Origin of the sequence: Agrobacterium sp. SUL3 (assembly GCF_001263295.1) — a bacterium.
GTDB lineage: Bacteria > Pseudomonadota > Alphaproteobacteria > Rhizobiales > Rhizobiaceae > Agrobacterium > Agrobacterium tomkonis.
This window is the reverse complement of the sequence record NZ_KQ414516.1, coordinates 57,672-113,990: the sequence shown is the minus strand read 5'-3', so window position 1 is coordinate 113,990 and position 56,319 is coordinate 57,672. Positions and strand designations below refer to the sequence as shown.

At 57.4% G+C, this 56,319-nt stretch carries 53 protein-coding genes and 1 pseudogene (1 of these 54 cut by a window edge); 26 read left to right on the top strand and 28 right to left on the bottom strand.

The window, feature by feature from the left end:
* Nucleotides 1-86 precede the first annotated feature (86 nt).
* The gene (locus tag AKG12_RS24395; RefSeq protein WP_003501192.1) at nucleotides 87-1,415 is read left to right on the top strand and encodes an Nramp family divalent metal transporter; all 1,329 of its coding nucleotides are present in this window, start codon (nucleotides 87-89) and stop codon (nucleotides 1,413-1,415) included.
* Between the two features lie 289 nt (nucleotides 1,416-1,704).
* Here the strand turns inward: AKG12_RS24395 and AKG12_RS24390 are convergent, their stop codons facing one another.
* The 3 genes from AKG12_RS24390 to AKG12_RS24380 all read right to left on the bottom strand — a co-directional run bounded on the left by AKG12_RS24390 (nucleotide 1,705) and on the right by AKG12_RS24380 (nucleotide 3,499).
* Nucleotides 1,705-2,121, bottom strand: coding sequence for a MerR family transcriptional regulator (locus AKG12_RS24390; RefSeq protein WP_052820789.1), 417 nt, complete (start codon nucleotides 2,119-2,121; stop codon nucleotides 1,705-1,707).
* 167 nt (nucleotides 2,122-2,288) lie between these two features.
* Entirely contained in the window at nucleotides 2,289-2,801 is a 513-nt protein-coding gene (gene lspA, locus AKG12_RS24385) for a signal peptidase II (protein ID WP_052820775.1), read from the bottom strand.
* Nucleotides 2,798-3,499, bottom strand: coding sequence for a L,D-transpeptidase (locus AKG12_RS24380; RefSeq protein ID WP_052820788.1), 702 nt, complete (start codon nucleotides 3,497-3,499; stop codon nucleotides 2,798-2,800). Before AKG12_RS24380 ends, lspA begins: the two co-directional genes overlap by 4 nt.
* A gap of 255 nt (nucleotides 3,500-3,754) precedes the next feature.
* Between AKG12_RS24380 and AKG12_RS30795 the strand changes: the two genes are divergently transcribed.
* The 6 genes from AKG12_RS30795 (at nucleotide 3,755) to AKG12_RS24350 (ending at nucleotide 9,021) form a co-directional block, all read left to right on the top strand.
* Nucleotides 3,755-4,093: a hypothetical protein gene (locus AKG12_RS30795; protein ID WP_003501184.1), complete on the top strand. Its 339-nt coding sequence runs from the start codon at nucleotides 3,755-3,757 to the stop codon at nucleotides 4,091-4,093.
* A gap of 246 nt (nucleotides 4,094-4,339) precedes the next feature.
* The gene (cyoA, locus tag AKG12_RS24370) at nucleotides 4,340-5,458 is read left to right on the top strand and encodes a ubiquinol oxidase subunit II (RefSeq protein WP_107341912.1); all 1,119 of its coding nucleotides are present in this window, start codon (nucleotides 4,340-4,342) and stop codon (nucleotides 5,456-5,458) included.
* 17 nt (nucleotides 5,459-5,475) lie between these two features.
* Nucleotides 5,476-7,476, top strand: coding sequence for a cytochrome o ubiquinol oxidase subunit I (gene cyoB, locus AKG12_RS24365; RefSeq protein WP_052820774.1), 2,001 nt, complete (start codon nucleotides 5,476-5,478; stop codon nucleotides 7,474-7,476).
* A gap of 1 nt (nucleotide 7,477) precedes the next feature.
* The gene (gene cyoC / locus AKG12_RS24360) at nucleotides 7,478-8,098 is read left to right on the top strand and encodes a cytochrome o ubiquinol oxidase subunit III (RefSeq protein WP_052820773.1); all 621 of its coding nucleotides are present in this window, start codon (nucleotides 7,478-7,480) and stop codon (nucleotides 8,096-8,098) included.
* Nucleotides 8,095-8,481 carry a cytochrome o ubiquinol oxidase subunit IV gene (cyoD, locus tag AKG12_RS24355; RefSeq protein ID WP_052820772.1) on the top strand — a complete coding sequence of 129 codons (387 nt, stop codon included), beginning with the start codon at nucleotides 8,095-8,097 and terminating at the stop codon, nucleotides 8,479-8,481. Before cyoC ends, cyoD begins: the two co-directional genes overlap by 4 nt.
* Before the next feature lie 177 nt (nucleotides 8,482-8,658).
* Entirely contained in the window at nucleotides 8,659-9,021 is a 363-nt protein-coding gene (locus AKG12_RS24350) for a hypothetical protein (protein WP_052820771.1), read from the top strand.
* 38 nt (nucleotides 9,022-9,059) lie between these two features.
* Here AKG12_RS24350 and AKG12_RS24345 read toward each other — a convergent pair whose 3' ends face one another.
* Nucleotides 9,060-9,665: a transglutaminase-like cysteine peptidase gene (locus tag AKG12_RS24345; protein ID WP_052820770.1), complete on the bottom strand. Its 606-nt coding sequence runs from the start codon at nucleotides 9,663-9,665 to the stop codon at nucleotides 9,060-9,062.
* A gap of 595 nt (nucleotides 9,666-10,260) precedes the next feature.
* Here AKG12_RS24345 and AKG12_RS24340 point away from each other — a divergent pair.
* From AKG12_RS24340 to AKG12_RS24320, 5 genes and pseudogenes are all read left to right on the top strand, one after another.
* Nucleotides 10,261-10,854 (top strand): class I SAM-dependent methyltransferase, encoded by a 594-nt coding sequence (locus AKG12_RS24340; RefSeq protein WP_052820769.1) that lies wholly within the window; start codon nucleotides 10,261-10,263, stop codon nucleotides 10,852-10,854.
* Nucleotides 10,851-11,423 carry a copper chaperone PCu(A)C gene (locus tag AKG12_RS24335; RefSeq protein WP_139009121.1) on the top strand — a complete coding sequence of 191 codons (573 nt, stop codon included), beginning with the start codon at nucleotides 10,851-10,853 and terminating at the stop codon, nucleotides 11,421-11,423. Before AKG12_RS24340 ends, AKG12_RS24335 begins: the two co-directional genes overlap by 4 nt.
* Nucleotides 11,424-12,128: 705 nt before the next feature.
* The gene (locus AKG12_RS24330) at nucleotides 12,129-12,482 is read left to right on the top strand and encodes an ArsR/SmtB family transcription factor (RefSeq protein ID WP_052820768.1); all 354 of its coding nucleotides are present in this window, start codon (nucleotides 12,129-12,131) and stop codon (nucleotides 12,480-12,482) included.
* Nucleotides 12,476-12,913 carry an arsenic resistance N-acetyltransferase ArsN2 gene (arsN2, locus tag AKG12_RS24325; RefSeq protein WP_052820787.1) on the top strand — a complete coding sequence of 146 codons (438 nt, stop codon included), beginning with the start codon at nucleotides 12,476-12,478 and terminating at the stop codon, nucleotides 12,911-12,913. Before AKG12_RS24330 ends, arsN2 begins: the two co-directional genes overlap by 7 nt.
* A 15-nt stretch (nucleotides 12,914-12,928) precedes the next feature.
* Nucleotides 12,929-13,393: pseudogene (locus tag AKG12_RS24320) on the top strand (arsenate reductase ArsC); the annotation flags it as partial.
* 184 nt (nucleotides 13,394-13,577) lie between these two features.
* Here AKG12_RS24320 and istB read toward each other — a convergent pair.
* From istB to AKG12_RS24305, 3 genes are all read right to left on the bottom strand, one after another.
* A complete protein-coding gene (istB, locus tag AKG12_RS24315; protein ID WP_052820767.1) occupies nucleotides 13,578-14,354 on the bottom strand; it encodes an IS21-like element helper ATPase IstB in 777 nt (258 codons plus the stop codon).
* A gap of 11 nt (nucleotides 14,355-14,365) precedes the next feature.
* Entirely contained in the window at nucleotides 14,366-15,919 is a 1,554-nt protein-coding gene (gene istA, locus AKG12_RS24310) for an IS21 family transposase (RefSeq protein WP_052820766.1), read from the bottom strand.
* 175 nt (nucleotides 15,920-16,094) lie between these two features.
* Nucleotides 16,095-16,787 (bottom strand): NAD(P)H-binding protein, encoded by a 693-nt coding sequence (locus AKG12_RS24305; RefSeq protein WP_285277808.1) that lies wholly within the window; start codon nucleotides 16,785-16,787, stop codon nucleotides 16,095-16,097.
* Between the two features lie 135 nt (nucleotides 16,788-16,922).
* Between AKG12_RS24305 and AKG12_RS24300 the strand changes: the two genes are divergently transcribed.
* Nucleotides 16,923-17,324, top strand: coding sequence for a winged helix-turn-helix transcriptional regulator (locus AKG12_RS24300; protein ID WP_052820765.1), 402 nt, complete (start codon nucleotides 16,923-16,925; stop codon nucleotides 17,322-17,324).
* Between the two features lie 38 nt (nucleotides 17,325-17,362).
* Here AKG12_RS24300 and AKG12_RS24295 read toward each other — a convergent pair whose 3' ends face one another.
* From AKG12_RS24295 to AKG12_RS24280, 4 genes are all read right to left on the bottom strand, one after another.
* Nucleotides 17,363-17,845, bottom strand: a complete 483-nt coding sequence (locus AKG12_RS24295; protein ID WP_052820764.1) for an HIT family protein — start codon at nucleotides 17,843-17,845, stop codon at nucleotides 17,363-17,365.
* Between the two features lie 213 nt (nucleotides 17,846-18,058).
* On the bottom strand, nucleotides 18,059-19,213 hold the full coding sequence (locus AKG12_RS24290; protein ID WP_082179026.1) for a patatin-like phospholipase family protein: 1,155 nt from the start codon (nucleotides 19,211-19,213) through the stop codon (nucleotides 18,059-18,061).
* A 531-nt stretch (nucleotides 19,214-19,744) separates the two neighbouring features.
* Complete coding sequence (locus AKG12_RS24285) at nucleotides 19,745-22,873, bottom strand: efflux RND transporter permease subunit (protein WP_052820763.1); 3,129 nt, start codon at nucleotides 22,871-22,873, stop codon at nucleotides 19,745-19,747.
* A complete protein-coding gene (locus AKG12_RS24280; RefSeq protein ID WP_374828190.1) occupies nucleotides 22,873-23,898 on the bottom strand; it encodes an efflux RND transporter periplasmic adaptor subunit in 1,026 nt (341 codons plus the stop codon). Before AKG12_RS24280 ends, AKG12_RS24285 begins: the two co-directional genes overlap by 1 nt.
* Nucleotides 23,899-26,012: 2,114 nt before the next feature.
* On the opposite strand from AKG12_RS24280, the gene AKG12_RS24270 reads away from it, so the two are divergent.
* Genes AKG12_RS24270 through AKG12_RS24235 form a run of 8 tightly spaced genes read left to right on the top strand, consistent with a single transcriptional unit; the run spans nucleotide 26,013 to nucleotide 33,363 of the window.
* Nucleotides 26,013-26,414: a RidA family protein gene (locus AKG12_RS24270; RefSeq protein ID WP_052820760.1), complete on the top strand. Its 402-nt coding sequence runs from the start codon at nucleotides 26,013-26,015 to the stop codon at nucleotides 26,412-26,414.
* A complete protein-coding gene (locus AKG12_RS24265; RefSeq protein WP_003501856.1) occupies nucleotides 26,414-27,355 on the top strand; it encodes a LysR family transcriptional regulator in 942 nt (313 codons plus the stop codon). Before AKG12_RS24270 ends, AKG12_RS24265 begins: the two co-directional genes overlap by 1 nt.
* Before the next feature lie 59 nt (nucleotides 27,356-27,414).
* Nucleotides 27,415-28,266 (top strand): creatininase family protein, encoded by an 852-nt coding sequence (locus tag AKG12_RS24260; protein WP_052820759.1) that lies wholly within the window; start codon nucleotides 27,415-27,417, stop codon nucleotides 28,264-28,266.
* Nucleotides 28,263-29,627, top strand: a complete 1,365-nt coding sequence (locus AKG12_RS24255) for an FAD-binding oxidoreductase (protein WP_052820758.1) — start codon at nucleotides 28,263-28,265, stop codon at nucleotides 29,625-29,627. Before AKG12_RS24260 ends, AKG12_RS24255 begins: the two co-directional genes overlap by 4 nt.
* A 29-nt stretch (nucleotides 29,628-29,656) precedes the next feature.
* On the top strand, nucleotides 29,657-30,631 hold the full coding sequence (locus tag AKG12_RS24250) for an ABC transporter substrate-binding protein (protein ID WP_003501864.1): 975 nt from the start codon (nucleotides 29,657-29,659) through the stop codon (nucleotides 30,629-30,631).
* A 26-nt stretch (nucleotides 30,632-30,657) separates the two neighbouring features.
* Entirely contained in the window at nucleotides 30,658-31,509 is an 852-nt protein-coding gene (locus AKG12_RS24245; RefSeq protein WP_285277804.1) for an ABC transporter permease, read from the top strand.
* On the top strand, nucleotides 31,506-32,348 hold the full coding sequence (locus AKG12_RS24240) for an ABC transporter ATP-binding protein (protein ID WP_082179025.1): 843 nt from the start codon (nucleotides 31,506-31,508) through the stop codon (nucleotides 32,346-32,348). The genes AKG12_RS24245 and AKG12_RS24240 overlap by 4 nt, the downstream gene beginning before the upstream one ends.
* 19 nt (nucleotides 32,349-32,367) lie before the next feature.
* A complete protein-coding gene (locus AKG12_RS24235) occupies nucleotides 32,368-33,363 on the top strand; it encodes an isopenicillin N synthase family dioxygenase (protein ID WP_052820757.1) in 996 nt (331 codons plus the stop codon).
* A gap of 216 nt (nucleotides 33,364-33,579) precedes the next feature.
* On the opposite strand, the gene AKG12_RS24230 is transcribed toward AKG12_RS24235, so the two are convergent.
* Genes AKG12_RS24230 through AKG12_RS24205 form a run of 6 tightly spaced genes read right to left on the bottom strand, consistent with a single transcriptional unit; the run spans nucleotide 33,580 to nucleotide 39,378 of the window.
* Complete coding sequence (locus tag AKG12_RS24230; RefSeq protein ID WP_052820756.1) at nucleotides 33,580-35,190, bottom strand: FGGY-family carbohydrate kinase; 1,611 nt, start codon at nucleotides 35,188-35,190, stop codon at nucleotides 33,580-33,582.
* Between the two features lie 12 nt (nucleotides 35,191-35,202).
* Nucleotides 35,203-36,096, bottom strand: a complete 894-nt coding sequence (locus AKG12_RS24225) for a sugar phosphate isomerase/epimerase family protein (protein ID WP_052820755.1) — start codon at nucleotides 36,094-36,096, stop codon at nucleotides 35,203-35,205.
* Nucleotides 36,093-36,536, bottom strand: a complete 444-nt coding sequence (locus tag AKG12_RS24220; protein WP_052820754.1) for a C-glycoside deglycosidase beta subunit domain-containing protein — start codon at nucleotides 36,534-36,536, stop codon at nucleotides 36,093-36,095. The genes AKG12_RS24225 and AKG12_RS24220 overlap by 4 nt, the downstream gene beginning before the upstream one ends.
* 23 nt (nucleotides 36,537-36,559) lie before the next feature.
* On the bottom strand, nucleotides 36,560-37,327 hold the full coding sequence (locus tag AKG12_RS24215) for an ATP-binding cassette domain-containing protein (RefSeq protein WP_003501878.1): 768 nt from the start codon (nucleotides 37,325-37,327) through the stop codon (nucleotides 36,560-36,562).
* Nucleotides 37,324-38,352 carry an ABC transporter permease gene (locus AKG12_RS24210; protein WP_003501880.1) on the bottom strand — a complete coding sequence of 343 codons (1,029 nt, stop codon included), beginning with the start codon at nucleotides 38,350-38,352 and terminating at the stop codon, nucleotides 37,324-37,326. The genes AKG12_RS24215 and AKG12_RS24210 overlap by 4 nt, the downstream gene beginning before the upstream one ends.
* A 54-nt stretch (nucleotides 38,353-38,406) precedes the next feature.
* On the bottom strand, nucleotides 38,407-39,378 hold the full coding sequence (locus AKG12_RS24205) for a sugar ABC transporter substrate-binding protein (RefSeq protein WP_003501882.1): 972 nt from the start codon (nucleotides 39,376-39,378) through the stop codon (nucleotides 38,407-38,409).
* A 195-nt stretch (nucleotides 39,379-39,573) separates the two neighbouring features.
* On the opposite strand from AKG12_RS24205, the gene AKG12_RS24200 reads away from it, so the two are divergent.
* Nucleotides 39,574-40,836: an ROK family protein gene (locus AKG12_RS24200; protein WP_052820753.1), complete on the top strand. Its 1,263-nt coding sequence runs from the start codon at nucleotides 39,574-39,576 to the stop codon at nucleotides 40,834-40,836.
* Between the two features lie 137 nt (nucleotides 40,837-40,973).
* Here the strand turns inward: AKG12_RS24200 and AKG12_RS24195 are convergent, their stop codons facing one another.
* From AKG12_RS24195 to AKG12_RS24150, 11 genes are all read right to left on the bottom strand, one after another.
* The gene (locus AKG12_RS24195; protein ID WP_052820783.1) at nucleotides 40,974-42,104 is read right to left on the bottom strand and encodes an alpha/beta hydrolase; all 1,131 of its coding nucleotides are present in this window, start codon (nucleotides 42,102-42,104) and stop codon (nucleotides 40,974-40,976) included.
* 62 nt (nucleotides 42,105-42,166) lie between these two features.
* Nucleotides 42,167-45,232, bottom strand: coding sequence for an efflux RND transporter permease subunit (locus AKG12_RS24190; RefSeq protein ID WP_052820752.1), 3,066 nt, complete (start codon nucleotides 45,230-45,232; stop codon nucleotides 42,167-42,169).
* Nucleotides 45,229-46,314 carry an efflux RND transporter periplasmic adaptor subunit gene (locus AKG12_RS24185; protein WP_052820751.1) on the bottom strand — a complete coding sequence of 362 codons (1,086 nt, stop codon included), beginning with the start codon at nucleotides 46,312-46,314 and terminating at the stop codon, nucleotides 45,229-45,231. The genes AKG12_RS24190 and AKG12_RS24185 overlap by 4 nt, the downstream gene beginning before the upstream one ends.
* The gene (locus tag AKG12_RS24180) at nucleotides 46,311-47,381 is read right to left on the bottom strand and encodes an efflux RND transporter periplasmic adaptor subunit (protein WP_052820750.1); all 1,071 of its coding nucleotides are present in this window, start codon (nucleotides 47,379-47,381) and stop codon (nucleotides 46,311-46,313) included. Before AKG12_RS24180 ends, AKG12_RS24185 begins: the two co-directional genes overlap by 4 nt.
* A gap of 136 nt (nucleotides 47,382-47,517) precedes the next feature.
* The gene (locus AKG12_RS24175) at nucleotides 47,518-47,922 is read right to left on the bottom strand and encodes a hypothetical protein (protein WP_052820749.1); all 405 of its coding nucleotides are present in this window, start codon (nucleotides 47,920-47,922) and stop codon (nucleotides 47,518-47,520) included.
* Nucleotides 47,923-48,054: 132 nt separating this feature from the next.
* Nucleotides 48,055-48,678, bottom strand: coding sequence for a DUF3313 domain-containing protein (locus AKG12_RS24170; protein ID WP_245292614.1), 624 nt, complete (start codon nucleotides 48,676-48,678; stop codon nucleotides 48,055-48,057).
* A 297-nt stretch (nucleotides 48,679-48,975) separates the two neighbouring features.
* Nucleotides 48,976-49,620 carry an SH3 domain-containing protein gene (locus AKG12_RS29680; protein WP_003501900.1) on the bottom strand — a complete coding sequence of 215 codons (645 nt, stop codon included), beginning with the start codon at nucleotides 49,618-49,620 and terminating at the stop codon, nucleotides 48,976-48,978.
* Nucleotides 49,621-49,703: 83 nt separating this feature from the next.
* On the bottom strand, nucleotides 49,704-50,027 hold the full coding sequence (locus AKG12_RS24165) for a hypothetical protein (RefSeq protein WP_052820747.1): 324 nt from the start codon (nucleotides 50,025-50,027) through the stop codon (nucleotides 49,704-49,706).
* Between the two features lie 593 nt (nucleotides 50,028-50,620).
* Nucleotides 50,621-51,091 carry a periplasmic heavy metal sensor gene (locus AKG12_RS24160; RefSeq protein WP_003501907.1) on the bottom strand — a complete coding sequence of 157 codons (471 nt, stop codon included), beginning with the start codon at nucleotides 51,089-51,091 and terminating at the stop codon, nucleotides 50,621-50,623.
* Between the two features lie 8 nt (nucleotides 51,092-51,099).
* Nucleotides 51,100-51,570: a hypothetical protein gene (locus AKG12_RS24155; RefSeq protein WP_052820746.1), complete on the bottom strand. Its 471-nt coding sequence runs from the start codon at nucleotides 51,568-51,570 to the stop codon at nucleotides 51,100-51,102.
* Between the two features lie 11 nt (nucleotides 51,571-51,581).
* Nucleotides 51,582-52,145: a sigma-70 family RNA polymerase sigma factor gene (locus tag AKG12_RS24150; RefSeq protein WP_234823805.1), complete on the bottom strand. Its 564-nt coding sequence runs from the start codon at nucleotides 52,143-52,145 to the stop codon at nucleotides 51,582-51,584.
* 477 nt (nucleotides 52,146-52,622) lie between these two features.
* Between AKG12_RS24150 and AKG12_RS24145 the strand changes: the two genes are divergently transcribed.
* The 4 genes from AKG12_RS24145 to AKG12_RS24130 all read left to right on the top strand — a co-directional run.
* On the top strand, nucleotides 52,623-53,885 hold the full coding sequence (locus tag AKG12_RS24145) for an ABC transporter substrate-binding protein (RefSeq protein ID WP_052820745.1): 1,263 nt from the start codon (nucleotides 52,623-52,625) through the stop codon (nucleotides 53,883-53,885).
* 63 nt (nucleotides 53,886-53,948) lie between these two features.
* The gene (locus tag AKG12_RS24140) at nucleotides 53,949-54,830 is read left to right on the top strand and encodes a carbohydrate ABC transporter permease (protein ID WP_052820744.1); all 882 of its coding nucleotides are present in this window, start codon (nucleotides 53,949-53,951) and stop codon (nucleotides 54,828-54,830) included.
* A gap of 4 nt (nucleotides 54,831-54,834) precedes the next feature.
* Nucleotides 54,835-55,686 carry a carbohydrate ABC transporter permease gene (locus AKG12_RS24135; protein WP_052820743.1) on the top strand — a complete coding sequence of 284 codons (852 nt, stop codon included), beginning with the start codon at nucleotides 54,835-54,837 and terminating at the stop codon, nucleotides 55,684-55,686.
* A gap of 56 nt (nucleotides 55,687-55,742) precedes the next feature.
* On the top strand, nucleotides 55,743-56,319 hold the 5' portion of the coding sequence (locus AKG12_RS24130) for an ABC transporter ATP-binding protein (RefSeq protein WP_052820782.1). Its footprint extends 566 nt past the window's final position; 577 of the gene's 1,143 nt are visible here — the first part of the coding sequence; it begins with the start codon at nucleotides 55,743-55,745; its stop codon lies off the right edge, out of view.

Below are 56,319 nucleotides of genomic sequence, written 5' to 3'. Positions count from 1 at the left end.
CACATCCAAAGAACTCGTATGCCCGAAATACCTTACTCAGCATCAGACCCGCCAGATGGGGTCTCCTTGCCGCTTACGGTGAATCTATGGACAGTCCGGTAAAGGGCTGGCGGCGGGCCGGAGGGGAAGCGTCGCTGTCTGACGTGCATCGATCCATCGCGGTGGCGACCGGGCAGGGCACATTTCGCCGGGCCATGGCTTTCTTTGGTCCAGGCTACCTGGTGGCGGTCGGGTATATGGATCCTGGAAACTGGGCGACCTCTCTCGCCGGCGGATCCCGCTTCGGCTATGCGCTTTTGACGGTAGCACTTGTGTCGAACATCATGGCGATCGTGCTCCAGTCGCTCTGCGCCCGTCTGGCGATCGGCTCCGGGCGAGACCTTGCGCAGGCTTGCCGCGATGCCTTCCCTCGACCGGTCGGCATCGTCCTCTGGATCCTGGCAGAAATAGCGATCATCGCTACCGACATAGCGGAGGTGATCGGCACTGCGATCGGGCTCAACCTGATCTTCGGCATCCCACTGGAACTGGGAGTCGTCATCACGGCACTGGACGTCTTCCTCATCCTGTATCTCCAGAAGTTAGGCTTCCGTTGGGTCGAAGCGCTCGTAATCACGTTGCTGGGTGTGATTACCGTCTGCTTCACCATCCAGATCGCGCTTGCGGATCCCGACTGGGGACAAGTCATCCTCGGATTTGCCCCGACCACAGAGATCGTCACCAACCCGGATATGCTCTACCTCGCGCTAGGGATTCTTGGTGCAACCGTCATGCCGCACAATCTGTATCTCCACTCAGGGATCGTGCAGACACGCGCTTACGGCACAACAGTCCCCCAGAAGCGGGAGGCACTCAAGTTCGCCACCCTCGACTCGACAATCGCCCTGATGTTTGCGTTGCTCGTGAATGCCTCAATTCTGATCCTCGCAGCGGCCACATTCCACAAGACAGGCCAGACGACGGTGGCCGAACTCGGTGAAGCGCATAGCCTTCTTGCACCGCTGCTCGGTCTTGCAATCGCCCCAACGTTGTTCGGTATCGCGCTCCTATGCTGCGGTATCAATTCGACGGTTACGGCGACACTGGCTGGACAGATTGTCATGGAAGGCTTTTTGAACATCAGGCTCGCGCCCTGGCTACGACGATTGATCACACGCGGTATCGCCATTATTCCGGCTGCCGGGGTTACGATATTGTTTGGAGACGGTGGAACAGCGCAACTCTTAATCTTGACACAGGTGGTGCTCAGTCTTCAACTCTCGTTCGCAGTGTTCCCGCTTGTGATGTTCACATCCGACCGGGCGAAGATGGGGGAACTGACGGCTCCTTACTGGCTGACTGCTTTCGCTTGGCTGATTGCAATCGTGATCGCCCTCCTGAACATCAAGCTTCTTGTGGATTTCGTCGCGTCCTAACGTAACGAAATTCGCCCTCTGACACGGAAGGATGCGAAGATGATTATGATTTATGATGGGCCGCCAAGTATATTCTCATGGGCGAAAAAACCCTGAGCTTCCTGAGACTGGCGAGAAGGCTTCAGACCCTTCTGCTATCTTCATTTCCTATACTGAAAATAGGAGCGCTTTCCGGCGGCAGCGGCCTCATCTCAACGGAAAGCCCTAATGTAGGCGGTGGTTGAAAGGGTCATGAGTTACCCAGATTGCAGACGAGATGAACGAAACGTAGCGCGAAACGAGCAACCTGTCAGTCGTGTTCCGTCGAGCAAAGACAGTGGTTGGCAAGAGCCCGAATTACGTAGCAGTCGCGTACCTGGTTGGAATTGCAGTGCGTTGAGATCCGCTCCAGTTCTGCTTCCAATTTTTTTAGGCGCTGGATCTTCTCACGGACGGTTACGAGTTGCTTGGCGGCAATACCGTCAGCTTCCTCGCAAGGTTTCTCCGGATGCTGACTAAGATCGATGAGTTCGCGGATGGCCTCGATCGTCAGTCCAAGCTCGCGTGCGTGCTTTATGAAGGACAGCCGCTCACGTTCCGTCTTCGAATAGCGTCGCTGATTTCCTTCCGAGCGTTCCGTATGCGAGAGAAGCCCCATCTGCTCGTAATATCTGATCGTCGGAACCTTTACCCCAGTCGTCTTCGATAAATCACCGATTGTCAGCATATGAATACTCCAGTCATGACATGCAGCGTCGAACCACTGCGGTTTGTTCGAGTTTGAAAAGAAACTGACGCTATCGAAACGTGATGGGGTATCCAGCACAGAATTTTGATATGAGGATGAGTTGTTGAGATCAAGTTCCACTGCGATCGTGTCGCTACGCCTGACAATCATGTCTTCCCCAACGAAGTCGCATGTCGGTCCGGACGCAATGAGATCGCGACAAGAAGGAAGGCCCCACAGACGATGAATACGTCTGCCAGATTGAAGGCTGGCCATGACCAACCGAAGGCGTGGAAATCCAGATAGTCCGTGACGCTCAGGTTCCAGAAGCGATCGATGACATTGCCGCTCGCGCCTCCTGCAACCGCCGTGATCGAAACCCGCTCTGCAACAGTCTTTGCCATTACCGCCCAGATCACCAGCGCTATCACGATTACGCCCTGAAGCAGCGCGAACAGTCGTGGAGCCGATCCCATCGTGTCGGAGAAAAGGCCGAAGCTGACACCCGGGTTATAGGCAAGCATCAGGTTGAAGAATGGGGTTACCGGGATTACTCTCGGTGGATCCATCAATTCGGTTACAACCAGATACTTCGTGGTGAGATCGATCAAGCATAGCGCGGCAACCCAGAGAAGGACGAGAGCGGCTCTGGCTGTGATCTTGTTTAATGATGCCTTCATCGGATTCCCTGTTGCATGACGACAATCCGGGCCTTTGACGGGACGGTTTCATAAAGCTCCATCACATCCTGATTGATGAGGCGAACGCAGCCTGACGAAACGGCGTGGCCGATTGAACGCCAGTCCGTGGTGCCGTGAAGCCGGTAAAGCGTGTCCTTGCCATGCTGGAAGATGTAAAGAGCACAAGCACCAAGCGGATTATTGGGGCCGGGTGCCTGGCCGCCGTTCGCATATGAATATTTCTGTAGCTCTGGTTGTCTCGCTATCATCTCCGGAGGCGGTGTCCACTGGGGCCATTTCTGCCGCCACTGGATTATTCCTTCACCCGACCAGGTGAAGCCCGCGCGCCCGATACCGATACCGTATCTCATTGCCGTGCCAGCATCTTCAGTGAGATAGAGGAACCTGTTGCGAACATCGACGACAACAACGCCCGCAGGCTCGCCGGTGAGGTTTTCAACGCGCTGCCGATAGTATCTCGGGTCGATCTTTCGAAAGGGAACTCTAGGTAACCGGTAGCCGCCGTCGCTCCTTGCAGCGTAGCGGGCCTCAAGCTCACGTTCGCTCGGTTCCATTTGACTGGCGGGCCTGACGACAGCCGCCGCTGTAGAAACCGGGCTACCAAAGACGGCTGATGCCAATGCACCACCAGATAGAGCGACGAGTGACCGACGTTTCATCAGACGCGGTTTGAGCATGCATATCCCCATTTGAAGGACACGTTTGAATCCTCCACATTACTTATTCCGTACAATTCTACGATCTCTAGTAGCTTGAGGTTCAAGCGCTTGCTGACAGCTAAGGTCGGGTCTCAACTAATTGTGTAAGGCTCGTGATGGAGTGCGCCTTATCATCAGGGACAAATTGGCGCAGTCACAGATTGGCAGCTTTTGTTTCAGTTCGACCTTTGCTAGTCATCTGTTGATTTATGTCATTTTGCTTGTCTGGAACGAATGATCCGCAGCGTTTTAACCAGTTGGAAGACCGTGGCTGTCCTGACGATGATCTTCATTCAGATCATCTCCGGAAGCCTCTGCTCGACTCCGTTGGAAAATCGCACATTCGTTCCGCCCGGTGTCGCTACCTTCGTGCAGGAACGAGGTTCACCGGTGGATAACAGGAAACTCCTCTTGTCTGAGGCCGACCATCACGTCCGCTGCGAGCAGCGGTCTCTACAAGCAGAACTGTATGATTTTAGATTCTCGGAAGGACTGCGATATTCCGTATCCGCGGACCTCCTTCGTGAAAGCCAGATCTATCTGATCTCGCGCCCGCCAAAATACCTGAGCTAAGGCAATCTGTTCGGCACTGCGCACGTACGTCTTACTGAATCAGTTCGACCATGGATCTCTTACGCCCAAGCCATTCTTCGCCGATATCTGGCGGAGCGTGTGAGCTATGTATCGGGACTTCTCAAGAGCAGCCGGATTCCATCCTGAAATCATAATCCCTTACATCGGGAGTCGAAGGTGTCTTTGTCAAAAAAGCTCTTTCTCCTCGCTGTTGGCACCTTTTTGCTCCCGCTCGGCGGATGCAAGATGGTCGTAATGTCGCCATCCGGCGATATTGCACGTCAGCAGGCGGATCTCATCGTCATCGCAACCGTGCTGATGCTCCTCATCATCGTACCGGTCCTGTTTCTCACCTTCTATTTTGCCTGGCATTACCGCCATTCCAACAAGAAGGCGAAATATGACCCGGAGTGGCATCACTCCGTAAAACTTGAGATGGTGATCTGGTCAGCGCCGCTTGCCATCATCATCGCGCTGGGAACTATCACGTGGATCAGCACTCACAGACTTGACCCATATCGCCCACTCGACAGGATCGATGCAAATCGTCCTGTTACACCCGACATCAGGCCGATCACCGTAGAAGTGGTCGCACTCGATTGGAAATGGCTGTTCTTCTATCCGGAGTACGGAATTGCTACGGTTAATGAGCTTGCTGCGCCCGTAGATGTACCGATCAACTTCAAGCTAACTGCATCATCGGTCATGAATGCATTCTATGTGCCGGCGCTCGCCGGGATGATCTATGCCATGCCCGGAATGCAGACGAAACTCCATGCCGTCATCAACGAGACCGGCACCTACGATGGTCTTTCTGCCAACTATAGTGGAGACGGCTTCTCTCAGATGCGGTTCAAGTTCCTTGGATTGAACCAGGGTGATTTCGATCAATGGGTCGCGCGTGTCAAACGGACCGGCACGGCACTCAACCGGGACAGTTACTTGAAGCTTGAGAAACCGAGCACGGCCGAACCTGTACGTTATTACTCCACGGTGCAGGAAGGTCTCTACCGCTCGGTGCTCAACATGTGCGCCCGTGAAGGCCAGATGTGCATGGATGAGATGATGCACATCGACAAGATGGGCGGGGCAGGTGTGGAGAGCCGGGAAAACCGGGCGCGCCTGGAATACGACAACCGCCGGACGACCGGCGCAGCCGAAGACAACGATGTCGCACCCGCCCCTGTCACAGGCACCCCGACCCGCGGCGAGAGCCCCGCGAACGTCATCGATAGCAAGGTGAGCCAGCCGTCGATGCCGATGAACCATAGCATGAAGAACATGCAGCATCCCACCACACCCGAAAGCGATGAGAGCGGGCAGGCACCCGACCGGCTCGACGCTGAAGTGCCCGCAAAACCCTGAAGGATTCGACAGATAAGATGTTCGAAAATCTAACACTCGCTCAACTCGTCTTCGGGCGGCTCACCTGGGAAGCGATCCCTTACGATCCAATCATCCGCAGCACGTTTGTTGCCGTGGTTATCGGTGGCCTGGCCATCGTGGGATTGATTACGAAATACAAACTGTGGGGTTATCTCTGGAGGGAATGGTTCACATCTGTCGATCACAAAAAGATCGGCATCATGTACATCGTTCTGGCGCTCGTCATGCTTCTGCGCGGCTTCGCCGACGCGATCATGATGCGTATTCAGCAGGCCATCGCCTTCAACGGCAACGAGGGATACCTGAACGCCGACCACTATGATCAGATATTCACCGCCCACGGCGTGATCATGATCTTTTTTGTCGCCATGCCGTTCATAACAGGGTTCATGAACTACATTGTGCCGCTCCAGATCGGTGCTCGCGATGTGTCATTTCCGTTCCTGAACAATTTCTCATTCTGGATGACGACGGCGGGTGCGATCATCATCATGATCTCGCTATTCGTAGGAGAATTCGCAAAGACCGGCTGGTTGGCCTATCCGCCGTTGTCGGGTGCCGATTACAGCCCTGGCGTCGGTGTGGACTACTACATCTGGGGTTTGCAGGTAGCCGGCATCGGAACAACGCTGTCGGGCATCAACCTCGTTGCGACCATCGTCAAGATGCGCGCACCGGGGATGTCTCTGATGAAAATGCCTGTTTTCACCTGGACCTCGCTTTGCACCAACATCCTGATCGTGGCGACATTCCCGATATTGACGGCAACGCTTGCGCTGCTGACCGCAGACCGCTATCTGGACACCAACTTCTTCACGAACGATCTCGGCGGTAACCCGATGATGTACGTGAACCTGATCTGGATGTGGGGTCATCCGGAAGTTTACATCCTGATCCTCCCGGCTTTTGGCATCTTTTCGGAAGTTGCATCTACGTTCTCGGGCAAGCGGCTGTTCGGCTACGCGTCGATGGTCTACGCGACATGTACGATCATGCTTCTTTCTTATGTGGTCTGGCTGCATCATTTCTTCACGATGGGAGCAGGTGCGTCCGTCAACGCCTTCTTTGGAATAGCAACGATGATCATTTCGATCCCGACGGGTGCGAAGATGTTCAACTGGCTGTTCACGATGTACAAGGGAAGGATCCGTTACGAACTGCCGATGTACTGGTTGATCGGCTTTATGGTGACATTCGTCATCGGCGGTATGACAGGCGTCATGCTGGCTATACCTCCTGCTGACTTTGTGCTGCACAATTCGCTCTTCCTGATTGCCCACTTCCACAACGTCATCATCGGCGGCGTGCTGTTCGGCCTGATGGCAGGAGTAACCTATTGGTGGCCGAAGGCCTTCGGTTTCAAGCTCGATCCGTTCTGGGGCAAGATGAGCTTCTGGTTCTGGCAGATCGGTTTCTTCGTCGCCTTCATGCCGCTCTATGTACTCGGACTAATGGGCGTGACGCGCAGAGTTTCGCAGTTTGATGATCCCTCGTTGCAGATCTGGTTCATCATCGCCGCATTCGGGGCGGGCCTGATTGCACTCGGTATCCTGTTCTTCATTATCCAGATGGTCGTCAGCGTGATGAGACGCGACCAGCTCCGTTGCACGACGGGCGATCCATGGTGTGGCCGAACCCTGGAATGGGCTACTTCCTCGCCGCCGCCAGAATACAACTTCGCTTTCACTCCAGTGGTCCATGAATTGGACGCATGGCACGACATGAAGGAATGTGGATACGCGAGACCACTGGCCGGATACAAGGCGATTCACATGCCCAGAAATACTGGTGCCGGTGTCATCCTTTCCGGTATCAGCATCGCGCTCGCCTTTGCGCTCATCTGGTACATCTGGTGGCTCGCCATCGTATCATTTGCAGCGATCATTATCGTCTCGATAGCCCACACCTTCAACTACAACCGTGACTTTTATATCCCGGCAGCAACAGTTGCCGAGGTCGAAGACGCACGTTCGAAGCTGCTCGCCCAGGGGAACTGACATGGAAAACCCGATTCAAGCCCCCCGGGCTAACAAGAAATTCCATCTCGATGAGGAACATCATCCTGAAGGCAGCACGAACCTGGGCTTCTGGCTCTATCTGATGAGTGACCTGCTTATTTTCGCGGCTCTCTTCGCCACCTATGCGGTGCTCGGTCGCAATTACGCTGCCGGTCCTGCACCTGGCGATCTTTTCGATCTCAGGTTGATCGCGATTGCGACGGTAATCCTGCTGGTGTCATCGATTACCTATGGTGTTGCGATGATCCGTGCCGAGAGCAATGCAAAGGGTGCGACGATTTTCTGGCTTGGTGTCACAGGCCTGCTCGGCCTCGCATTCCTGGGGCTAGAGGCATACGAATTCTATCATCTGATCGCGGAGGGTGCTGGTCCCCAGCGGTCCGCCTTCCTGTCGTCATTCTTCGCCCTCGTCGGCACGCATGGTCTCCACGTCATGTTTGGGGTCATCTGGCTTGTGGTGCTTATGATACAGGTGTCGAAGTTTGGCCTCACTCCGGAGAACCATCGACGACTGATGTGCCTCTCAATGTTCTGGCACTTCCTCGACCTCATCTGGATCGGTGTCTTCTCGGTGGTCTATCTTATGGGAGTTGTCGCATGACGTCGAATTCTTCTCATAATGAAGCACACGGAGGGCATTCCGGTCACCGCTCAGGGCGTAGTTCTCTCAAGAGCTACATGACGGGATTCATCCTGTCGCTTATTCTGACGGCCATCCCGTTCTGGCTTGTGATGGGCGACGTCATCGAGAGCAAGATGATGACGATCGCGGCGATCATGATCCTTGGCGGCATCCAGATGCTTGTCCACATGACCTACTTCCTGCACATGAACAGCCGCTCTGAAGGAGGGTGGACCATGATGGCACTGATTTTTACGATCGTGATCCTTGTCATCGTGCTCGTCGGATCAATCTGGGTTATGTATCACCTCAACACCAACATGATGCCCATGTCACCGGAGATGATGAAAAATATGCCGTAAGAGCGCTGATTTCATCCAGTTTATCAAGCTAATTGCTCATTCGTGTGTTCGGTAAACCGTTGGTCCATACCGAACACACGGACCAAATCACAGGTCTGGATGCAGTCATGGGGAAGCCTCCGGGCGCGATCTGACTGTCTCCGGCTCTCGTTCACCTCGAGAGTTGTTGGCGAGCGAATGCCATTTTTTCTTGTCACCCATCGATCACTCGTTGAAGCTGATAGCGAGCAGGCCGCTGCTGTGAAAGCTCTCGATAAAATTGAAAGCAGTCGCAAACTCGAATTCGAAGTAAAATTCGATGAAACGACGATCACCTGCGTAATCCTGGACAGAGCACTGGAGGAGATGGATTCATCATCTCCAGAAGGCCAGGCACTGCACCAGGAGCCGTTAGCCGGGACCACGAACGCTGGTCAGTCACCCAACGAGAACTCATCGCGAACAACGATACCGGAGCGCCCGAACGCGCGGACGACCACGATGGTTGCGGCCTTTCTTGGGGGGCTGGTGCTGGCGACGTTCCTGCTTGCGGCATTGTGATCGTCAACAACGACGGTCAGAGTACAAGATGCCGCTGATCACCGAATGCCGCTTACGGCAATCGTATCTCGACCGTCATTGATTTTCACCCACTTGCCGGGATCACGCGAGTCCTGACGCTTCAGATAGGTGTACTCGGTTTCCGACCATTTCCTGATCTCCGCACGCAGATTGTCGAGCACGAAGTCACCCAGTCCTGACCGGACCGCCAACACAGCGTGACCCGATCCGTCCGGTTGAAGCACTACTGTGATCAGCAGGTTGGAGGGCGAGAACCCACGTTCCATCAGGAGCTTCCGCTTCTGAAGAACGAAGTCTTCGCAGTCGGCTGCGTCGACCGGATAGGTCCAGTATTCTTCGACACCATACCTCTCCATATCTGTCATCGCCGGGATCAGGTTCACCTTACGGTTCACATCGACAAGGCGACTCCAGGTCTCTGGCGTCAGCTTCATCGGCCCGCGATCTGCAACGCGGGGGCGGCATTCTCCGGGCAGGCGTTCACAGAATTCAAAATGACCAATTGGCTGGGTAGTCGGTCCGGCGATCGGCATGGCATCCAGAGCCGCCGCATCGGGATTCCACGCCACCCCCATCGAGGTCGTCATTATTGCGATTATTGCGAACATAAACCTGACAGTCATAAGTCGTCCCCGTTTGTTGCAATGACTTATGAGGATCGGCTGCCACTATCGGGCAAACAATTTAGGTGCAATTTTATCGATTGTTATGTTTTGTTCGCGCAGCTCGTTCGCTATCGTTTCAGTTAAAACGTCGAGTTATGATCTGCAGCATCATAGCCAGGTATTCTTTGAATCCACTCGATAATCGGGGCTGACCTTTACTGACGCCCCTCGCTAACCGTTCTGTGATCGGCCTTCTACGAAACAAAGAGTAGGAGGTTTGGCGCCCCACTATGAGCCAAATTGTCGCAACGGACCGAATTCTGATTGAACCTCCATCTGCTTGAGGTTGCATTATCAATCTCCTGAACGACAGGAGATACTGAATTGAACGTTGTGAATTTCCGGGCCTTCATTACTGACTCTGGCCTTGGCGGCTGCGTGATCACACCCCACGTGCTTATTGCGAAGGTTTTTGCGTTGGCGAGTTCGATGCTCCCTTCTGTTGTGACGGCCCGAATGTCTGCTACCAGGGCAACGAAATGACACTTACTGCCTTTTCTGACACAAAGTTTCTGCGCCTCTACAGTATCTTCATCCTGTGGGCTGGGCAGTTATGAAACGACTGTCGCAAACCATCCTGTTCGCTCGCCAATGGTTGTCTGAACTATGGTCGATCGGAGCTGTTGCACCCTCCAGCCCTCATCTCGCTCGCCTGATGACACAATCTATCGACGCTTCAACAGGACCTGTTCTGGAACTTGGACCCGGAACAGGTGTGTTTACGGATGCACTTCTTGAACGGGGTGTGCAACAGCAATGCCTCACGCTTGTAGAGCTGGGTGAAGATTTCGTCCGGCTGCTTCGACTACGCTTTCCACACGCACGGATCGTGAAGTGCGACGCCGCACGCATGCGTGAGGCCGGTATGGATACAGATCTACGATACGGCGCTGTCATTAGTGGCCTTCCTCTTCTGGCTATGCAGCCGCCTGTAGTGTTCCGGATTGTGAAAGAAGCAGTCCGCCGACTTGAGCCGGGTGCCAGCTTCTACCAGTTCACCTACGGTCTGCGCTGCCCGGTGCCAGATGCAGTGATGACTCGCCTGGGTCTGAAGGCCCAGAAGGTCGGTACTGTGATGCTTAATATCCCGCCAGCTTCCGTTTACCGGGTTTTTCAATCGGTAGCAGATAGAAGCACCGCCCGATGAAAAAACAGCCAGGTTTCCTGCGATACAACCAGACGAGAGAACCGGGTTTGCCACACCAACGAAATTCCATGTTTATCTTGGCAAGCTACTTGGGCCTGGTATTGGGAAACGCCGGAAGCACCTACGCATCAACTGCCGCAATCATGCCGGCTCATGCCAATAATTTGCCTCAGATTGTAATCGAACATGCCGAACTGCAAGCTGGCGAAAACGGTGGTCCAGACCGTGCATACATTGTAATCCACAACGGTACCGGAAATGATGCGCGTATCTCCAGGATCTATGCTGCGGGATACGGCCCTGCCGCAATCATGCGGCAGGCAGTTACCCCTGGGGAGTACATCACCTTACCCCTGGACAAGGCTGGTCTCGAAATTCCCAAGGGTGCCGATCTGGACATGAAGCCAGACACACTTTTCGTTTTTTTTGATCGTGCAAGCCGTATGCCACGTTATACTACATTATCAATCGTTTTCGATGATGGGCTGGTCAGGAGTGTATCAGTCGATCTAATCCCTTCAGGACGCACACCAGTGAGCCATCATCATGGAATGCAGGAAGAAGACTGAAGGTTGTTGCTCGCATGTGAGTTCGCGTACCGATTCAGCGATCACTGTACATGTGTCATTGCTATGAAATCATGACACATTTTCTGATGACTTGCGTCAACGGCGCGGGGTTTGGCGCTCTCGCCACCACAGAAAACTTTCAATACCGATAACAATGCCCAGTATCACGGGAGTGGTGAGTCCAGCGAGATGCTCAAACGTGTAGTGGCCACCAAACCGGCATAAACCCCAGAAAACAAGCCTCACAAGCGCAAAGCCAGCCAACCAGAAGATGGAGATCCAGAATATTGCTGTGGCGAAGCGACGTAAACGGTAACTCATTTGATCAATGTTACCCGGCCAGTATGATCAATGAAAATCAAGTCTTGTTGTACAAGGTCTCGACAGATTGGTCTTATTCACTGATGGCGAGGGACTTGAACCTTCGGCTACGGGAGGTCCTGCAATGCACCGGGCAGGGTTGCGAACCTTGCGAACCGCCAGGACATTGGGGGCATTGTACTTAACGAGACAGTAACTTTTGCGGCTAATTTTGAGCGGTTGTGGAAAGGCCGAAAACGACAAAGGAGAAACGCAGAAACTTGAGCACCACGACCAACACGAACGATACCTAAGGCGGGTTACTTCTCGGTGGAAATACGGGGTCAGCTCTCAGTGGATATCAACAGCACTTGATTTCTCGAATATATCCATTATTCTGGATATATGGAAAATAATGATGCAATAATAGCCCTTGCGGCCTTGGCACAAAATACCCGCCTTGAGACGTTCCGTCTGCTCGTGCGGCACGAACCGGATGGAATTCCGGCAGGCGAGCTCGCCCGGCTCCTTGATGTCCCTCAGAACACGATGTCGGCGCATCTTGCGACGCTGTCCCGTGCAGGGTTGGTGAAGAGCGAGCGCCAGAGCCGATCGATTATCTACCGGGCCGACCTCGACGGCCTGCGCGACCTGACACTATTCCTGCTGAAGGACTGCTGCGGCGGATCGACGGAGTTTTGCGCTCCCCTGATCGCAGAACTGACGCCATGCTGCGCGCCGGGGGCGAACCCATGTTGAGCGCGATCGCATTGCACGAAGTCGCCGGTAGCGACGCTCGTCTCCGCGAAGCGCTCCGTGCGGCGGATCTCCCGACCGATGACATTGAAGACGAAGGCCGCGCCTTCCTCGAAGCCGTCTTCGGCGACGGCCAAACGATCGGATATGCCGGCCTCGAACGATGCGCCGGCGATTACTTGCTGCGTTCTGTTGTCGTGCTCCCGGAACATCGGGGTCATGGGTTCGGCCGGGCAATCGTCGAGGCAACGCTTCGAGGCGTAGGTGGCGATATCTTCCTCGCGACGACGAGTGCTGCGCCGTTTTTCTCCACCATTGGGTTTGCCGAGGTGCAGCGGGCTGAAGTGCCGGCCGCGGTGCTTGCGACCCGCCAACTATCCTCCATTTGCCCCTCGTCGGCGACCATCATGAAGTTCAACAGGCCCCCGACCTAACCACGGACCACGACCATGACTGACAAGACCTATAACGTGCTGTTCCTCTGCACGGGCAATTCCGCTCGCTCTATTCTCGCCGAGTCCATCCTCAACAAAGAGGGCGGCGGCCGGTTCAAGGCCTATTCCGCCGGCAGCCAGCCGAAGGGCGAAGTCAATCCGCACGCGCTGAAGGAACTGGATGCGCTCGGCTATCCATCGACGGGTTTCTCATCGAAGAGTTGGGACGTGTTCGCCGAGGCAGGTAGCCCAGAGATGGATTTCATCTTCACCGTCTGCGACAGCGCCGCCGGCGAGGCCTGCCCGGTCTGGATCGGCCATCCGATGACTGCCCACTGGGGTGTCGAGGATCCGGCGGCCGTCGTCGGCACTGAAGTCGAGATCCAGCGCGCTTTCGCCCAAGCTGCACGGTTCCTGAAGAACCGGATCAGTGCCTTCATCAACCTGCCCATCGCCTCGATCGACCGCTTGGCCCTTGAACTGCGGATTTCGGTTAAACGGGACGGTCATTTCGGCAAGTCACGGACAAGCGTTTCGCTAAGTCGCGGACAGCGGGATNTGCGGATTTCGGTTAAACGGGACGGTCATTTCGGCAAGTCACGGACAAGCGTTTCGCTAAGTCGCGGACAGCGGGATCGATTGAACTCCGCCAGCCTGATTGCTGTTACGGGTGATTGATCTCGTTTATTTCGGCGCCGGTCAATAGTGATGTATTTTTTCGTTTGCGCATGCTGTCACCTTCAAGCGTTATGCGATGGGCGTTGTGAACAATTCGGTCCAGGATTGCGTCGGCTAAGGTGGCTTCGCCTATCATCTCATGCCAGGCGGCCACTGGGAGCTGGGCGGTGATGAGGGTTGATTTTCGGCGGTATCTTTCCTCGAAGATTTCCAGGAGATCGAGGCGCTGCCGGTCGTTCAGGGTATGGGTTCCCCAGTCATCCAACACGAGCAGGTGGACACGCGCTAGCTTGTCGATGAGGCGCGGAAAGCGCCCGTCCAGCCTGGCAAGTGCGAGGTCTTCGAACAAGCGTGGCATTCGCATATAGAGCACCGAGTGGTCGAGGCGGGCCGCCTGGCGTGCAAAGGCACATGCGATCCATGTCTTTCCTGTTCCCGTCTGGCCTGTCAGGATCAGGTTCTCGTTCGCCTTGAGCCATCCACCCTGTGCCAAAGACAGAATGTTTCGACGATCCAGGCCCCGATGCGATCCGAAGTCGATGTCTTCGATTGAGGCGTTGGCAAAGCGGAGTTTGGCGGTGGCGAGCCGGTTTGTCAGTCTTCGGTCCGTTCTGAGAGCGATCTCGCGATCAAGCATCAACCCCAGTCGCTCGTCGAAGCTCAAATCATTTCCGTGAGCCTGCTCGAGGAGCTCGCGATAGGCCGTTGCCATACCGGCCAGACCAAGCGCATTCATTTGTTCGAGTGTCGGATGTGTCAGCATCTGATGTCCTTTTATTGATAGTAGGTTTTGCCGCGGATATTGCCGTGCGGCGGAGCCGGCTTCACGGTCTCGCTCATGGCCGGAGCTTGATCGAGACCCGATCTGAGAATGTTGGCGACAGACGAATAACTCAGCGCGTTGATCACCAGCGCCCGTTCACAAGCCAGTTCCAGCCGACCAGGTTGGTAACGGCGTGCCAAGGAAAGAATGCCTTGGGCCGATCGATAGCCCTGTTCGGGGTGGGGGCGATCACTGAGCAGGCGTTCAATAAAAGTCGCCGTATTGACCCCGACCTTGGCTGCCTCCCAGCGCAATGCCTGAGGCGTCGTGTTTGCGTAGCGCTGGTGGGCCTTTGGCATGTGTTGGTTGACCGTGACGTGGCCAGAGCGTTGCGAGCTCCGGATGTGACTTGCTATACGCTTGTGATCGCAAAAGATTTCGACGGCCCGGTAGGTTAATCGGATGTCGACCCGCTTCCCGATCAGCCCATGCGGCACAGAATAGAACGTTCTGTCGACCTCGACATGGTAATCGGGGTGGACTTTAGCGGTCTTCCATTCTGCATATTCGAAGGGCGTTGCAGGCAGCGGCTTCAACTGCGCGCGCTCTACCTCATCGAACAAGGCGCGCCGAGATTTGCCATAGCGCCGCATCGTCCGATTGTTGAGGTCTTCGATCAAAGCGCTGATGCGGACGTTCAGGTCGGCAAGGCTGAAGAATCTTTCGTTCCGGAGCCTGGCCAAGACCCACCTCTCAACAATGAGAACCGTTCCTTCCGCAGATGCTTTGTCGCGAGGCTTGCGCGGGCGTGCTGGAACCACCGTCGTATCGTAATGTTCGGCGAAAGCGGCAAAGGTCGCATTCAAGGTGGGCTCGAACCATAACGCTTTGGCGACGGCCGCCTTGAGGTTATCGCAAACCGTGGTCTTGGTTACGCCACCGAAGAAGCTGAAGGCCCGCTGGTTGGCTTCGATCCAGTCCGGCAGCTTCTGACTGAAACTGGCATAAGCAAAGGTCAACTGCGATGCGCTCAGCACTGCCACATAGATTTGTGCTGCTCGTATCTCGCCACTGGAAGGGTCAATAATCGGGACCGTGTGGCCAGCATAATCGCATTCCATCGCCACCCCGCCGACATGACGACTGCGATAGGTAGGTTTGGCACGGCTCTCATAATCGGCATACCGGCAGCAGAACCAAGTGTAGCCATAGCCGTCGGGATGAGCTTCCCGGTATTCCTGCCATAAAAGATTGAGCGTCACGCCCTTGCGCTTCAGCTCGGTGGCGACCTTGGACCAATCCGGCTCATCAGTGTCACGAGGTGGTCGGCCCATGCGCCGAAACAGGCGCTGCTCGAGAACGGCGTCTTCGTCCAGATCTGCTGGCAGGGGCCAGATCGCAAGCCCGGCTTCGCGCGCCCGCAGAAGATACGTCGAAATCGACGTCTTGCTTATCTTCAATCGCTGGGAAACGGCGCGTATCGACAATCCCTGTTCGAACGTAAGCCGCAGGATGGATCGGATATCCTTCACGTCGGTATGTCTCGCTTGCTTCCGTCTAGGCATCTTGTCCTCGCTCAAATCACGAGGTGAAAAAATGCCAGATCGGCGCTCACGAAATTCAATCTAAATCAGTCGCGAAACTGTCCGCGACTTTGCGAAATCACTGTCCCGCACTTACTGAAATCGCTGTCCGCGACTTACTGAAATCCGTGTCCCGGACTTTGTGAAACCCGCACNATCACTGTCCCGCACTTACTGAAATCGCTGTCCGCGACTTACTGAAATCCGTGTCCCGGACTTTGTGAAACCCGCACTCGGCCCGTTCGGGTCCGCTAACGGCGGCGGGCCCCGTGACTGTGTAGATCCCACCTTCGTGGTGATGCCCCGTCAGCGCGCCGGCCGCCGCGGCCGCCAGATCGTCGCGCGAGACGTAGGAAACGCGCTCATCTCCCAAGCCCGCGAGCACGCCCTGGCCCTGAGACATCTTGATCTCGTCGGCCATGCTCTCGGCGTAATAACTCATCCGCAGGATCGTCCATCGCGGCGTAGTCTTGATGAGGTGCTGCTCTCCTGTCCAATATGCTGCGCCAAGGCTCGGCTCGGCTTCCTCATGCGTGCCCGCCGCCGAGATCAGGAAGATATGGGCGACACCGGCTCCCAGAGCAGCATTGATGGCGTTTTTGAGTTGGGCCCCGCGCACGCCCGGGCGCAGGTCGGCACTCGGAATGATCAGTAGCCTGTCAAGGCCGGCATAGGCTTTCACGAGCGTTTCAGGTTGGTCATAGTCGCCATGCCGCGCCTCGCTCGTTGCTCTGAGGTTTTCGGGCGAACGCGATATCGCGACGACATCGTGGCCTCCGCCTCGCGCAATCAGTTCCGCGACGACGGTTCCGCCCAGCTTGCCACTCGCGCCACTCACACCGATTTTCATTTGGGATGGCTCCTTCCGATCCACGAACAAAAAGTTAGTGACGATATGATCTATATCGGGTAGAGACACAAGAATGCACACAGATGTACGTCACGAACATTTGTGTTCCTGATGCAACGGTTTGAAGGTTTAGCGATGACCCTGAACGTATCGGATGAGGCGAAACATGCCTTTGTTGAGCATCACCCTGATGATTGCCGCGCGGTCGGTCAAATACTGGATCGCATCGGTGACAAATGGACTGTCATGGTGGTCGGCGCGCTCTCAAATGGCCGGCTGCGATTTAACGCAATCATGCGTCAGGTCGGCGGCGTCTCGCACCGGATGCTCACACTGACGTTGCGCGCACTCGAACGAGATGGGCTCGTAACCCGCACCGCCTACGCGACCATCCCGCCGAAGGTGGAATATGAGTTGACCGAACTCGGCCGCTCTCTCATCGAACCGTTGCGCGTTCTCGCCACTTGGGCGATCGAGCACCGCCCTACGATGGAAAGGGCACGTGCGGAATTCGAAGCTGTAAAGAAAGATGAGTAGTAAGGCATGATCGCGGTTTTCATAAACTACCCTCCATCTCAGGCGTGGATTGTTCTTCGCAACAGCTCGATAACGTCACTCACCGAACGTCCTTGGATCGGTGGCGGCTCCGCACGCTCGCAAAACTCCCGCCAGACAAAGAACGTCAGCTCAGCGCCATCCGTCGGTGTTTCCCCCGGTCCCTCTGCGAAGGTCTCAAGCAGACGATATCTCTCGTCCTTCCAGAACAGGGCCTCAACCCAATTGTAGATCGGGATCACATGGAAATGGATAGGATAGCCGGGGGAGTGTCCGTAGCGGCCGATATATACCCGTTCGGCATGCAAGTCCTGCTTTAGTGATTTCTGAGCCGCCGCCAACAACGGACCGAGTTCGCCAAGCGCCCCTCCCGACAATTCCGACAGATCATTTGTGTCCGTTTTCGAGCTGACCATCAGATAGCCAGGGAGAGCGGAGTTCATCCGGTGGCTAACCAGCCATCCACCTGTTTCGGTGATTTGAAAACGTTCCGGGATCTCCAAGGTCTGCCTTCTCCGTTGCTCTCGCAAACTTCCCGGATATCTGCTCGACATGATAAGCCGACTTTTGCAGCGTTGCAAAATTAGGACATTTGCGACCAAGCCTCGTTCGACCCGGCTTGCCGGCCGTGGAAAACGCGGATCGCGAGGATGACGCCGACGATCAGGACGGCAACCCAACCGCTTGGCGCCACCAGAATATGAGATATTCGCGATTCAGCGGAAATCGGGGCTACCTTTCCACACAATCCCACCAGCAGTTTGAGAGTATCCGAGGTTATAAACGGCCCGCATGTAGCCGGTATTGAATGGATCGGAATTCGAATAAGGAACCTGAGTAGTGATCGATGCAAGATGAAAGCGGGCTCCGGTCAGTCTGGAATAGTTATAGAGGGCCGTCAGCGCGCTCTGGGTGTGCGCCTTGAGGAAGATCGAGTATGCCCTTGCGATCACCGAGAGGGTCTTGTTTGGCGTGGCGGAAAATTCGGGGATGAGCGCGTTGTTGACGATCACATAGAAATTCACGGTCTGTTTTTTTGTTGCCACCAGACGGATGCTGCTTGTCAGAATAGCCTGCGGAAGCATGAGTACCTGCGAGGCGGATCCGCCATCCGAATGCATTTCCTGGAAGTGGCGCCCTTCCGACTCGGCTTTGATCATGACCGCGGGAAAAATGCCCGGGATGCTTGCCGACGCTATCACAATGTCCTGAAACAGCTTTAGCGCATCGGGACGGCCACTGTTGGCGATAGCACCCATGTTCCAGACGACGGCACGCTGAGTATCGAGATTGGTCGTCAGGACGAGGAGGCGGCGGCCCTTTCTGTGCTCGGCAGCAACCTGCTCCAGGATCGCGGGCGTGATGTAACGCTCGACCATTTGTCTCAATGGCTCGGCTCGCAGCAAGCTTGGCCCGAACAGTCCGCCGGCGCGCTTGCTTCGGAGAAGGTCCTCGGCAATACCACTCGTGTAGAGATGCACCAAGGTGTCGTCATAGGACGATCCGAGGAATGCGTAGGGCGCGATCAACGCTCCCGTGCTCACGCCGGTGACGACGTCGAATTGAGGGCGAGTCTTTGCCTCGCTCCACGCCGCCAGCACACCGACGCTGAACGCACCCCCCGCACCGCCGCCTGAGATCATGAGAATATCGAGACCTCCCCGCCTGGCAGCCGGCTCCCAGTTACGGACATCTCTTGGAACTTCATCGAGCCGGGCGTCAAGATAGGTCCTGATCTCCCCATAGCCAGTAATGGAAGCCTTGTCCGCTTCCTTGGCGTCAAGGGCCCTGTTCAGCGTCTGCGTGCATCCGGACAAAATGATGACGATCGTGACCAGAGCTACAAGTGCTCGTATCAGGCTCAGCTTCAAAGATACGGCCGTTCGCGCCGGTCCATCCCCAGACCAGCGTCCAGGCGCGGTCAGGATGCGCAGGCGGCACTTGGCCGCTTGCGCGGGTGTATGTCCTGCGCCCTCATTTCCGGGTATCGAATACTGGCCAGAACCGCTGCCATATATTCCAGGGTTGGAGGCACGACCCGCTATGCGATCGCCTGCAGCCCTTGGCGACAGACCTGTTACTGGTTCCGTCGCGGCGGGTTCACTCGCCTGAAAGCGATATCGCCGAGAGGCTGCCGCAATCAGTATCTCGGGGGGAGGAATCAATTGATCCCACCCATCACCTTCGGCAGCCAAACCCAGGAAAACGCGAGCACGATTAAAATGAAGATAAGGATATTCACGAGGACAATACGCATGGTTCCTCTCCCTATGATCCAGGCAGCATGGGGTCGCCGGGGCGTGCATCACCCGTCAACGGCGGCATCTTGGTCCCGCCGGCGGGACAAAACATCATCATGACGTCGTGTTGCGGTTCCTTCCGGACTTCCTGTTGAGCAGGGGTCATCGTTGGCCTCGCTTCACAGGGGGACGTTCGAAGGCGATCATCTTCTCGGGGTGGTCGACGGTCTCGTTGTGGGGCCCGCTCCGGTATACAAGCCGCTTGACCGCCTTGAGCAGGTCGTCGACGTAGGTGAAGATGACCGGGATGACAATAAGGCTGAGCAGCGTCGACATCATCACACCGCCGATCACCACAATGGCCATCGGTTGCCGGAAACTTGAATCGCCTCCCGTCAGGCTGAGCGCTACCGGAAGCATACCCGATGCCATGGCGATGGTAGTCATGACGATGGGCTGCGCGCGCTTGTGGCAGGCATCGATAAGAGCATCGAACCTGGACATTCCCTGGCGGCACGACATGATCGCGTATTCGACAAGAAGGATCGAGTTCTTCGTTACCACGCCCATAAGCATGAGCAGTCCGATAACGACCGACATCGAGAAGCTGGTACCGCTCACCACCAGTGGAAGCAGCGCGCCGCCGAGCGAGAGCGGAAGTGCCATCAGAATGGTCAACGGCTGCAGGAAATCATGGAAAAGCAGAACGAGAACCGCGTATATGCAGAACACGCCGATTGCCATGGCAAGACTGAAGCTCTGGAACAACTCCGAGCTGCGTTGGAGTTCGCCTTGTTCCACGAGGGTCACGCCCGCCGGCAGATTCTGGAGAGCCGGCAATGCTCTTGCCTCACTGTTGACGTCGCCCAGGATCCGGCCGTTAAGCTCGACGGAAATAGTAACATTGCGCATTCGATCGATGCGGTCGATCTGGGAAGGACTGCCGCCGATCCGGACGTCGGCAATTGATCCGAGGTCAACGCTGCCGTTTGTTCCCGCTACCCGCATGTTCATGATGTCATTTAGAGTTCTGCGGGTTTCCGGAGCGAATCGGACAACGATAGGAATTTGGCGCTGCGACAGATTGAGTTTTGGCAGGGCTGAAGAATATTCCCCGCCTGTCGCAACACGGACCGCCTCGGCGATAGCGCTCGACGTCACCCCAAGCGCAGCCGCGCGTGCAAAATCAGGGGTGATCTGAATCTCGGGGGCCTGCCTCGACGCGCTCGACGTCACCGCTCCGATGCCTTTCAGGGTACGGAGTTGCTCCTCGAGCGCTGTGCTTGCTCCATCAAGGACGCTGGAATCATCACTGGCAAGAGTAATATCCAGTTTCGTTCCATTGGCGCCGCCGCCGACCTCGACACGAACGCCGGGGAGGACAGAAAGAGCCTGCCGGATGTCATTTTCTATCTCTGACTGTTTGCGTTCTCGCTCGCCGATAGGCGTCAGCGTGACGACAAGCGTGGCAGTCGCGACACTGCTCGTGGTGGTGACGCCGGGACCACCGCCCGACGATGCCGAACCGACCGATGAGAAGACATGCATCACATCGGCAAGCTTGCCGACGGTGTCTGCAGCCTGCCTGGTCACGGCCTCCGTCTGCTCCAAGGTCACGCCCGGCTGCAGGGTCAGCGTAATCTGGGTGCGCGCATTGTCGGCTGCAGGCAGGAAGCCCGATTTCAGGAAGGGGATGGTCGAGAGCGAAAGCGCGACGGCGACAGCGGTCACGAGCACCGTTGTTTTCCTGTGCGTCAGGGATGCCTTCACCGTTGCCATATAGGCACGCATGATGCGGCCATCCTTTTCCTCGGTCGGATGGGCCTTCATGAGATACGCTGCCATCATGGGCGTCAGCAGACGCGCGACGACGAGCGAGGCGACGACCGCGACCGCCGCGGTGACGCCGAACTGGCGGAAGAGAAGGCCCGGTATGCCGCTCATGAATGCCGTGGGCAGGAAGACCGCGACCAGTGTAAATGTGGTAGCGATGACCGCCAATCCGATTTCGTTGGCGGCTTCAAGCGCAGCATCGATCGGTCGCTTGCCCATGTTGAGGTGGCGGGCGATGTTCTCGATCTCGACAATGGCATCGTCAACGAGGATGCCAACCACAAGCGACAGTGCAAGAAGCGTCACGATATTCAGGCTGAAGCCGGCCAGGTACATGACGAGGAAGGTCGGTATGACCGACAACGGTAGTGCCACAGCCGACAAGATTGTCGCGCGCCAGTCCCGAAGGAAGAGCCAAACGACGATAACTGCAAGGATTGCCCCCTCGAGCAGCATCTCCATCGAGCCGTTATAGTTGTCGAGGATGGGCCCGACGGTACTGTAGGCCTCCTCGATCTGCACATTGGGGTGCGCGGCCGCGAACTGTTCCATCGCCTTTTTGACGTCGGCCGCAACACCGGTGTCCGAGAACCCATTCGAGCGTTTGATCTCGACCGCAATCACGGCCTGGCCGTCCAGATATGCCATCGAGGACCGGTCCGCGAAGCTGTCCTCGACGGAGGCAACATCATCGAGGCGAAGCTGCTGGCCGTTGGCCAGGGGAATTCGGAGCGCTTTCAGGTCGTCGACCGACGCCACCGCGCCGAGCGTGCGCAATGTCTGGCGGGTGCCACCGACTTCGCCAAGGCCACCCGACGTGTCCGCCTGAACCGACTTCAGCTGTGCCGACACCGTGGCCGCCGTGACCCCGAGCGACGCCATCGTTGCGGGGTCGAGGTCAACATGGACCTCGCGGTCGATCCCGCCTACTCGGCTGACCTTGCCCACTCCGGGCGATGACAGGAGTGCCTTGGTCATATCGTTGTCGACGAACCAGGAGAGCTCAGTTTCATTGAGGCTGGTCGAGCGAATCGCATACGTAACCAGTGCGGCGTTCTGCACGGTGACTTTGGTGACGCTCGGCGTTTCCATCTGCGCAGGTAAGTCGGCCTTGGCACTGTCCACCGCGTTACGGACTTCGTTCAGAGCCTCTTCGCTGTTCTTCTCCAGCTTGAAGGAGGCTTTGATCGAAACGGTCCCGTCGGTTACGGCTGTGGTGATGTGGTCGAGATGGCTCAGCGAGGCGAGACTATCTTCGATGACGCGGGCAACCTCCGTCTCGAGCTGCGTTGGCGCTGCGCCGTCGAGCGTGGCGACTATGCTGATGGTAGGGAGATCCATATCGGGAAAGTTTTGTACCGGCAGGTGTTTGAATGCCAACAGTCCCCCCACGGTAAGCATCGCGAATAGCAGTATCGCCGGTACGGGATTGTGGATCGACCACGCGGAGAAATTCATCAGTGTTCTCCCGCAATATTCACGAGCGCGTTGTCCGACAGAAAGGCTCCGCCTGACGTCACAACCCTTGAAGACTGACCTATTCCGGAGACGATCTCGACTTCACCGTTGTTGCGGCGACCCGTCTCTACCCGCACCCTTCGCACTCGATTGTCCTTGTCGGTTGTAAAGACGTAGTTCATCCCGTCGCGGAACGCGATCGCCGTCTCGGGAACCGTAAGGGCCGCAGTGGTCCGGAGTTCGATGCTGCCGGTTACGTAAAGGCCGGTGCGCGGATGGGCGTCGACAGGAAGCGCTACATAGACGATCGCCCGGCTGGTATTGGTGCTGACCGACGGCCCAACAAGCCGCACCTTGCCTTGAATGGGGCGATTATCCGGCCCGTTGATCTCGACGTTCAAACCTTCCGAGATGCGGGAAAGGTAGCGCGCGGAAACTTCAGCTTGCCACTCGACGCGCTGCTGGCGGATCAGGCGGAACAGCTCGGTGCCAGAGGAGACAACGGCGCCCAGTTCCCCCGAACGCGAGGTTATAAGGCCGTCGTCAGCAGCTGTGATGATTGTTTGACGGAGCTTGATTTTTTGACTTTCGAGAGCCGCCTTTTCCGAAGCAACACTCGCCGTCGCCGTCTCCTCTTCGGTCAATCGCTCGGCTATTGTTTCATCGGAAAGGGTGCCCGAAGACCGAAGCTTGCGGGCTCGGTCCGCATTGGCCTTGGCCTTTGCAAGATTTGCCCTCGCGATTTCAACTGCAGCCTCCTGCTTTTGCAGATCAGCCAGTACGCTCTCCTGGGAAAGCCGGACAAGTGTCTGTCCTTTTGTCACAATTGATCCGACATCAACCAGAATGTCGGTTATGCGAAGGCCACCGGTTTCCGAGGCGATGATCGCTTCCTGCCATGGTTTCAGCCAGCCGCTTGCGGGAACTGTCTCGGGCCACTCCCGCTGCGTCGGCGTTACCAGAGAAACGGTGAGAGCCGGCGCTTCAGGCTGATTTGCGACGGCACTGCGCAAGGGAAGCAGCATGAGGACTGTCCCGACAAGAGCGGCGACGAGTTGGATGACGGGTTTTTTCAACAATACGTTCCTTGCAGCTCGGATATGGGCGCCCTCCCCCCAAGCCCCACCAGATGGACACAGGTTTCATTCGGTCGGCAGCGCGGAACGTCGTGGCGGGCCAATGCAGGCTTAGCAACCGATGTCACCACATGTCCGAGTAGCCGAATGAGCGTAAAGTGCCGTCAAGTCTTGCGGTGGATAAACGTCGATCGAGCTCTCGTGTTTGTGCTGCATGGGTACAAAGATGAATGACGGGCAAAGCAAATGAACAAGGTTCTCCGGCATGGATGAGGTGCTACTGATACGGTGCCCGATGCCCGATGCGACATTGATGGTTCGACTTTTTTGCACGCCACGCCGTAACTGAGGCATGAGCCAATGACACGCGGAGACCAGATCCCGTTTGGCTGTGACTATCACAGGGTAGGCATAGAGATGCGTACCACGACCTATTGAGCGGGACGGTGTGCACGCCCGTCGATCTGGCTGTCTTAAGAATCTGATCTCATGACGGGGGGGAACCGGCCTGCGTTGCGTATAAGCTGCAAGACCAGAGAAATGCGAGCAGTGCATGCGGGCAGGAGAATTGGCAGCGCCATGGCAGGAGACGAAATTTAGATAGGTCGCACTCGTATTCTTGATCGAACGGGGTCCGGCAAGGAGCGTGGCGGAACCTCGCGCCCATAATGAAACTGCTGATGCAAGCTCGGTCTGCCGACAACTAGCGACAAGGGTGCGGTAGCCTCTCCACAGCAACCGTGAATGCCAGCTTCTGCCGAATCTAAGGCAACCAAGTGAACGTAGGAGATCGAAATGAAGATAAATCTGTGGCTCGCGACGCTAAGCGCTGTAATCCTTGCCTCAAGCTCTTCGTTTTCCGCGCAGGCTTACGTGTCGCCGCAAAGGGCCGCCGCCATACTAGCCGATGGCCAACCGTGGTCGGCCCTCGCACCGAACGGGAAGACGTTCAAAATCGTTTTCAAGAAGGATGGGACCGGAAGCATCCGTGGTCCTATGCCATTTGCGCTCTCTATCACCTGGGCGGTTCAGGGCGACGCAATGTGCCTCGCTGGCAAGATGGGTACCAGGTGCCTTCGGTTTCGCGAGATTTCCGGAGGGCTTCAGGGTTGGGACGGCGACAAGCCAGACCTGAAGTTCAGCCGATAGGACCGAAATTCTTTGAGGTTTTGGGCCACGTTTCCCGTTGGACGAGGAAAAAACGGAGATTACTCAATAAAATAAAGATCAATTGTCGCTCAGCAAACATTGGCCAGATGGTCCGGGTCGAGGCGATACCCCATCATCTGTATGGCAACCTCTTCGGTCGAGTTCCCTCCCCCAGAACGAGGCCGCGGGACGTATACCCCCGCAGGCGGCCCCGTGCCGCCTGCGCGTCCTGCCCACCCCAAGGGCGCCGGTCAGGTAACGATGCATCGAAACGGCCGTGCCTCTGAAGATGCGCCTGACGCGAGCGCTTATCGCTCTGGTTCCGATCGCTTTCATCTTGTCCGGATGCACGCAGACGCTGGGCAGAGCCCTTGGTGCGAAGGAGGCTGGAACAGCTACGATTCGCTGGCTACGGCGAGATCCGCACCTATCTCGACGTCCGTTCTGATGAAGCTCCACGAAATACCCTCGACTGGATGCCGGCGACCCGGCGGAGGTCACCTCTCTGATGATCTCGGGCGGCGCCTTCAGCGGCGGCGTGCTCTCTGCGAGGAGCGCGGAGAAGAGCCGCCCGCAATTCGATCTCGTCACCGGCGTCGACTGATCCCGAATAAGATGGCCGATTTCCACACAAATTGAGGATGACCCCGTTAAGAGCAAAGGGACACCCGGCTTGGCAGTAACAAGGGGAGGCTCACTGGATCACGTCTCCGCGAAAACGCCGTTAGTTGAAATCCTTTATGGAAAAAGACTCCGCATTGCGTAACTATCAGTTTCCGCAGTGAGGCCTTTCGGCCTCATTTTCGCTGACCGGTTCGCCGCACATCAGGGCGTGAGCTGAGAAGAGATATTTCTCAGTGAATACGCGCTGTCGGTCGCCAAGGCCGATTGATATTCAACTTTTGGAAAATGCCATGACATATGATCAAAAGAAAGCTCTGAACCCCGTTTCCCTCCGCCGACCTTTTGGGGCTTATAACCATGGGCTGATCATACCGCCAAACAGCAGCTTGCTGGTGACCTCCGGCCAGTTGGGAATAACCAGAGATGAGGCAATTCCTCCCAGTGTAACGGATCAGGCAGAACTTTGTTTTAAGGCCATCGCGGCTATTCTGGAAGAAGCCAACATGAGCTTCGCGGACGTAATCCGCATAGCTGGCTTCGTGACCAGGCGAGAAGACTTCCAGGACTATATGGCAGTGCGAGACCGTTATACCATGGAGCCTAAGCCTGTATCGACGCTCATCGTGGTAGGTGGTTTCACCAGAGCGGAGTTTCTGGTTGAGGTGGAAGTAACAGCATCGAAGGTGTTTTGATGCTTCACGCCCGGATGCTTATGTACCTCGATGAAGTGGTGCGATCGGGCTCGATCAGGAAGGCGGCGATGAAACTGAATGTCGCCTCAACCGCGATCAATCGGCAGATCATTGCCCTGGAAGAAGAACTTGGCCAGCCAATTTTTGAGCGAATGCCGAGAAGACTTCGGCTTACTGCAACGGGCGAAGCTCTGATTGAACACGTTCGTGACACGCTCCGCAACTACGATAAATTCCAGCAGAGGCTAGACAGCCTCAAGGGCTTGCAGCGCGGCCACATCAAGTTGGCGACGACTATTGGATTGGGCGGAGGCCCAATGGCAAAAATCGCTAACGATTACATGGAGAGGCATCGTGGGGTGCAGTTCCGCATTCGCGCCCTCTTTGCCGATGGCATTCCAAACTCTGTTTTGTCGGGTGAAGTAGATCTCGGTCTGGGCTTCAATCTGCAACCGAATCCAGGACTTAGAACAGTCTTCCAGTTCGATATTCCGATCGGTCTTGTCGTGCGACCAGACCACGAGTTGGCAGACAAGTCCATCGTGCGAATAGGCGATGCCGCCAGGTTTCCGATTGTGCTCCCAGAACCGAACATGAGCCTCCGTACGCATATCGACATCGCTTTATCGCGGCTGGCCGTCGTACCGACTCCGATATTGGAGACGAACTCCATCGAAATGATCAAAATGATGATCCGCCTGAGCAATGCTGTCGCATTCATGAACCCGCTCGACGTTGGGATGGAGCGAGCCGAGGGCTTGCTATGCTACCTCCCCTTGGCTGAAACGCCGGGGCAAACTCTAAAACTTGTCGCACGAACACGGGGATCGATCGATCCCGTTACCAGCGGCTTTGTAGAATATCTCCGTCATCGGGTTACTGATCTCGTTGCGGCCTTACAGCCGGCTCACCGAGAACAAAAAAGCACAACACCGAGATGAATTCGGCGCTTTGGAGATGCTGCCCGTTTTGTTAGCGTTGCGCAAAATGAGGGCAGATAATGAGTGTTGCAAAACGATTTTACTGGGAAGAGCGCACGACGCTCGAGTTTGACGAGCTAGCCGCGCAGGATTCCATTGCCATCCTACCCGTCGCTGCGACCGAACAGCATGGTCCACACCTGAGCGTCGCCACGGATAGCGCCATCGGTCGCGGAATGCTGGAATGCCTCAGGGAGCGAATCCCTGGCGACATTTCGGTATCGGTGCTGCCTCTTCAGGCCGTAGGCAAGTCCAATGAGCATCACCTGGCTCCAGGAACTCTTACCCTTCCTACCGAAGCGCTCATTGCGTCCTGGTTAAGCCTGGGTGAATGCGTTCACAGAGCCGGATTGCGCAAGATGCTGATCGTCAACTCCCACGGCGGCAACAACCCCGTTATGGACATCGTTGCCCGGGAGCTGCGCGTGAAGCTGACCATGCTTGTCGTGACAACGCAATGGAACCGTTTCGGCTTTCCGGACGGTGCCATCGATGACACCGAACGCCGGTATGGCGTGCACGCGGGCAAAGCCGAGACCTCGCTCATGCTCCATTTTCGGCCGGACCTTGTGCGCATGTCGAATTTGAAGAACTTTGTGTCTGCGTCAGCCTCCCTTGAAGAGTCTTTCACCCACCTTCGTGCGACTGCACAGCACAATATGGCCTGGTTGATCCATGACCTAAACCCGGATGGGGCCGTCGGCAATGCCGCCGCCGGTACGGCCGCAGTCGGCAAGGCCATCGCCGAGCATCAGGTTGATGGCCTAGTCGAGCTCCTGCGCGACATGAAGGAATTTGATCTTGACCGTCTCGTTCGCACACTCCCGGGTTCCTCGGCCGCGACACTCTCGCAGGCGAGGTTGATCGCATGAGCGACCGGGCACTGGCGCAGCTGAGAGCTGATCTGGCGGATATCCCGCAAATATCGTCTGATTTGATCCCCGCAAAAAGCCGCGACTTCTACTGGTTTTCACCCATTTTGAAGTCTGAGTTGAGCGATAAGGTCGCCGATCTTGTCGTGGTTCCCCAAACCCGGGAACAGCTGGAAAAGGTTGCGAGTGCATGTGCCAGGTGGCGTATTCCCTTGACCCTTAGGGGCGGTGGAACCGGCAATTACGGGCAGGCGGTGCCATTGCACGGCGGTGTCGTTCTCGACATGACCGGCTTCAACAAAATTATTTCCTCATCACCGGGCGTCGGGCGCTTCGAAGCGGGGTGCCGGCTGCTTGATATTGATAAGGCTCTCAAGCCAATGGGATGGGAAATGAGATTTTTCCCATCGACCAGGCGCTTTGCGACGATTGGCGGCTACATAGCCGGTGGCGCCGGCGGTATCGGATCTTGCACCTGGGGTCAGCTGGCGGATCCTGGCGCAGTGATTGCGGTGGAGCTGCTGACGGTCGAGGAGACACCGCGAACCATACAACTGCGTGATCGGGATGCCCTGAAGGTACTCCACGCGTATGGCATAAACGGCATCATCACTGAAGTTGAAATGCCGCTCGCACCAAGACAGCCTTGGGCCGAAGGAATTGTGACATTTCCGGACTTCGCTAAAGCCGTACAGTTTGCCCATCAGTTTACAGCCGCAGAGGGTATAGCCAAGAAACTTGTATCGATCCACGAGCCGGCTATCGCCCCCTACCTTGGCAAGCTCGCAAGCCATATTCCCGCCGGAACCGCTATGGCTATCCTCATGGTCAGCGAGCCCCAAATGCCGATGACTGCAATGATGGCTTCCGATTTTGGCGGGGAACTGGTCTTCGAAAGATCAGCAGTTGAAGCAGAGCGCGCAGCATTCGAAGGACACGCTGGCCTCCCGCCTTTGTACGAGTTCACCTGGAACCACACCACATGGCGCGCCGTGCGAACTGATCAAGCATTGACCTACCTTCAGCTTCGTTTTCCCGCAGGCGAGGAAGAACGACTTATCGCCGAGTTGCAGCGCAATTTCGCGGGCGAAATGATGCTCCACCTCGAATTTCAGCGGCGTAATGGTCGCGTCTTCGTGTCTGGTTTGCCCTTGGTCCGTTTCAGCACCCCTGATCGCCTTGGCGCGCTCATGCACGAAATCGAGGCTCTCGGGATCCAAATTTCGAACCCTCATACTTTCCAGCTCGATGGTGCCGGCTGGAAGCGCACAGACGCACCGCAGGCCGAATTCAAGCAGATTGCCGATCCTCTGGGACTTCTCAATCCGGGAAAGTTGAAAGCCCAGCTCTCGGCCGCGTAGACCGTCGAAAACAAAAAAAGGGGATCAAAATGAAAATGTCCAAAATCTTCGCCGCGGCAACGTTCTTGCTGACGGCCTCGGCGACAGCGCATTCAACCGAGACCATCAACGTAAGATACTCTTGGAAACTCAAGGGTGAATATGCCGCCTTCTATGTCGCCAAGGAGGAAGGTCTCTTTCACAAACAGGGACTCGAAGTCTCCTTGGGTGAAGGTGCTGGTGCGCCCGCGGCGCTAGCCGGCCTTCTTCAGGGAAACGAGGATGTCGTAGTGTTGCCAGCTGCATTCGCGCTGACCGCCATCTCCAAGGGAATGCCGATCAAGATCATCGCCCTGTACCATCCGAAAACTCCCTTGGGGATCATGTCCTTTCCGGACAAGGCAGTCCGCAAACCGTCTGATCTTGAAGGGAAGAGTTTCATCGTCGCCCCTGGCGATACCATCGCCACCTATCTCCCGGCGTTCTGCAAAGTCAACAACGTGGACTGCGAGAAGATCAAGAAGGTCTCGGTAGGAATTGAGGCCCGTAACAGCCAGTTTCTGTCTCGTAATGTTGATGTCATCGGCACCTATCTGAATGTTGACGGACCGCTTCTGGAACAGCAGGCGAAACAGCCGCTCGTAACACTGAGCCTGGCAGACAACGGATTAGTCCTTCCCGGCCTTTCGATCGTCACAAGCGATGCCAAAATCGGCAATGAGGCAGGGAAGCTTGCGAAATTCCTGAGTGTTGTGAGCCAAGGTATCAGCATTATGAAGGAAAAGCCGGCGGTCGCGGCCGATGAGCTTACCAAGAACTGGGCCGCTCCGCCCTCCAAGGATGTCGTCGAAAAGCAGGTTGTCGAAACCGGCCATGCAATTCCTCAAATAGCCGGGAAACCCTACGGCTGGGTCGACCCGGAACTGCTTCAGCACGCGGTTGAGCTTCTTAAGAGCGTTGGGGAGATTCCCGAGGTAAAGCCGCTCGACACCTATTACACCAATAAACTTCTGGCAGCCCAATGAAGCGAAGAAACCTGGCGGAGGTCACTATGTCCCTGGTTGGCAGTTCACAGTCCTTAAGTCACTCGATGAGCCCGCTGGTAAAAACCGAAAAGGCACAGGCAGCGAGGGTGAGGCGGGCGAGGCGGACACAAGTTCTGGAGCGTCTAGCAGCACCGGCCCTTGCCACGGTTCTCCTTCTCTCGTGGGAGCTGGTGAGCCGCTATACCGGCATCAGCGATTTCATTCTACCGCGGCCATCAGCTATTCTTGCGCGCATGCTTGCTGATCATCGTCTCCTGCTCACCCACGCCGGGACGACCGCTGCTGAAGTGTTAGGCGGGTTTACCCTCGCGGTATTCGCAGGGATAGCTATCGCTTTGGCGGTATTCTACTCGCGTATCGTCGAAGTAGCGCTCTATCCTATTCTGATCGCGTTCCAGACCGTCCCCAAGGTCGCGCTGGCCCCGCTAATCGTTTTGTACTTCGGCTATGGATGGGGACCGAAGCTTTTTTTGTCTTTTTTCATCTCATTCTTCGCGATTGTGGTCGCGACGGTGGTAGGGCTGCAATGCCTTGATCGCGGCTATGCGTACCTGGCCCGTGCGATGGGGGCCTCCGAACTGCAAATCTTCCTGAAGATCCGCCTGCCGGCAGCGCTTCCGAATATCTTCGGCAGCTTGAAAGTTGCGCTGACCCTGGCAGTGATCGGCGCTGTGCTCGGCGAGTACGTCGCAGCCGAACGCGGCCTCGGCTACATCCAGCTCCAGGCCAATGCCAACTTCGACACAACACTTAATTTTGCGGCCGTGGTTTCCATCGCTTTGTTGGGTGTCGGCCTTTACACTATGCTTCTGCTTGCCGAGCGGACGCTGGTCGCGAAGCGAGTTTCGAGCCGATGAATGCAGACGTGAAAATCCCGAGATCTGCGGTTCTGCAGTCACGCCGTTCAGCCAACGGCCTCCTGGTGGAAATGGAGGGCCTTTCAAAAAGCTTTGAATCCACGGGCGGCGAGGAGATCCTGGCGCTCGGTGAAGTGGACCTGCGGATCGAACCAGGCGAATTCGTTGCAGTCGTCGGGCCGAGCGGGTGCGGTAAAAGTACGTTGCTCTCCATGCTTGCCGGTCTTGAAAGTCCGTCGACCGGCGCATTGAAGGTCGACGGGCAGATCCTGACCGGGCCTCATCGGCATGCCGGCGTCGTTTTCCAGACGGATTATCTCCTTCCCTGGCGGACGGTTCTCGACAACGTTCTTCTCCCCATCGAGATCAAAAAACTCGACCGCAAAGCGCACATTCCCATAGCAGAAAAACTTCTCGACCAGGTAGGACTGGGAGGGTTCGGCTCGAAGCAACCGTTCGAGCTTTCCGGCGGAATGCGGCAGCGCGCCGCGATATGCCGGGCCATCATTCAGAATCCTGGTCTTCTACTGATGGATGAACCATTCGGCGCGCTGGATGCTTTGACTCGGGAGCAGATGATTTCCGATCTCCAGGCGCTTTGGATGCGGCTTGGCAACACGGTTGTCTTCATCACTCACGGCATTGACGAGGCAATTTTCCTGGCGGACCGGGTGATTGTACTTTCGCCACGGCCGGGCCGGATCGATCTTGAGGTCAAGATCGACCTGCCAAGGCCGCGGGTCTGGGCAGACGCTCATCTTCATCCACAATTCCACGAGGCAATGGTGCAAATTCGCCGCTGTTTCGAGCAGCGCGGCGTTCTTCGCAGCTCAACTTAAACAAAGAGGGAGCCTGACAATGCTTCTTTATTCACCTCCGCAAGCCGCGACTTCTATTCCCGTAATTGACATCAGTGATCTCACCCGCGCGGGCAAGAAGAAAGCTGCGGGCGAGATCCATCGCGCGTGCCGGGAAACCGGCTTCTTCTATGTGTCTCAGCACGGCGTTGCTGCAGAGCTTATCGCGGGCCAATTTTCCGCGGCGAAGGCACTCTTCGACCTTCCCCTTGAGCAGAAGATGGCCCTCCATATGAAAAACTCTCCCGCGACAGCCGGGTATGAACCGGTAGGGGGACAGGTCCTCGATAGCCAGGACGACAAGAACACCAAGGGTCCGCCCGACCTAAAAGAAAGTTTCTACTCCGGCGCCGAGTTGTCTGAGACGGATCCGTGGTTCCAGCGGCGCATTCGTGCGTTTGGGCATAATCAATGGCCTGATCTGCCGGGCTTCCGTGCGCAAAACCTCGCCTACCGCGAGGCTGTCTCGGACCTTGGAGACCGTATTCTGGCTTTGATGGCGTTGTCGCTCGATCTCGACGAAAACTGGTTCAAATCTTTCTATGACGCCCCTTCAGCGACGCTGCGCATGATCAAATATCCGCCACAACCTTCAGGCGCCACGTTCAACCAGATTGGCGCCGGTGCTCACACCGACTGGGGCGGCATCACGATTCTGGCGCAGGATGACGTGGGTGGCCTTGAGGTTCGCAATGCCGATCACGAGTGGATCACGGCTCCTCCGATAGAGGGCACGTTTATCATCAACCTCGGCGACCTGATGGCCCGCTGGACCAACGGCATCTATAATTCCAACATGCATCGCGTGAACAACAACATGAGCCAGAAGGACCGGTATTCGATCCCCTTCTTCTATTCTCCGAATCCCGATGCTGTCATCGACGCGATCCCGACCTGCGTCACGTCCGACAATCCTCGCCAGTTCGCAACGTGCACAGCCGCCGAGCACATAGGGGAAATGTTCCGCCGTTCGTATTCGTTGGCCAAGATTGCTTGAGTAATTCTCGCTAAGCCTCTCCTGGGGCCTTCACTATTCCGAGGCCGCGTTGAGACGCGGCTCCGGCCCTCCCTCCTGCCAAAGCTTTCTCTGGGCGGTCGTGCAACGTCGGAACGAGTGTACGGTGTCATCAGACCATTCGCTGACGTTCGACTTTGCGGCATCACAGAAGCGCGCGTCAGCCATACTGTCTTTAGCGTTCCGCCGGCCGCGGTGTCATCTCGCCGCCCGAGCGGCTTGCTGCAGCAGTTTGAAGGCCGCGTATCGCCGTCCATGCCACTCGGCATCGTCCTTGCTTGGAGTATGCACCTCGCCAAGAGTCGACATGCTTTGCATTGCCTCGTAGACCGAAGGAAAGTGGCCGCCGGCGACCGCCGCCAGAATCGCCGTCCCCAACAGAACTGGTTCGGGGGACGTCGAGGAGGTGATGACCGTCCCGGTGGCGTCTGCAAGGACTTGCCGGACTGTCGGATCTTGTCCAGCGCCACCACTTACGACGACGGTGTCGATCGAGATGCCTCTCGCGACCTGGGCGTCCAGTATCTGCCGAAGTCCGTAGCCAAGTCCGCAGACGCCCGCCAGATACAGGCCGACGAGGCTGTCGAGGTCGGACGCCATGCCTAGTCCCGCGATCACTGCGCGAGCGTTTGGATCCGCAAACGGAGCTCGATTGCCCAGGAACTCCGGTACGACATGCAACGATCCGACGAAATGCGGTAGACGGGAGGCACCGCCCAATTCGGCCGCTTCGACGGCCAGCCATTGGGTCAGGTTCATCTTGCATTCCGACGCCCGTGCAGCAGCCTCGCAGGCGGCCGGATGGTGGCGGACAAGGTGGTCGATTGCAGCGCCGGCGGCTGACTGTCCTCCTTCATTGAGCCACAGACCGGGCGCCATCGCGGAATAGTAAGGACCCCACACACCATCGACGAATGCGGGCTCGGATGTCGTGGACATCGTGCAAGCCGACGTGCCGAAGACGTATGCCATGCGAGTCTGGATATTACCCGAACCGGTCGCGCCGACCGTCCCGATGCCGCCCGCGTGGGCGTCGATAAGGCCTGCGCCAACCGCGATACCTTCAGGCAAACCCAGTTCCGACGCAGCCTCCGCCGTCAGGCCATTTCCGAGCGGAGTTCCAGCATCGACGATCTCGGTGCCAATCCGGACGAATCCTTCCCCAGCCAAGGATCCGAGCCCAATGCCTTCGAAGTAGGACGGGTCCCAACGACGCTCATGCGCCAGATAAGTCCATTTGCAGGTGACCGTGCAGACCGACCTTGCGATACTTCCGCTCGATTTCCAGGTCAGGAAGTCGGTAAGGTCCATAAATTGCCATGCGTTGGCGAAGGTATCCGGCATATTCTCTGCAAGCCAGAGAAGCTTGGGGGTTTGCATTTCGGGCGAGATCGTCCCACCCACGTAGCGGAGCACATCTGCTCCTGTCTGATTTATCCGGTTCGCCTGATCGACCGCGCGGTGATCCATCCAGACGATGATGTTGCGCTGGACATTGCCTGACGGGCTCACTGAGATCGGCTGGCCGTCCTGGCCGAGGACGACGAGAGAACACGTCGCGTCGAAGCTTATGCCCGCAACCGCGCTGCGATCAATCCCGGCATTCTCGACTGCTTTGCGAACGCTTCCGCATACGGCCTGCCAGATATCGGCGCTGGACTGCTCGACAATGTCGCCGGGCTCGCGATAAATCTCGATGTCCTGCTTCGCGGACCCGAGCATGTTTCCGCGAGGGTCGAAGACACCCGCTCGCGCGCTCCCGGTCCCGACGTCAACACCGATGAAAACCACAGGATTGCTATCTGGCATGGTTGGCTCCAATTACCTCGGGGCGGCGAGGTGCCGCTTGATCAACTGGACGCAGCGCCGGGTCTCTTCGATGCAGTCCAGATGCGGATCGATGTCAGGGATCCATCCCTCGTATTCGATGTTGATGATGTGAGAGCGTGCGCTGTCGCGGATCGCCGACATCATCTCGGAGATTGGGAAGTGAGGCTCTTCGCCTGCCTCGTCCAAACGCAGAAGCTTGGCATGTACAAGGCGAGCGAGCGGGAGGCATTCCTCGAAAAGTGGAAGTTCCGCAGGGGCCGGAGGCGCTGCTTCCTGTCTCTCGACATGAGTGAGCGGCAGGTCTTCAGTTGCGACGCGCCAGGCTTCGAAGTCGGGTACGACGGTCAGCTCTGGCTGCGCGATCTCCCGGACCAGCTTCGTGACCGCTTGCGGTGTGCAAAATTCACCCTGTGACCGTCCGGATTCCAACCCCATCGTGAGCTTGTATGACCTTGCCAAGGGAACCAGCTCTTCGACGATGCTCCTAAACTTTTCGCGGCCTCGCTCGGTCATGTATTCGGGCAGGGAATCCACTGGCGTCATTACCACGACCTGCGCGCCGAAATCCGAGGCTATCTCAAAGCAATTCTCGATCTGATCGATGAGTTTGTTGAGCGACGCGGTTTCGACAGCTCCGAGAATGTCGGTGTAGAACCAGGTCGACGCCACGCGCAGCCCGGCGTCAGTTATTCTGCTCCGGAGAGTTCGTCTCGCTCGAGCATTTGCGTACTGAGGCAGGCGAGAATAGTCCTCGTTGATCTCGAGGGCGTCGATTCCGAAGCTCTCGAAGGTAGGCAGGAGATCCTCAAGAGAACGTCCTTCGGCGATTGTCAGCTTCTGCAGCGACCACGTGCTGACCGCGATTTCGTGCTGGACTGTGGTCATGCCGCCAGCTCCATTTCATTCGTCAATTGCTGGCGCAGGGTTGGCCATCGCCCCTGCTGATCTATACTGGGGGTGTGGACGAAGAGCGAGACGTCGAAATCGACATCGATTCGATGCCTGCCTGCGCCGAGGCCGCGGCTTTGGACGTAGATTTCCGCCATCTCGCGCATATGCCACCAGATGTCGGCTATCGTCGGAAGCTTCTCGACGGCGATCCACTGTCCGCGCAGAACGAATCCCATCATTTTGGTGGGGACGTCTTCTCCATCGACCGCGACTGTCAGGCCTCGAATCCAGCCCAATGGATGCTCGGGATGGAGGAACTGGTTGCGTATCTCGAACCTGAAGTGATCGATGATGCCGTCGTCGTCGAGATCGACGTTGGCAATAGTCGACCCGAGCATCCCTTGCGGGATACAGTAAGCAGTGCCTGCTGGCATCTGATGTCCTCTCTTTTTCGCGTTTAACTAGTGGTCACCGCAGGCTGTGTCTTCGTTTCCGCACCCATGATGATGAGCGACAAGACCTGCTCCCGCGTCGCTTCTGCCGTATTGATCCGGCCGACCACGCGTCCTGCAGCCATGACCACCATGCGATCAGCCAGATCAAAGACATCGTCGATGTCGTGGCTGATGAGGATGATTCCCACACCCTTGCGCTTCAGCTGCTGGATGAGTTCCTTCACCATGGCAGTCTCACCTGGGCCGAGGGCTGCCGTCGGCTCGTCCATGATCAGGACGCGCGCGTTGAAGTAGACGGCGCGAGCGATGGCGATCGTCTGGCGCTGACCTCCAGACAGGTTCCGAACCGGCGTCTGCAGGTTTTTGAACCGGGGATTGATCTGGCCGCAGATCTCGACGGCATCCCGGACCATGGCCGGACGATCGTTGAAGATGCCGAACTTGCGTTTCTCACGGCCAAGGAACAGGTTGGCGACGGCGTCCAGATTGTCCGCGAGAGCGAGCGTCTGGTAGATCGTCTCGATGCCGAGTTCCTTCGCATCCTTGGGGCTGGAGATCGCCTTCTCTTCGCCACCCACGAGAATCCGACCGCTATCGGCGACGTAGGCGCCCGACAGGATACGGATGAGGGTCGATTTGCCGGCGCCGTTGTGTCCGAGCAAGCCGACGACTTCCCCCGGATAGACGGTCAGCGATGCGTCGTCGACCGCTTGAACGCCGCCGAAGGCCTTGCTGATGCCTTGGAGTTCGATCAAAGGCTGGTTGGTCATGGCTGCTCTCCCGAAAGGCGGCGCCGCTGCATGGAGCGCTTGTCCAGCTTGAGCAGCAGCCTGGTGGATTCGATGTCGAGTACGAGGGCGAGGAGAATGAGCAGGCCCTGGACGACGATCTGATAGTTGGCATTCACGCCCAGCAGATTCATGCCATTGCTGATCATGCCGAGAATGAGGCAGCCGAAGACGGTTCCAATCATATTCGCCCGACCGCCAAGAAGCGGCGTTCCTCCGATAACCACCGCAGTGATGACCAGGAGAAGAAGGTTGGAGCCTGCCGCAATTTGGGCCGATGCGGAGCGAGCGGTCAGGAGTACGCCACCGACAGCGAAGCATGCTCCTGCGATCATGAAGACTTTCAGGCGCAGACGCTCGATGTTGATGCCGGCGACACGCACCGCTTCCGGGTTGCCGCCGAGAGCTATGACGTGCTGACCGAACACGGTCTTGGTGGCTATGACGTAAAAAACAACCACCACGGGGATCAAAAGGAGCACCGGCAGAGGCACGGGACCAATCCGGGTGCGCGAGATGGCGAGGAATTCCGGCGGAAGATTCGACACGGGCACCAGGTTGGAGATGATGTACAGGGTTCCCGTAAAGAGAGCCCCGGTAGCCAGCGTCACGATAAACGACGGCAGGTTGAACCTGGAGACGAGCGCGGCATTGAGCGCGCCGCACGCGGCACCCAGAACGATGCCTGCCATGATTGCCAGTTCGACAGGGATTCCATACTGCGTCATGAGCTTGGCCATGACGACGCCCACCAGCGCAACCACGCCGCCAAGGGAAAGGTCGATTTCGCCAGTGGCCAAGACGAGCGTGTAGCCCAAGGCGACCACCGTCATCACGACGATCTGCTCCAACAAGGCCACAAGGTTCTGCTGAAGAAGAAAATACGGCGAAGTGAGGGACAGCGCGATCGCCAAGATGATGGAGAATAGCACTGCCTTGTTCAGGAGCAGGACGCGGCGCAGTGCCGTGACACCTCCGTGCTCCGCTAAAGGTTTTGAATCGGTCATGTCAACCTCAGGAATAGGGGGGCCCGCGGCGTGCCGCCACGGGCGCAGGTCATATTACTTGCTCTGTTTGGCGAGGAAATCGTCGACGTTGGAAGAGTCGACGGCATAGACCGGGTCGAGGTAATAGGTCTTTTCTTTAAACGAACCATCGACCATGCCGAGCGCGACGTCGATCATCTGGCCGTTGTCGCCGATGCTGGTCCCGACCGTCAGGGCCTGAGTTCCGGCCTTGACGCGCTCGAGAGCGTCGGGAGCGAGATCGTAGCCGGACACGAGAACGTCCGAGCGATTTCCCGAGATGAGCGTATTCGATACGCCGAGCGCCATGATATCATTGGCGGCGGCGATGTAGTTGATGTCGGGATGTGCGAGCAGCCAGTCCTGTGAAAGGTTCTGAGCGGTTGCGGTCAGCCAGTTGCCGTATCCTTCGGCAATGATCTTGATGCGATCCGGATGTTTTTCCGCGAAGGCCTTGATGGCGTCGATACGCAGAAGCTGCGCGGTCTGCGCCGGGGCGCCGTAAATGACGCCGACGTTCAAATTGACCTTCGGGTTGGCGTCGAGATATTTTTGAATCCAGTCCGTCGTCGCCTTCGAGTAACGGTTTTCATCGTTACCGTAGTAGGCAACGTCCGTCGTCGCAGCGACGGGATCGCTCGGGCGCTTGTCGAGGATCTTTACGCCCGCATCCTTCGCCGCCTGGGCAGCCGGCTGCGACCCAACGGCGTCAACGGCGCTGAAGATCAGGACGTCCGGCTTCTTAATGAGGGCGGTTTGCACGTCGGAGATTTGCTTGTCGACACTCGACTGGGCGTCGTAGACCTCCAGGTCGATCTTGACGTCCTTACGGGTCGAATTCAGTTCGTCGACGCGTTTCTTCATCGCCTGGAGAACTGCGTTCTGTGTGTCGTCCAAAACGTCCACGCTGTAGGCGATCTTGACTGTCTTTGCGTCCTGCGCGTTGGCCGTCGCGGAAAGGGCGACGACTCCAATGGCGAGCGCGGACAGGGTTGCTTTCATATTCATAGGTAACCTCCTCCTGGTCGTCGCTCAGTGGCGACGGAAACCATCATCCATGACAACGAATGCCACCGCTCACTCCTCTTTAGCATGTGGCATGCATACTTCTGCATATTATTTGCTAAAGTGCAAGGGAAGTTGCGTTCCGAAAACATAAATGCAAAAGTTAGAGGTGAAACTTGATTGAAAACGGCAGGTAGCATGCGACAGTTAGTTGGCGACGTGGACAGTCTCAGCATTGTTCTCGACCTCGTCCGGAATGGCGAGGCGACGGACCGACCGGAGCTCCAGAGAGTGACAGGCCTGGGTCGCGGTCTCATCAGCGACCGGGTGAATCAGCTCCTGGAATCGGAGATCATCGTTGACGGGGAAGCTGGCGTCTCGAGAGGCGGGCGGGCAGCGCGCGAACTTCGATTGAATGCTGGTGCGGGCGCGATCTTGGTTGGATTTGCAAACCTCACACACTTCCACGTGGGTGTGGCCGACCTCGCGGGACAGCTCTTGTCCACCCGCAGCCGTCCCAGCGATTTTTCCGCCGGCCCGCGCGACGCCTTCGCATTCGCGCAGTCGAGCTGGGAATCGATGCTCGCCGAACTCGAAATCGGGCGGGAAAAGGTATGGGGCGTCGGCGTAGGGCTGCCTGCGCACAGCAACCTTGAGACCGCCACCTTGATTGACTCGCCATCTCTCCCGACGAGCTGGATCGGCTATCCGGTGCGAGAGAGGCTGGCCTCGATATTCGACGCACCGGTGTGGCTGGACACGAGCGACAACATGTTGGCCTTGGCCGAGATGAGGACCGGGGTAGCGAAGGGCCAGCGCGACTTCATTTATCTGAATGCGGATCTCGCCATCGGATGCGGTGTTGTCAGCGACTCCAGGGTGATGCGCGGCGCGCAAGGCGCTGCGGGAAACATTGGTCACATTACGGTGGGTGGCGATGAACTTTGCAGATGCGGGCGACGCGGTTGCTTGGAAGCGGTAGCGGGTGGGGAGGCACTGCTCAGAGCGGCGGGCTCCGCGGGCAGAAGTGGCGAGAGTGCGTATTTCGCGCGGCTCCAGGAAGAGGGGACGCCCCTGCAGGTGGGTCACCTCGCAGAAGGCGTCAGATATGGTGACGAAACCTCGCAGCGCCTTGTTGCAATGTCAGGCATGACGATCGGAAGAGCTCTCGGCGCGACCATCAACGTTTTGAACCCCGCGGTCATCGTAGCCGGTGGTGCGCTGCCCCAGCTGGGCGATCTGTTTCTCGCCTCAATGCGCCAATCGATCTATGGCCACGCGCTTCCATTCGTAACCCGCGATCTCGGAATTGTTGTTGTCCAACAGACCGAGGGCTCGGGCCTCGTAGGGGCTGCACAGATGGTAATCGATCAGATCTTCTTGCCGCGTTGTCTTGCGAAATGGATTTCGGTTGGCCAGCCGACCTCAGCCGTTCACCGCTTAGGAGAGGCGTCCAATTAAAAAACCTCAATCCAAACAGAGTGAGTGGCTGCCAGCCGACCGCTTGAGTCACGCCTGGCCTGATGCTCATCGAAGTCAGTGGTTTCACCCGGCAGGAAGAGGGTTGATACGATGGTTCCGTCGGTGTCTTGAGTCCATCACTGCCGGGCGATCTGCCCGGCGAGCCGGAACGGAGTAGCGACCGCCGCGCCCGCCGCGTCGAAAACGAAAGCGCCAACGTTCCCACCGTTGCGTGCTCGCGCTTCGGCCTTTTCAAGTTCGCCGCCAAAGCGGGCGAGTGTTGCATACCGGTCGTGACCTAGGCCGTCGCTTGCCTCGACGGACGAGATATCGATGACCGAAACGTTCGCCTTTATTGCCGCATCCCTTATTTGCGGATCGGCTATGTCTACGAGACCAACACGGGGTCGTTCACCGCCCACCAGGCTCGACACGGATAACGCGCGGTCAGTCTTCGAAACAAGAAGTGTAATTGGGTTCTTCAGTCGACCTATGTCGAGGAGTTGTGCCCGGAACACATCGACGTCGATGTCCGGGGCCGCCAGGACAATTTGCAGCTTTCCGAGAACATCATCACGGCCTTCGAGCTTGAGCTGTCTTACCGCTTCCATAGACAGGAAGCCGCCCATGCTGTGACCGAACAGGATGATGCGCTTGACCTTCGGTGCTTTGGCAAGAACCGTCAGAACGCGCTCGAGCTCTGTCCTTGAATAAAGTGCCGCATCCCGGTCGGTGACGTATCCGGTCACGCTTGCTGCGGATGGCCAAGAGAACAGGATCGGGCTGATAGTACTGGCATCAGCAGCCATTTGTGCCGCCCTGAACAAGGCTTCCTGATACCGGTAGTTATATCCGTGAACGAAAAGAGCGACGGAGCCATCGGAGGTCGCCGCACGACCTGCGGCCTCAACCCACGACGCTTCGGTCAGTTGATCCCGTCCGGTGACCAAAAAATCCCGTCGTGTGTCCGGAGTACTGGACGGGTACCTGATGGCCGCGACCGTCCGTTCGCGCGGCACCGAGAAGTCGTAGCGTTCGTATGTCAGGTTCCCTGCCCAGTTGCTGCCGAAGCCACCGTCCTTTTCGACCTTGTTCCGGTTGGTGACGGCGAGGAGACTGACTTTCTGGCCCATATTCTGGCCTATCGAGACGGGCTCGAGGACCGTTGCTGACGGCCGCGATGCACATCCCGACAAAGAAGCAATCAAAGCTAAAAACACAAGCCTGCCGGATGACCGACTGAGAATGACAAAAAGCGATACGGGCATGAATGGATCCAACCGGTTGAGTTTTTTACGGGGCGCTTTCAACGCGCCAGTTTATACAAGGGTCACGCCGAGACGGTTGACACGTCTGCATCCTGGGCAGGTATCCGGAACCAGGCGATGTAGAGAGCCGGGAGGAACAGGAGCGTCAGGACCGTGCCCACAACGATCCCTCCCATCATGGCGTAAGCCATTGGTCCCCAGAATACCTCCCGCGAGATCGGTATGAGCGCGAGAGTGGCGGCCGCCGCCGTCAAAAGTATCGGGCGCATCCGGTGTTCGGTCGCTTCGAAGACGGCCTGCCACGGCGCGACGCCCTCGCTCCTCAGATGCTCGATCTGCACAACAAGAATAACCGAGTTTCGGATGAGGATGCCAATCAAGGCAAGCACGCCGAGGATCGCGACGAAGCCCATAGGCGCATTGCTAAGCAAGAGCGCCGCGACCACCCCGATCACGGCGGTCGGCGCGACGGCGAACACCAGGAAGAGACGGCTGAAGCTTTGAAGCTGGATCATAAGGATTGTCACCATTGTAAACAGCATCAGCGGCGCAACGGCGATGATGGGAGCCTGCGAGTCCGCGCTCGATTCCACCGAACCGCCGATCTCGACCTTGTAACCCACTGGAAGGGCGTCGGTGAACTTCTGCACGTCAGGTTTAAGCTGTTCGACAATGGTTGCCGGTTGTGTCGGTCCGACGACGGCGGCCTTTATGGTGACCGTCGGGATGCGGTCTCTTCGCGCGATCTTCGGTTGTTCGAGTTCGTAGCGGAATTTCGCAACGGCGGACAGCGGCACAGATTTGCCGTCCGCCCCCGGAAGCTGGAGATTGCGCAGCGTCTCGATCGATCCACGCTCGGCGTCTTCGGCCCGGCCGATGGCATCGATCAGATAGATGTCGTCGCGGATCTGGGTGATGGAAGTCCCTTGGACGACACTGTTCAGCACGTTCGCGATATCCTCGGACGACACGCCGAGCTGACGCGCTTTGTCCTGAAGAACGTCCACCTTCACGACACGCGTCGGCTCGTTCCAGTCATAGGTCATGTTAGACAGTAGCGGCTGGCGGTTGATCACCGCGCCGAATTTCAGCGCAAGATCGCGAACCCCCTGGATGTCGGGGCCACTGAGGCGGTACTGCACTGGCTTGCCGACGGGCGGACCAATGTCCAGCAGTTTGACGAAGGCATCGGTCCCCGGGAACGTCTTCGCAAGATAGGCCTGAAGATCCTTACGCAACCTGTCGCGCGAGTCGAGATCCTTGGCGACGATAACGATCTGTCCGAACCAGACAGCCGGCGTCTGCACGTCGTAGGAGAGGATGAAGCGTGGCGCACCTTCGCCGACATGGGTCGACCAATGGTCGATGTCGGTATTGCCTGTGAGCTTCTCGCGCTCAAACTTCGCCATCTGCCGGTCGGTCTCGGCAATCGTGCTGTTTTGGGGCATGCTCCAGTCCACAATGAGTTCTAAGCGGTCGGAAGCCGGAAAGAACTGCTGCTGTACAAGGCCGAGACCGCCAAGCGACAGTGCGAAGACAACCACTGTGGCGATGATCGTGATCCAACGCCAGCGCATGGCAATGCCCAGGAGCCAGGCAAAACCGCGCGCAACGCGGCCCTTCTGATCATGGTGAGATTTCATGGTTTTCGGCAGGATTGTCACGCCCAGCAGGGGGGTGAATAACACTGCCACCACCCAGGAAGCGACAAGCGAAACGGCAATCACGACAAACAGGGTGAAGGTAAACTCGCCCGCCGCGCTGCTGTTGAGGCCGATCGGGATGAAGCCGGCGACAGTAACGAGCGTACCCGTCAGCATCGGGAATGCGGTCGAGGTGTATACATGGGTCGCAGCCGTGCGCAGATCGTCGCCCACTTCAAGCCGCGCAACCATCATCTCGACTGCGATCATAGCATCGTCCACGAGAAGTCCGAGCGCGATGATCAACGCGCCCAGCGAGATGCGCTGAAGTGAAATGCCAGTGTATTCCATGACGACAAAGGTGATGGCCAGAACGAGCGGAATCGAGATCGCCACCACGAGACCGGCCCGAAAGCCAACGCTGATGAAGCTGATCGCGAGAACGATTGCGATGGCTTCGAACAGGGCTCGGGTAAAGCCGGAAACCGCTTCTTCCACGACAGCCGGCTGGTCGGAAACCCGTTCGACTGTCACGCCGATCGGGAGATCGGCGACGACGCGCGTCATAGCCTCGTCCAGCGCCTCACCAAACGTCGTGAGATTGGCACCGGGGGTCATGCCGACGGCAAGGCCAATCGCCGGCTCGCCCTTGAAGCGAAACAGCGACGTCGGTGGATCGACGTAGCCCCGCTTTATCGTCGCAATGTCGGTCAATGGGAAAAAGCGGTCGTTGACCCGAAGATTGATCGCCTTGAGACTGTCCTCCGACGTGAACTGGCCGCTAACCCGAATTGCGATCCGTTCCGGCCCTGCGTCGACGAAGCCGGACTGGGCGACGGCGTTCTGCGCCTGCAGCGTCTCGATGACGGACTGCTGATCGATGCCAAGCGCGGCGATTCTGCGGGTCGAGAACTCGAGATACACGACCTCGTCCTGCGCTCCGATAATGTTGATCTTGCCGGCGTTGGGGACGTTCAGCAGTTTCACGCGCGTGTCTTCCACAAGATCCCTCAGCTGCCGCTGCGTCAGGCCGTCAGAGGTGAACGCGAAAACGTTGCCATACACATCGCCGAAGCTATCGTTGAAGAACGGACCCACTACACCACTCGGGAAGTCGCCCTTGATGTCGTCGATCATATTGCGGACGCGTACCCAGTTGCCTGCCACGTCCTTCGCCTTGGTGGTCGGTAGAAGGTCGACATAGACCGTCGCCTGTCCTGCAATCGTCTCGCTGCGTGTGAAGTCGAGGGCGTCGAGCTCCTCGAGCTTCTTCTCGATCCTGTCGGTGACCTGCCGCGTGACCTCTTCTGCGGATGCACCGGGCCACCGCACATTGATGATCATCGTCTTGACGGTGAAATTCGGGTCTTCCTCGCGCCCGAGATTCAAGTAGGAAAAGGCGCCAGCAAGACTAAAGACGATCATGAAGTACCAGACGAGCGAGCGGTGCTCGAGGGCCCACTCCGAGAGGTTGAAAGGTTTCAAATCACGGACTCCTGATCGATACGGACGGTCTGACCGTCTTCAAGCGTGTTGACGCCGGCGGTGACGACGCGGTCGCCGGGGTTGATTCCTTCGGTTACAGTCACAGTGCCACCCACGACCAACGGCTCGGCGATGGTCACCGAACGCGACGACACCTTTCCGGTCGGGACGTCGATGATCCAGACAAATGCATTTGCTCCGTCCACTCGCACAGCAGATGAAGGCAGTCGGATGAGCGGTGTTTCACCACTGCTGGTACTGGCCGTTATGACTGCTCCAAGTCGGAGCGCTTCCGGTGGATTGACGAGGGTCAGCCGTGTCCGCCGAGTGCGGGTTGTGTCCTCCGCTTCGGGTGCGATCTCGCGGACCAGCCCCTTGGCGTGGATCGCTGGGTCGAGTTGCAGGGCGACATCGAATTCCGCTCCAGGCTTCAGTAACACACCTGCAGCTTCGGGAACGTCGAGTACGGCATCGCGCTCATCCGGCTGCGCCAGGGTGACAACAGTCTGACCGGCGGAGACCACCTGACCGACGTCGGCGGAAGTTGCGGTGACAAGACCGTCGAATTCGGCAACAAGGCGCGCGTAGCCAAGCTGCTCCTTGGCCTTGTCCAAATTGGCCTGTGCCTTATTGACATTGGCTTCGGCGGTCTCACGTTCCTGTTGCGCGGTCTCGAACGTGGCCTTCGTCCCGCTTCGCCTCTCGAACAGGGTGCGTTGCCGACCCTCGTTGATGCGGGCGTTGACAAGTTGCGCCTGGCTGTTGGAGAGGTCAGACTGCGCGCTGCTGACTGCTAGCTCGAGCGCCAGCGGGTCAATAGTCGCCAGAACATCGCCCTTCTTCACGAAGTCCCCGACCAGCACCTTGCGGGTGACGATGCGACCGAGAATGCGGAAACCGAACTCGGTCTGCACCCGTGCTTCTACCGTGCCCGGCAGCGAGAACGCCGCCGATGGGGACGGCTCTGCGATCTGGAAAAGAACGGGTCGCGGTTGCACAATTGCGGTTTTTTCTTCCTTCTCACACGCCGACAAAAGCGCCAGGGTCGAAAGCAGCACCGATAGCTGAAGAACTCTCTTCATGGCGTCGCTCCTTCGAAAGTCACGACGTCGCCGTCACTCAGAAACTTGGTGCCGTTGGAAACAACCACGTCGTTTGCGTTCAGACCAGATCCCACAGAAAATCGTTCGACGGCGTAGCTGGTGACACCCACGGGATGAAGTGACACCGCCCGGGTGTTTGGGTCGACAAGCCAGACGGCGGGACGTCCATCTGAGGATGCCATGGACGACCAGGGCAGCTCGATCACCGTTTGTGGCTTGTATCTGGCAGTCACGACGACACTGCTGCCGAGCGGTGCATCAAGCCCACCTTCAAGACCAAGCTTGACCCGGATGGTTCCCGTCGTCGTGTCAAGGCTGGGTGAGACCTCGCGCACTCTTGCCTTGTACGTCCCGCCGCCGGACAAAAGCCTGACCTCAGCCACGTCTTCGACCCCGCGACCGAGCAAAGCGGCCTCATCAATATTGATAACGGCATCCCGCGGGCCGTCATAGGCGAGCGAAACAATTGCTTGAGCAGCTTGCACGACCTGACCGACCTCAGCATTGCGAGCCGTGATGATGCCGTCGGCCTCTGATTTCAGGACCGTTTGCTGCAATGTATCCTTCGCTGTATCCACCTGGGCCTCCGCCGACCGGACGGTGGCCTGTGCGGTGAGAAGGGCCTCACGCGCGCTGTCGACTGCGGCCTGGGTCGTCACGGAAGTAGCGATCAGGCTTTGCTGACGGGTATATGACAGTTGTGCCTGGGTCCTCTGCGCCTGTGCGGACCGGAGGTTTGCCAAAGCCACCTGCAGATCGGCCTTTTGCTCTTTGTCATCGATACGCGCGAGAACCTGCCCGGCCTTCACGTGGTCGCCGACGTCCACCATCCGCTCCGCAATTCGTCCGCCGACACGAAAGGAAAGGTCGGCCTGGATGCGTGCGCTGATTTTGCCGGAGGTCGAGGTGGTACCGGAAACTTCCGTCGCCTCAATGACGATCGTCTCGACGTATCGCGCCTCCTTGGGCACAGGCTGTTCCGCGGGAGCGCAAGCTGTTAGCAGTGCGAGCGATATCGCCGGACTGATGCGCGTTAGTAGGGCCATGATACGCTTCTCTTGGTGTTCGAACCCTCGGGACGAGTTCTGAAAGGTGTGGTGGCGGAGCTGGAATTGGCGCGGTCTGGGTATAGCGAGCCTATGGGCCGACCGGGCTGAGACACGCGCCACGAACCTCGCCATTTCAAGACGCGCCAAAGCACGCCGCACCCTCCGGTGAGTAAGGCGACTTTTTCTTGCGCGCCGCATTTTGGGTCACGAAGGACGCAACAAGCGCCGCCAGCCCGACGACAGACTGGACCGATCCGGCGTATTCGGCGGCGACGAGATGCGCCGAGAGAGCCAGCAACACATAATAGAGCATGCCGAGATAGGCGAGGTCACTCAGGAAGACACTAATCCGCGCGAGGATCATCGCGGGACCCACAAGCTTCACGGCCGTCAGGATTGTCGGGAGATATGCCGGGTAGACCAATGCCCCGTCAACCTGGCTGAAGGTGTCGCCTTGAACCATAGAGAAGATCGTCGCAACAGGGTAAATTACGCACAACATCGCTGTGCTAACCCAGTAGATGTATTTACGAACCATTATGGGTTCCCTCTTTATGCAAAAGTTAGTTTGTGAGGCCGGCAATCTTTAGCCCACCGAGTTTTCTTGTTTTGACGCCAGGACGCCGCCGGCCGCTTTGGGCGAAGCGAAAGAGGCAATTGGCATCCACAGCTATCTGGATGTGCCGGCCAGTTCGTTGCCCAGCTGGTCTGCCGCTGAGCGTACTCCGGCCCTCGCCGCGTCGAGCCCCCGGAAATTGGCGGTGATGTCGAGCGCGTTGGCGCTCCTGCTCGCAACATGGGCGTAGAGCAGGGAGCCGGTTTCAGCGTCCTCGATCTCGACAGCATAGGAAACCCAGCCTGAGAACGTGCCGCGGCCGCCAATTGCCTGAGCGCCGGCATTGACAACGAGCCCGCCCGGGAAAACATGCGAGACGGTGGATAGCACCGGTGTGCTTGCTTCCGCACCGGTCAGGGTCAGCCTGGCGCGTAACGTACCTGGCCCCGCCTGCGCTACGGGCTGAAAGCGTCGGCCAAGAACCTTGGAGAATTCCTGATGCATGTAGCTGGCGAGTGCCTGCTTATCTGTGGCGGACATCTTGCCAAACTGTGCGTCGGGCCCTGCGTAGATCATCGTGGGAGGAATAATGACGCGACTGTAGGCGGCGAAATTCGCATCCGGCCGACGGTACGCGTAGGGCCTCATCTTGTCCGAGGTCGGGCGTAGATATGCCGACGAAGACAGCGCTTGAGACGGTGGCGGCGTGGTTGCACAGGCGGTGACGGAGAGCGCCATCGCCGAGGTCGCCAGACCGCGCGCCCACATTGACAGTGTACCGGAAGGTCCGCTCCGGGCAGTCTTGGACAGACCGGAAGTCGGGGGGCGACTAATTGGGCGATGATCCAAAGTTGATCTCCTGTGCATGGTGCGTTGTTACGGTGTTTCTGCACCGGCAGGCTGGTCCACACCTTTTTGACCGAAGATGCCGAGGCGGTGAACCGCCTCAGCCTATCCGACGTCATGGCTGACGGTCCGGATTTGAACGGGAACGGCGTGCGCTTTCCTGCAACTGGCCACCCTGAAAGGTTCGCCTTAACGCTCTATGACGCCCCTGCGAAACTCAACTCCGCCACCAGGCCGCCGCATGACGGCACCACCGGCGCACCGTTCCGGTCCGCAAACTCCCCGCGCGGCCGCACCGCCGCCATTGGGACCGCGCACGACGCCGGAACCACCACAGGCCGGGCCTACACACCCTCCCCGCGCGGCCGCACCGCCGCCGTAAGGACCACGCACAGCGGCAGCGCGGCCACCTGGGGCATAATAGCTGTTCCACTGCCCGTGCCATGGTTGGCTGGCATAGTGGTTGTTCCAATAGGCTTGGTTAAACGCAACAACAGTCAAGCCGATCGCCGGAATGAGTGCCGGTGATATTGCGACCGTTTGACCCTGATAGTAGATGCTGACATAGTTCGAGGAGACCCAGCCGCGCGCACCACCCCACGACACATCGCACCAGGAGGCTGCGTCGAGGCACCCATAAACGGTAAGAGCTGCACTTGGCGGCATCGCGGTAACCACGGGATACCATGTTCCAGGCCCCGCCCTCAGATTGACGCTTGTGACCGTGGCTCCTCTTGCTGCCGCCAACGCCGGGCCTGACATTGCGGCCATCAGAATCGCTGCAAATGCACTCAGGATGATGCGGCGCATAAGCCAAATACGCGTTTTGTTCATTACTTTTTCCTTTTGAGGTGGTCGGGACTTTCCGAGCCTAGGCGTTGGGAAACTCGACCGATAAGGTCATTTCGCTCAGGTATTTAAAGGTTGATGCCGCTCCAACGACCTTCCTCCGGGCCTTCAGCCTCGGAAGCGTCGGAGTCGTCAAAGCGGTAGCTGCTGACACATTTCGTTGTCGAAGCCACCTCGTCGGACATGCACAACTCATATCCGTCCTCGTCAGCCTGGAGCGTTACGCAGAAAGCATCCCGCTTTCCGTCTTCGGTCGAGAGACAAAACTCCTCCGAGGGCTCCTGCACCCATGGGGTTGTCTCCCATGGAACTTTGGAAGCTTGCTCGTGAGCCATTCCAGCAACAGGGCCAGACATGCTCAGAAGTAACCCCAGGGCAAATTTTGAAAACATCAGCAGTCCTCCGAAATCGATGAAGTGCTACTGATACGGTGCCCGATGCCCGATGCGACATGGATGGTTGGATTTTTTTGCACGCAACGCCGTCAATGGGGGGAGCTAAAGGCCTGGGATTCTGCGACGAACAGCAATGTACCGCTCGACAAAACAGGGGAAGATGGGCTGGCTCCGAAACAGTATCGATTGCCGACCAATTTTGCCTTTGGAGCTACCGAAACTCATTGAGAATCAAGACGTCAAATTATGCTGATAGCGATGAAATTACCTTGTTTGCCAAGGTATTTTACCTCTATCGGACCCGGCGTCGACGGCCGCTTTGCAATTGCGTTCATTGAGCGCCCCGCCCCCATGCATTAGGCTTGGAGAGTGACGTGGGATACGCTCAGGAGATGGCACCGCCGCTTCGGGCTAGCGCGTGCCACTTCTTCATGGTCCAGTCGCGTTGTTTCACCTGATAGAGTTCACAGCGAGCCAGATAGCGGGGAACGTGGAATGCCTCGAACCAGGATTCCTCGACACGTTCGCGGAGCGCACTTCCGAAGGAAAAGACCGGATATCGGCTTGGTCTCGCGCTCGACCACTACCCGTTACGGCACGCGCATTATCCCCTTTGCCTTTTGATCGGCAACCACCCTGCGCCTGCCTTCGGGGGAAACTACACCCACCGCATCAACCAATGGACGCCCAATTGCATCCATGAATTCCGTCCACGCAGTCTGCGTTGCGTTAAGTGCCGTGAGGGTTGCGGCTGGATCAAATGGATCCGCCGAGACCTGCTTCAACATTTCTTGCCGAGCCTGGATAAGTTTCTCGACTGTTTGCGCGTATCGCGGTTTTTCCTTGAGGAGAGTCTCTCGGAAAATTTTGGCGTCTGAAGGAGGGAGGTTTGCTTCCGCAACAGCCAGTATGCGGGCCAGAGGATCATCACCACTCGGAACAGGTGGTTGTGAACGCAGCATCTGCCCTCCCCAAAAAGCGACAAGGAACAAATTCAACGCGAGCGATACGCCGAGGATAATTCGCATCCATTTTTGTCTGCCTGCCTGTTCGTGAACCATGTTCCTGCTCATTCCATGAAAATAGGGATTGACGCGACCTGAAGGGTTGAGACCAGATCGTTGGAGGCGGGTACACCCGGAAAATGCATTCCAATGAAAAGACCTGCAACCACCGCGATTCCACCGCTAGAGGCAAACCCGACCCAATTCAGATCCGGCCACAGTCCGCGAACATACGCAAAAAAACGTCCGGGCAGAAGGTAAAGTCCAGGTCGCTTAACCGCTATGCGCGCAGCGACGTTCGTTCTCAAGCGCAACAAGGCAGCGTTGCGCTCGTCAGCTGGCCACAAGGAGGTTTCCCGATGCCAGGGCGCAGCACTGATCGCATCATCAAGTTTGCATTCCTCTGCAAGAACAGCTCGAGCCTCTTTCGAGACTTCCAGCAGAGCCAGAGCATCGCCCCGTACCTCGATGGGCCACAGATCAAAATTCGCACCGTAACTTCGCGCGAGTGACGTAAAACGTTCGATCGACAACATGTCTATTCTCCCTATTTATCATGCTCTGCCAGCAACCATTCACGCAAAGTGGTTCTCGCGCGTGCAAGCAGACGCTCTATCGCCTTGGCTGACAATCCAAGAATGCGCCCCGCCTCCGCGCCGGAAACCCCTTTTTCGTAGACGAGCATCATCGCGGCCTGCTGACGAGGAGGCAGCGCACGGAGAGCCGCAGCAACGGCAGCATCGCGCTCGGCTTTTGCCAATATCTCATCCGCCAATGCACCAGGATCGACAGCGTCGAAGTTATCAGGAAGTGATACCGCTTCTCTGCGACGGCGCCGGTCGATAGAGAGATTGACGACGATCTGGTAGAGCCATGTTCTCAAGCGGGCGCGTTCTGGATCAAAACGACTGGCCTGATGCCATAGCTTGACCATCGCATCCTGGGCGACGTCCTCAGCATCACGAATATTTAGGGTCAAACGGCTTGCCACACTCAGGGCAAACGAACCGTGACGCATGACAATTTCGTCGAAAGCTCTCCGGTCTCCCTGCGCAGACCAGTACAGAAGCTCCCCATCAGAAGTCTCATTATAGGCCCGGGGTTTGACCATGCCCCTCCCCAGACTCCGCTTGATCAAGAATACGAGCGCGACCCATCTAAACTCCATCTCCTGCCATGGCGCCAATTCTCGTGCCCGCATGTGCACTGCTCGCTTTTCTCGGCTCTTGCAGCTTATACGCCGGAACCCGTGTGTTTCCCCCGCAGAGCGGTTGAAATATTTTCGGCCCGGCCCGGTCGGGTCCTGGGCCTCTTAACCTCAATAGATCGCTATCGGCGTTGTCCATGTCGATGAACATTTCTGCTCCGTCGCTGCTTAGACCCATATCTGTCTCTCGATTAACGTGCCAGATCGGGTTGGCTGTAGAGATACTGAGTTTCTGAAGATGGTTATAAACTTAGCTCGATGATGCCTCCCGCCAGCATTTCTTCGATCCGTCACCAATTATTTTATTTATTAAATTAATTATTGACCGACGAGGCGTTCTTTGATTTTTTACCGGCTGTCATTGACGGGAGGAAATCCGATATGAGATCAAAACTACAATTTCTGCCGACGTCTCGTCGTCGCTTTCTTCAGGGCACAGGCGCAGCCATTGCTTCCGCCGCGCTCTCTGCACCTGCCATTGCGCAGAGCAAACAACTAACCATCATTTCAAACCGTGGCAACGCGGATCAGCGCAAGGCGTTGGAGAGCATTGCCAAGGCGTTTGGTGATTCCAATGGTGTCACCGTGACCGTCAACAATATGGATCACGAGGCGCACAAGACGGCCATTCGCAACTATCTCGTGGCGAGCCCGCCGGATGTCTGCTTCTGGTTTTCGGGCAGCCGCATGCGCAGCTTCGTGGACAAGGGTCTGTTCGAGGACATCTCCGATCTGGTTCAGCGCGAAAAATATGCCGATGTTCTCGGCGCGACGCTCGGCTCCGTCACCGTTGATGGCAAGCAATATGGCCTGCCGACCGGCGGCATTCTCTGGGGTTTGTTCTATCGTCAGGATACGTTCGACCAGTTCGGCCTGAGCGTTCCAAAGACATTCGATGACTTCTTCACGCTGGCCGAACAGTCCAGGAAGGCTGGCATCATTCCCATGAGCATGGGCACGAAGGACCAGTGGCCTTGCGGCGGATGGTTCGACCATATGAACCTGCGCATCAATGGTCTTCAGCACCACATGGACCTGATGGCAGGCAAGGTGAAATACACCGACCCATCCCTGAAAGACGTGTTCGACAAGTGGGAACAGCTGATCAAGGCCGATTTCTTCACGCCAAACGGCACTTCATTTGCCTGGGATCCGGCAGCTGCTTCTCTGGTCCAGAAGAAGGCGGCGATGATGGATCTCGGCAACTTCATCAAATATGCCTTCCCGCCGGAAGACCTTCAGCATGTGCGCTTCGCGCCCTTCCCGACCATCAAGGCGGGCGTCGAGCAGTTCGAGGATTTCTCGGTGGATTCGATCCATCTGCCTTCCGGTTCCAAGAACAGGGAACTGGCCCGCGAATTCCTCGCCTTCTTCTACAAGCCGGAAAATCTGAGCGCCTATTTGTCCCCGGAAGGCAACGTGCCTGCTCGCAGCGACTGCGCAATCGGCGACGACCCGATCCTGAAAATGGCGGTCGAGGAGATGAAGAAGGTCAAGGGCACGGCGCAATATTACGACCGTGACAGCGACCCGGACCTTGCACTTGCAGGCCTCAAGGGCTTCCAGGAATTCATGGTCAAGCCGGATCGCCGTGAGCAAATCCTCACGCAGATCGAGCGCACGCGCCAACGCATCCACGGCTAAGCTCTGCCTGAACACCAAATGGGAGGCGTTGTTGCCTCCCCTCCTCACCGACAGGATGGTCTCATGTCTATCTGGTGGCGCCGCCATCGCAACTGGCTGACGCCTGCGCTTCTTCTCGCGCCGGGTCTTATCCTTTTTCTGGTCGTCATCATCGCATCATCGATCGAGACGTTCTGGATTTCCTTTCACGAATGGGATGGCATGGGCGCCAAAACATGGGTGGGCCTGGCGAACTATGCCGAACTGATCGATGATCCGCAGTTTTATATCTCCCTGAAAAACAATGCGATCTGGCTGGTGATGTTCCTGCTGGCGCCACCCCTGGGGCTCGCGATTGCGCTTCTGGTCAACCAGAAGATCGCCGGAATGCGCATCGTCAAATCGCTCTTCTTCATGCCACTGGTGCTGGCGGCGGTTACGGTGGGCGTCATCTTCGGCTGGTTCTACGACCCGACCTTCGGCTTGCTGGCCATCATCTATCAGGCCTTTGGGGCCACGGCACCGGCGCTGCTTTCGGACGAAAACCTCGTGACCTTCGCCGTCGTCATCGCAGCACTTTGGCCCCAGGTGGCCTTCTGCATGGTGCTGTTCCTGGCTGGCCTCAACAATCTCGACGAGGAGATGATCGGGGCTGGGCGGGTCGATGGCGCGCGGGGCTGGCCCATGTTGCGACACATCGTATTGCCGCAGCTGACGCAGGTGGCTTTCATCGCCGTCGCCATTACCGTGGTCGGCGCGCTACGCTCCTTCGATGCGATTTCGGTCATGACTGCCGGTGGTCCATTCGGCTCCTCCACCGTGCTTGCCTACCAGATGTACGAACAGTCGATCTTCTCCTACCGCTTTGGCTATGGCGCGGCGATTGCGACCGTTCTGTTCCTCATCATGTCCATCTTCATCGCCTGGTATCTGCGCGGCCTCGTCAAGGCCGAGAAGGGAGCGTGATCTGATGTATCCACGTCCTATCCCCGAAAACAAAACCGTGGCCCGCATTGCCTATATGACGATGGTATGCGTCATTCTTGCGCTGTGGCTTCTACCACTCTTTGCCGTCATCATGACGTCCTTCCGGTCATTCGACGATGTGATGGCAGGCAATTACTGGGGTTGGCCAACCAAGTTCAGCCTGACAGACAATTATGTGGCCGTGTTCCAGCAGACCAAGATGCTGCGCTACTTCGCCAACAGCATGATTATCACCATTCCCTCGGTGATCATGGTCCTGATCTTCTCGACGCTGACCGGATACGTGCTGTCACGCTACCGTTTCCGCGGCTCGATGGTGCTGTTCACGCTGTTCGTCGGCGGCAACTTTCTACCGCAACAGGTGATGATGATCCCGATCCGGGATCTGATGGTGTGGGCCGGGCTTTACGACACCTATTGGGCCCTGATGATATTCCACATCGCCTTCCAGACCGGCTTTGCGACACTCTTCATGCGCAACTTCATCGCGGCCCTTCCCGATGAGCTGTTTCAGGCGGCCCGTGCAGAAGGTGCGTCGCCCTGGCAAACGCTGGTCCACATCGTCGTGCCCTTGGTGCGGCCTGCACTGGCGGCGCTCGCCATCCTGACCTTCACCTTCATCGGGAACGATTATTTCTGGGCGCTGGTGCTGACGCAAAGCGACGCGATCAAGCCCGTGACCGCTGGCCTCTCCAACCTCAAGGGCGAATGGGTCTCTGCCTGGAACATCGTGTCGGCGGCAACGATCTTCGTCGCCGTGCCCCCTGTCGTGATGTTCTTCCTGATGCAGAAGCACTTCGTTTCCGGCCTGACCATGGGAGCCGTCAAAGGATGACCGCTTCCGCCAGCCGCACAACCCAACTCTCACCGATCAGCAAGGATACGACTGACATGAGCAGCGTCGAAATCCTCAACGTCCAGAAGCATTACACCAGCTTCCACGCCTTGAAGAACATCAATCTGACGATCGAAAAGGGCGAGTTCATCGTCATGGTAGGCCCGTCGGGCTGTGGCAAATCTACCCTGCTGAAGACCATTGCCGGTCTGGAGACGATCTCCTCCGGTAAACTGATAATCAATGGCCGGGATGTGACGAAGGAAGAACCGGGCGACCGTGGCATCGCCATGGTGTTCCAGTCCTATGCCCTCTACCCGCACATGACCGTTGCCGAAAACATGGGCTTTGGGCTGCGCATGGCAAAGCGCCCGAAAGCAGAGATCGATGCTGCGGTCAAACGCGCCGCCGCAATCCTGCGGATTGATGAGCAACTGGACAAGCTGCCAAAGCAATTGTCCGGCGGCCAGCGCCAGCGTGTGGCCATCGGCCGGGCGATTACCCGTTCGCCGGAGGTTTTCCTATTCGATGAACCGTTGTCGAACCTCGACGCTGCCCTTCGCACCCAGATGCGCGTCGAGCTTTCGACGCTGCATGCCGAGCTCGGCTCAACGATGATCTACGTGACTCACG

Bases quoted from the DNA above. Each gene is read 5' to 3' on its own strand.
- AKG12_RS24395 (WP_003501192.1), top strand. From the start codon at position 87: ATGGACAGTCCGGTAAAGGGCTGGCGGCGGGCCGGAGGGGAAGCGTCG.
- AKG12_RS24390 (WP_052820789.1), bottom strand. From the start codon at position 2,121: ATGCTGACAATCGGTGATTTATCGAAGACGACTGGGGTAAAGGTTCCG.
- lspA (WP_052820775.1), bottom strand. From the start codon at position 2,801: ATGAAGGCATCATTAAACAAGATCACAGCCAGAGCCGCTCTCGTCCTT.
- AKG12_RS24380 (WP_052820788.1), bottom strand. From the start codon at position 3,499: ATGCTCAAACCGCGTCTGATGAAACGTCGGTCACTCGTCGCTCTATCT.
- AKG12_RS30795 (WP_003501184.1), top strand. From the start codon at position 3,755: ATGATCCGCAGCGTTTTAACCAGTTGGAAGACCGTGGCTGTCCTGACG.
- cyoA (WP_107341912.1), top strand. From the start codon at position 4,340: ATGGTCGTAATGTCGCCATCCGGCGATATTGCACGTCAGCAGGCGGAT.
- cyoB (WP_052820774.1), top strand. From the start codon at position 5,476: ATGTTCGAAAATCTAACACTCGCTCAACTCGTCTTCGGGCGGCTCACC.
- cyoC (WP_052820773.1), top strand. From the start codon at position 7,478: ATGGAAAACCCGATTCAAGCCCCCCGGGCTAACAAGAAATTCCATCTC.
- cyoD (WP_052820772.1), top strand. From the start codon at position 8,095: ATGACGTCGAATTCTTCTCATAATGAAGCACACGGAGGGCATTCCGGT.
- AKG12_RS24350 (WP_052820771.1), top strand. From the start codon at position 8,659: ATGCCATTTTTTCTTGTCACCCATCGATCACTCGTTGAAGCTGATAGC.
- AKG12_RS24345 (WP_052820770.1), bottom strand. From the start codon at position 9,665: ATGACTGTCAGGTTTATGTTCGCAATAATCGCAATAATGACGACCTCG.
- AKG12_RS24340 (WP_052820769.1), top strand. From the start codon at position 10,261: ATGAAACGACTGTCGCAAACCATCCTGTTCGCTCGCCAATGGTTGTCT.
- AKG12_RS24335 (WP_139009121.1), top strand. From the start codon at position 10,851: ATGAAAAAACAGCCAGGTTTCCTGCGATACAACCAGACGAGAGAACCG.
- AKG12_RS24330 (WP_052820768.1), top strand. From the start codon at position 12,129: ATGGAAAATAATGATGCAATAATAGCCCTTGCGGCCTTGGCACAAAAT.
- arsN2 (WP_052820787.1), top strand. From the start codon at position 12,476: ATGTTGAGCGCGATCGCATTGCACGAAGTCGCCGGTAGCGACGCTCGT.
- istB (WP_052820767.1), bottom strand. From the start codon at position 14,354: ATGCTGACACATCCGACACTCGAACAAATGAATGCGCTTGGTCTGGCC.
- istA (WP_052820766.1), bottom strand. From the start codon at position 15,919: ATGCCTAGACGGAAGCAAGCGAGACATACCGACGTGAAGGATATCCGA.
- AKG12_RS24305 (WP_285277808.1), bottom strand. From the start codon at position 16,787: ATGAAAATCGGTGTGAGTGGCGCGAGTGGCAAGCTGGGCGGAACCGTC.
- AKG12_RS24300 (WP_052820765.1), top strand. From the start codon at position 16,923: ATGACCCTGAACGTATCGGATGAGGCGAAACATGCCTTTGTTGAGCAT.
- AKG12_RS24285 (WP_052820763.1), bottom strand. From the start codon at position 22,873: ATGAATTTCTCCGCGTGGTCGATCCACAATCCCGTACCGGCGATACTG.
- AKG12_RS24280 (WP_374828190.1), bottom strand. From the start codon at position 23,898: ATGCTGCTTCCCTTGCGCAGTGCCGTCGCAAATCAGCCTGAAGCGCCG.
- AKG12_RS24270 (WP_052820760.1), top strand. From the start codon at position 26,013: ATGACATATGATCAAAAGAAAGCTCTGAACCCCGTTTCCCTCCGCCGA.
- AKG12_RS24265 (WP_003501856.1), top strand. From the start codon at position 26,414: ATGCTTCACGCCCGGATGCTTATGTACCTCGATGAAGTGGTGCGATCG.
- AKG12_RS24260 (WP_052820759.1), top strand. From the start codon at position 27,415: ATGAGTGTTGCAAAACGATTTTACTGGGAAGAGCGCACGACGCTCGAG.
- AKG12_RS24255 (WP_052820758.1), top strand. From the start codon at position 28,263: ATGAGCGACCGGGCACTGGCGCAGCTGAGAGCTGATCTGGCGGATATC.
- AKG12_RS24250 (WP_003501864.1), top strand. From the start codon at position 29,657: ATGAAAATGTCCAAAATCTTCGCCGCGGCAACGTTCTTGCTGACGGCC.
- AKG12_RS24245 (WP_285277804.1), top strand. From the start codon at position 30,658: ATGTCCCTGGTTGGCAGTTCACAGTCCTTAAGTCACTCGATGAGCCCG.
- AKG12_RS24240 (WP_082179025.1), top strand. From the start codon at position 31,506: ATGAATGCAGACGTGAAAATCCCGAGATCTGCGGTTCTGCAGTCACGC.
- AKG12_RS24235 (WP_052820757.1), top strand. From the start codon at position 32,368: ATGCTTCTTTATTCACCTCCGCAAGCCGCGACTTCTATTCCCGTAATT.
- AKG12_RS24230 (WP_052820756.1), bottom strand. From the start codon at position 35,190: ATGCCAGATAGCAATCCTGTGGTTTTCATCGGTGTTGACGTCGGGACC.
- AKG12_RS24225 (WP_052820755.1), bottom strand. From the start codon at position 36,096: ATGACCACAGTCCAGCACGAAATCGCGGTCAGCACGTGGTCGCTGCAG.
- AKG12_RS24220 (WP_052820754.1), bottom strand. From the start codon at position 36,536: ATGCCAGCAGGCACTGCTTACTGTATCCCGCAAGGGATGCTCGGGTCG.
- AKG12_RS24215 (WP_003501878.1), bottom strand. From the start codon at position 37,327: ATGACCAACCAGCCTTTGATCGAACTCCAAGGCATCAGCAAGGCCTTC.
- AKG12_RS24210 (WP_003501880.1), bottom strand. From the start codon at position 38,352: ATGACCGATTCAAAACCTTTAGCGGAGCACGGAGGTGTCACGGCACTG.
- AKG12_RS24205 (WP_003501882.1), bottom strand. From the start codon at position 39,378: ATGAATATGAAAGCAACCCTGTCCGCGCTCGCCATTGGAGTCGTCGCC.
- AKG12_RS24200 (WP_052820753.1), top strand. From the start codon at position 39,574: ATGCGACAGTTAGTTGGCGACGTGGACAGTCTCAGCATTGTTCTCGAC.
- AKG12_RS24195 (WP_052820783.1), bottom strand. From the start codon at position 42,104: ATGCCCGTATCGCTTTTTGTCATTCTCAGTCGGTCATCCGGCAGGCTT.
- AKG12_RS24185 (WP_052820751.1), bottom strand. From the start codon at position 46,314: ATGAAGAGAGTTCTTCAGCTATCGGTGCTGCTTTCGACCCTGGCGCTT.
- AKG12_RS24180 (WP_052820750.1), bottom strand. From the start codon at position 47,381: ATGGCCCTACTAACGCGCATCAGTCCGGCGATATCGCTCGCACTGCTA.
- AKG12_RS24175 (WP_052820749.1), bottom strand. From the start codon at position 47,922: ATGGTTCGTAAATACATCTACTGGGTTAGCACAGCGATGTTGTGCGTA.
- AKG12_RS24170 (WP_245292614.1), bottom strand. From the start codon at position 48,678: ATGGCGCTCTCCGTCACCGCCTGTGCAACCACGCCGCCACCGTCTCAA.
- AKG12_RS29680 (WP_003501900.1), bottom strand. From the start codon at position 49,620: ATGAACAAAACGCGTATTTGGCTTATGCGCCGCATCATCCTGAGTGCA.
- AKG12_RS24165 (WP_052820747.1), bottom strand. From the start codon at position 50,027: ATGTTTTCAAAATTTGCCCTGGGGTTACTTCTGAGCATGTCTGGCCCT.
- AKG12_RS24160 (WP_003501907.1), bottom strand. From the start codon at position 51,091: ATGGTTCACGAACAGGCAGGCAGACAAAAATGGATGCGAATTATCCTC.
- AKG12_RS24155 (WP_052820746.1), bottom strand. From the start codon at position 51,570: ATGTTGTCGATCGAACGTTTTACGTCACTCGCGCGAAGTTACGGTGCG.
- AKG12_RS24150 (WP_234823805.1), bottom strand. From the start codon at position 52,145: ATGGTCAAACCCCGGGCCTATAATGAGACTTCTGATGGGGAGCTTCTG.
- AKG12_RS24145 (WP_052820745.1), top strand. From the start codon at position 52,623: ATGAGATCAAAACTACAATTTCTGCCGACGTCTCGTCGTCGCTTTCTT.
- AKG12_RS24140 (WP_052820744.1), top strand. From the start codon at position 53,949: ATGTCTATCTGGTGGCGCCGCCATCGCAACTGGCTGACGCCTGCGCTT.
- AKG12_RS24135 (WP_052820743.1), top strand. From the start codon at position 54,835: ATGTATCCACGTCCTATCCCCGAAAACAAAACCGTGGCCCGCATTGCC.